Annotated in this window: 54 protein-coding genes, 5 pseudogenes and 2 riboswitches (2 of these 61 cut by a window edge); of the genes and pseudogenes, 27 read left to right on the forward strand and 32 right to left on the reverse strand. The window is 66.2% G+C overall.

All coding sequences use genetic code 11. The features are described from left to right. The 3 genes from CSR00_RS04025 to CSR00_RS04035 all read right to left on the reverse strand — a co-directional run. Positions 1-1,682: the 5' portion of an alpha/beta hydrolase gene (locus CSR00_RS04025; RefSeq protein ID WP_245905821.1), read on the reverse strand. Its footprint begins 175 nt before the window's first position; only the first 1,682 of its 1,857 coding nucleotides appear in the window; the start codon lies at positions 1,680-1,682; its stop codon lies off the left edge, out of view. Positions 1,683-1,688: 6 nt separating this feature from the next. Next, the gene (locus tag CSR00_RS04030) at positions 1,689-2,018 is read right to left on the reverse strand and encodes a WXG100 family type VII secretion target (RefSeq protein WP_099021119.1); all 330 of its coding nucleotides are present in this window, start codon (positions 2,016-2,018) and stop codon (positions 1,689-1,691) included. Between the two features lie 86 nt (positions 2,019-2,104). Beyond that, positions 2,105-2,713 (reverse strand): TetR/AcrR family transcriptional regulator, encoded by a 609-nt coding sequence (locus CSR00_RS04035; protein WP_099021120.1) that lies wholly within the window; start codon positions 2,711-2,713, stop codon positions 2,105-2,107. 93 nt (positions 2,714-2,806) lie between these two features. Between CSR00_RS04035 and CSR00_RS04040 the strand changes: the two genes are divergently transcribed. Continuing rightward, positions 2,807-3,988: a cytochrome P450 gene (locus tag CSR00_RS04040; RefSeq protein ID WP_099021121.1), complete on the forward strand. Its 1,182-nt coding sequence runs from the start codon at positions 2,807-2,809 to the stop codon at positions 3,986-3,988. 27 nt (positions 3,989-4,015) lie between these two features. Beyond that, positions 4,016-5,431 carry an ABC1 kinase family protein gene (locus CSR00_RS04045; protein ID WP_245905822.1) on the forward strand — a complete coding sequence of 472 codons (1,416 nt, stop codon included), beginning with the start codon at positions 4,016-4,018 and terminating at the stop codon, positions 5,429-5,431. A 30-nt stretch (positions 5,432-5,461) separates the two neighbouring features. Here CSR00_RS04045 and CSR00_RS04050 read toward each other — a convergent pair whose 3' ends face one another. Further along, positions 5,462-6,451, reverse strand: a complete 990-nt coding sequence (locus CSR00_RS04050) for an EAL domain-containing protein (RefSeq protein ID WP_099021122.1) — start codon at positions 6,449-6,451, stop codon at positions 5,462-5,464. Positions 6,452-6,836: 385 nt separating this feature from the next. Here CSR00_RS04050 and CSR00_RS04055 point away from each other — a divergent pair, with 385 nt between their 5' ends. Next, positions 6,837-7,505 (forward strand): site-specific integrase, encoded by a 669-nt coding sequence (locus tag CSR00_RS04055; RefSeq protein ID WP_245905823.1) that lies wholly within the window; start codon positions 6,837-6,839, stop codon positions 7,503-7,505. Between the two features lie 414 nt (positions 7,506-7,919). On the opposite strand, the gene CSR00_RS04060 is transcribed toward CSR00_RS04055, so the two are convergent. From CSR00_RS04060 to CSR00_RS04070, 3 genes are all read right to left on the reverse strand, one after another. Beyond that, entirely contained in the window at positions 7,920-8,627 is a 708-nt protein-coding gene (locus tag CSR00_RS04060; protein ID WP_099021123.1) for a TIGR03943 family putative permease subunit, read from the reverse strand. Beyond that, the gene (locus tag CSR00_RS04065; RefSeq protein ID WP_099021124.1) at positions 8,624-9,622 is read right to left on the reverse strand and encodes a permease; all 999 of its coding nucleotides are present in this window, start codon (positions 9,620-9,622) and stop codon (positions 8,624-8,626) included. The genes CSR00_RS04060 and CSR00_RS04065 overlap by 4 nt, the downstream gene beginning before the upstream one ends. A 569-nt stretch (positions 9,623-10,191) precedes the next feature. Further along, positions 10,192-10,425: a carboxymuconolactone decarboxylase family protein gene (locus CSR00_RS04070; protein ID WP_099021125.1), complete on the reverse strand. Its 234-nt coding sequence runs from the start codon at positions 10,423-10,425 to the stop codon at positions 10,192-10,194. Positions 10,426-10,484: 59 nt separating this feature from the next. Here CSR00_RS04070 and CSR00_RS31730 point away from each other — a divergent pair, with 59 nt between their 5' ends. Next, entirely contained in the window at positions 10,485-10,874 is a 390-nt protein-coding gene (locus tag CSR00_RS31730; protein WP_407662393.1) for a hypothetical protein, read from the forward strand. Positions 10,875-10,995: 121 nt separating this feature from the next. Here the strand turns inward: CSR00_RS31730 and CSR00_RS29985 are convergent, their stop codons facing one another. Genes CSR00_RS29985 through rpmB form a run of 5 tightly spaced genes read right to left on the reverse strand, consistent with a single transcriptional unit; the run spans position 10,996 to position 12,392 of the window. Continuing rightward, positions 10,996-11,382: a hypothetical protein gene (locus tag CSR00_RS29985; protein WP_141564259.1), complete on the reverse strand. Its 387-nt coding sequence runs from the start codon at positions 11,380-11,382 to the stop codon at positions 10,996-10,998. A 26-nt stretch (positions 11,383-11,408) separates the two neighbouring features. After that, complete coding sequence (rpsR, locus tag CSR00_RS04080; RefSeq protein WP_099021126.1) at positions 11,409-11,678, reverse strand: 30S ribosomal protein S18; 270 nt, start codon at positions 11,676-11,678, stop codon at positions 11,409-11,411. Positions 11,679-11,680: 2 nt separating this feature from the next. Further along, the gene (gene rpsN / locus CSR00_RS04085) at positions 11,681-11,986 is read right to left on the reverse strand and encodes a 30S ribosomal protein S14 (RefSeq protein ID WP_099021127.1); all 306 of its coding nucleotides are present in this window, start codon (positions 11,984-11,986) and stop codon (positions 11,681-11,683) included. 2 nt (positions 11,987-11,988) lie between these two features. Further along, the gene (rpmG, locus tag CSR00_RS04090) at positions 11,989-12,156 is read right to left on the reverse strand and encodes a 50S ribosomal protein L33 (protein ID WP_099021128.1); all 168 of its coding nucleotides are present in this window, start codon (positions 12,154-12,156) and stop codon (positions 11,989-11,991) included. Further along, positions 12,156-12,392: a 50S ribosomal protein L28 gene (gene rpmB, locus CSR00_RS04095; protein ID WP_099021129.1), complete on the reverse strand. Its 237-nt coding sequence runs from the start codon at positions 12,390-12,392 to the stop codon at positions 12,156-12,158. The genes rpmG and rpmB overlap by 1 nt, the downstream gene beginning before the upstream one ends. Positions 12,393-12,506: 114 nt before the next feature. Between rpmB and mrf (CSR00_RS04100) the strand changes: the two genes are divergently transcribed. The 3 genes from mrf (CSR00_RS04100) to CSR00_RS04110 are packed head-to-tail and all read left to right on the forward strand — an operon-like array spanning position 12,507 to position 14,364. Continuing rightward, a complete protein-coding gene (gene mrf, locus CSR00_RS04100) occupies positions 12,507-13,709 on the forward strand; it encodes a ribosome hibernation factor-recruiting GTPase MRF (RefSeq protein ID WP_099021130.1) in 1,203 nt (400 codons plus the stop codon). Continuing rightward, the gene (locus CSR00_RS04105; protein ID WP_099021131.1) at positions 13,706-14,005 is read left to right on the forward strand and encodes a type B 50S ribosomal protein L31; all 300 of its coding nucleotides are present in this window, start codon (positions 13,706-13,708) and stop codon (positions 14,003-14,005) included. Before mrf (CSR00_RS04100) ends, CSR00_RS04105 begins: the two co-directional genes overlap by 4 nt. Continuing rightward, the gene (locus tag CSR00_RS04110) at positions 14,002-14,364 is read left to right on the forward strand and encodes a WhiB family transcriptional regulator (protein ID WP_281259665.1); all 363 of its coding nucleotides are present in this window, start codon (positions 14,002-14,004) and stop codon (positions 14,362-14,364) included. The genes CSR00_RS04105 and CSR00_RS04110 overlap by 4 nt, the downstream gene beginning before the upstream one ends. A gap of 64 nt (positions 14,365-14,428) precedes the next feature. Here the strand turns inward: CSR00_RS04110 and CSR00_RS04115 are convergent, their stop codons facing one another. Together CSR00_RS04115 and CSR00_RS04120 are read right to left on the reverse strand one after the other, a co-directional pair. Further along, positions 14,429-14,632: a hypothetical protein gene (locus CSR00_RS04115; RefSeq protein WP_099021132.1), complete on the reverse strand. Its 204-nt coding sequence runs from the start codon at positions 14,630-14,632 to the stop codon at positions 14,429-14,431. 132 nt (positions 14,633-14,764) lie between these two features. Then, positions 14,765-15,103: a hypothetical protein gene (locus CSR00_RS04120; RefSeq protein WP_099021133.1), complete on the reverse strand. Its 339-nt coding sequence runs from the start codon at positions 15,101-15,103 to the stop codon at positions 14,765-14,767. 206 nt (positions 15,104-15,309) lie between these two features. Between CSR00_RS04120 and CSR00_RS04125 the strand changes: the two genes are divergently transcribed. The 4 genes from CSR00_RS04125 to CSR00_RS04140 are packed head-to-tail and all read left to right on the forward strand — an operon-like array spanning position 15,310 to position 18,946. After that, positions 15,310-16,287, forward strand: coding sequence for a metal ABC transporter substrate-binding protein (locus CSR00_RS04125; protein WP_099021134.1), 978 nt, complete (start codon positions 15,310-15,312; stop codon positions 16,285-16,287). 18 nt (positions 16,288-16,305) lie between these two features. Beyond that, the gene (locus tag CSR00_RS04130; RefSeq protein ID WP_099021135.1) at positions 16,306-17,028 is read left to right on the forward strand and encodes a metal ABC transporter ATP-binding protein; all 723 of its coding nucleotides are present in this window, start codon (positions 16,306-16,308) and stop codon (positions 17,026-17,028) included. Next, a complete protein-coding gene (locus CSR00_RS04135; RefSeq protein ID WP_099021136.1) occupies positions 17,025-17,945 on the forward strand; it encodes a metal ABC transporter permease in 921 nt (306 codons plus the stop codon). The genes CSR00_RS04130 and CSR00_RS04135 overlap by 4 nt, the downstream gene beginning before the upstream one ends. A 20-nt stretch (positions 17,946-17,965) precedes the next feature. Continuing rightward, entirely contained in the window at positions 17,966-18,946 is a 981-nt protein-coding gene (locus CSR00_RS04140; protein ID WP_245905830.1) for a metal ABC transporter permease, read from the forward strand. 310 nt (positions 18,947-19,256) lie between these two features. Here CSR00_RS04140 and CSR00_RS04145 read toward each other — a convergent pair whose 3' ends face one another. Next, on the reverse strand, positions 19,257-19,610 hold the full coding sequence (locus tag CSR00_RS04145) for a hypothetical protein (protein ID WP_141564260.1): 354 nt from the start codon (positions 19,608-19,610) through the stop codon (positions 19,257-19,259). A gap of 59 nt (positions 19,611-19,669) precedes the next feature. Continuing rightward, positions 19,670-20,878 (reverse strand): ribosome hibernation factor-recruiting GTPase MRF, encoded by a 1,209-nt coding sequence (gene mrf, locus CSR00_RS04150; RefSeq protein ID WP_099021139.1) that lies wholly within the window; start codon positions 20,876-20,878, stop codon positions 19,670-19,672. 165 nt (positions 20,879-21,043) lie between these two features. On the opposite strand from mrf (CSR00_RS04150), the pseudogene CSR00_RS04155 reads away from it, so the two are divergent. The 4 genes and pseudogenes from CSR00_RS04155 to CSR00_RS04165 form a co-directional block, all read left to right on the forward strand. Next, positions 21,044-21,313: pseudogene (locus tag CSR00_RS04155) on the forward strand (fructose bisphosphate aldolase); the annotation flags it as partial. Between the two features lie 134 nt (positions 21,314-21,447). After that, the gene (locus CSR00_RS04160; protein WP_099021172.1) at positions 21,448-22,794 is read left to right on the forward strand and encodes a dihydroorotase; all 1,347 of its coding nucleotides are present in this window, start codon (positions 21,448-21,450) and stop codon (positions 22,792-22,794) included. Positions 22,795-22,823: 29 nt separating this feature from the next. Then, complete coding sequence (locus CSR00_RS30545) at positions 22,824-22,991, forward strand: hypothetical protein (RefSeq protein WP_176561893.1); 168 nt, start codon at positions 22,824-22,826, stop codon at positions 22,989-22,991. Between the two features lie 96 nt (positions 22,992-23,087). Then, positions 23,088-24,245, forward strand: a complete 1,158-nt coding sequence (locus tag CSR00_RS04165) for a M20 metallopeptidase family protein (protein ID WP_176561894.1) — start codon at positions 23,088-23,090, stop codon at positions 24,243-24,245. Positions 24,246-24,401: 156 nt separating this feature from the next. Here the strand turns inward: CSR00_RS04165 and CSR00_RS04170 are convergent, their stop codons facing one another. Then, positions 24,402-24,767 (reverse strand): ArsR/SmtB family transcription factor, encoded by a 366-nt coding sequence (locus tag CSR00_RS04170; protein WP_099021141.1) that lies wholly within the window; start codon positions 24,765-24,767, stop codon positions 24,402-24,404. 242 nt (positions 24,768-25,009) lie between these two features. Between CSR00_RS04170 and CSR00_RS04175 the strand changes: the two genes are divergently transcribed. Then, the gene (locus CSR00_RS04175) at positions 25,010-26,005 is read left to right on the forward strand and encodes a CobW family GTP-binding protein (RefSeq protein ID WP_099021173.1); all 996 of its coding nucleotides are present in this window, start codon (positions 25,010-25,012) and stop codon (positions 26,003-26,005) included. A gap of 99 nt (positions 26,006-26,104) precedes the next feature. Here CSR00_RS04175 and folE2 read toward each other — a convergent pair whose 3' ends face one another. The 5 genes from folE2 to CSR00_RS04200 all read right to left on the reverse strand — a co-directional run bounded on the left by folE2 (position 26,105) and on the right by CSR00_RS04200 (position 30,503). Next, on the reverse strand, positions 26,105-27,001 hold the full coding sequence (gene folE2 / locus CSR00_RS04180; protein WP_218014413.1) for a GTP cyclohydrolase FolE2: 897 nt from the start codon (positions 26,999-27,001) through the stop codon (positions 26,105-26,107). Positions 27,002-27,160: 159 nt separating this feature from the next. Then, the gene (locus tag CSR00_RS04185) at positions 27,161-27,886 is read right to left on the reverse strand and encodes a cation efflux transmembrane domain-containing protein (RefSeq protein ID WP_099021142.1); all 726 of its coding nucleotides are present in this window, start codon (positions 27,884-27,886) and stop codon (positions 27,161-27,163) included. Continuing rightward, complete coding sequence (locus CSR00_RS04190) at positions 27,886-28,218, reverse strand: ArsR/SmtB family transcription factor (RefSeq protein ID WP_099021143.1); 333 nt, start codon at positions 28,216-28,218, stop codon at positions 27,886-27,888. Before CSR00_RS04190 ends, CSR00_RS04185 begins: the two co-directional genes overlap by 1 nt. Positions 28,219-28,311: 93 nt before the next feature. Further along, positions 28,312-29,343 carry a CobW family GTP-binding protein gene (locus CSR00_RS04195; protein WP_245905826.1) on the reverse strand — a complete coding sequence of 344 codons (1,032 nt, stop codon included), beginning with the start codon at positions 29,341-29,343 and terminating at the stop codon, positions 28,312-28,314. A gap of 14 nt (positions 29,344-29,357) precedes the next feature. Beyond that, entirely contained in the window at positions 29,358-30,503 is a 1,146-nt protein-coding gene (locus CSR00_RS04200; RefSeq protein ID WP_099021144.1) for a GTP-binding protein, read from the reverse strand. 191 nt (positions 30,504-30,694) lie between these two features. Here CSR00_RS04200 and CSR00_RS04205 point away from each other — a divergent pair, with 191 nt between their 5' ends. The 4 genes from CSR00_RS04205 to CSR00_RS04220 all read left to right on the forward strand — a co-directional run bounded on the left by CSR00_RS04205 (position 30,695) and on the right by CSR00_RS04220 (position 33,860). Next, entirely contained in the window at positions 30,695-31,696 is a 1,002-nt protein-coding gene (locus tag CSR00_RS04205; RefSeq protein ID WP_099021145.1) for a metal ABC transporter solute-binding protein, Zn/Mn family, read from the forward strand. After that, the gene (locus CSR00_RS04210) at positions 31,683-32,429 is read left to right on the forward strand and encodes a metal ABC transporter ATP-binding protein (RefSeq protein ID WP_245905827.1); all 747 of its coding nucleotides are present in this window, start codon (positions 31,683-31,685) and stop codon (positions 32,427-32,429) included. Before CSR00_RS04205 ends, CSR00_RS04210 begins: the two co-directional genes overlap by 14 nt. A gap of 70 nt (positions 32,430-32,499) precedes the next feature. Then, a complete protein-coding gene (locus CSR00_RS04215; RefSeq protein WP_245905831.1) occupies positions 32,500-33,354 on the forward strand; it encodes a metal ABC transporter permease in 855 nt (284 codons plus the stop codon). A 92-nt stretch (positions 33,355-33,446) separates the two neighbouring features. Further along, entirely contained in the window at positions 33,447-33,860 is a 414-nt protein-coding gene (locus CSR00_RS04220; protein WP_099021148.1) for a Fur family transcriptional regulator, read from the forward strand. A 19-nt stretch (positions 33,861-33,879) separates the two neighbouring features. On the opposite strand, the gene CSR00_RS04225 is transcribed toward CSR00_RS04220, so the two are convergent. Then, entirely contained in the window at positions 33,880-34,293 is a 414-nt protein-coding gene (locus CSR00_RS04225) for a Fur family transcriptional regulator (protein ID WP_099021149.1), read from the reverse strand. A gap of 243 nt (positions 34,294-34,536) precedes the next feature. Here CSR00_RS04225 and CSR00_RS30980 point away from each other — a divergent pair, with 243 nt between their 5' ends. From CSR00_RS30980 to CSR00_RS04240, 4 genes and pseudogenes are all read left to right on the forward strand, one after another. Then, complete coding sequence (locus CSR00_RS30980) at positions 34,537-34,890, forward strand: transposase (protein WP_218014414.1); 354 nt, start codon at positions 34,537-34,539, stop codon at positions 34,888-34,890. A gap of 24 nt (positions 34,891-34,914) precedes the next feature. Then, positions 34,915-35,496 (forward strand): IS5 family transposase, encoded by a 582-nt coding sequence (locus CSR00_RS30985; RefSeq protein WP_218014416.1) that lies wholly within the window; start codon positions 34,915-34,917, stop codon positions 35,494-35,496. 105 nt (positions 35,497-35,601) lie between these two features. Then, a pseudogene (locus CSR00_RS04235) lies at positions 35,602-36,680 on the forward strand (IS110 family RNA-guided transposase). Between the two features lie 375 nt (positions 36,681-37,055). Then, positions 37,056-37,242: riboswitch (cobalamin riboswitch) on the forward strand. Positions 37,243-37,394: 152 nt separating this feature from the next. Continuing rightward, the gene (locus tag CSR00_RS04240) at positions 37,395-38,285 is read left to right on the forward strand and encodes a mycobacterial-type methylenetetrahydrofolate reductase (protein ID WP_099021150.1); all 891 of its coding nucleotides are present in this window, start codon (positions 37,395-37,397) and stop codon (positions 38,283-38,285) included. 3 nt (positions 38,286-38,288) lie between these two features. On the opposite strand, the pseudogene CSR00_RS04245 reads toward CSR00_RS04240, so the two are convergent. The 4 genes and pseudogenes from CSR00_RS04245 to prpD form a co-directional block, all read right to left on the reverse strand. Then, positions 38,289-41,692: pseudogene (locus CSR00_RS04245) on the reverse strand (pyruvate carboxylase). Continuing rightward, complete coding sequence (locus CSR00_RS04250) at positions 41,685-42,845, reverse strand: bifunctional 2-methylcitrate synthase/citrate synthase (protein WP_099021151.1); 1,161 nt, start codon at positions 42,843-42,845, stop codon at positions 41,685-41,687. The pseudogene CSR00_RS04245 and the gene CSR00_RS04250 overlap by 8 nt, the downstream one beginning before the upstream one ends. After that, positions 42,842-43,759: a methylisocitrate lyase gene (prpB, locus tag CSR00_RS04255; RefSeq protein WP_099021152.1), complete on the reverse strand. Its 918-nt coding sequence runs from the start codon at positions 43,757-43,759 to the stop codon at positions 42,842-42,844. Before prpB ends, CSR00_RS04250 begins: the two co-directional genes overlap by 4 nt. Positions 43,760-43,820: 61 nt before the next feature. Continuing rightward, positions 43,821-45,326 carry a 2-methylcitrate dehydratase PrpD gene (gene prpD, locus CSR00_RS04260; protein WP_176561895.1) on the reverse strand — a complete coding sequence of 502 codons (1,506 nt, stop codon included), beginning with the start codon at positions 45,324-45,326 and terminating at the stop codon, positions 43,821-43,823. A gap of 110 nt (positions 45,327-45,436) precedes the next feature. On the opposite strand from prpD, the pseudogene CSR00_RS04265 reads away from it, so the two are divergent. Then, a pseudogene (locus CSR00_RS04265) lies at positions 45,437-46,852 on the forward strand (short-chain fatty acyl-CoA regulator family protein). 4 nt (positions 46,853-46,856) lie between these two features. Here the strand turns inward: CSR00_RS04265 and CSR00_RS04270 are convergent. From CSR00_RS04270 to CSR00_RS04290, 5 genes and pseudogenes are all read right to left on the reverse strand, one after another. Continuing rightward, positions 46,857-47,474 carry a DUF305 domain-containing protein gene (locus CSR00_RS04270; RefSeq protein WP_245905832.1) on the reverse strand — a complete coding sequence of 206 codons (618 nt, stop codon included), beginning with the start codon at positions 47,472-47,474 and terminating at the stop codon, positions 46,857-46,859. A gap of 13 nt (positions 47,475-47,487) precedes the next feature. After that, positions 47,488-48,999: pseudogene (locus CSR00_RS04275) on the reverse strand (M28 family peptidase); the annotation flags it as partial. A 72-nt stretch (positions 49,000-49,071) separates the two neighbouring features. Then, a complete protein-coding gene (locus CSR00_RS04280; RefSeq protein ID WP_099021155.1) occupies positions 49,072-50,025 on the reverse strand; it encodes an HpcH/HpaI aldolase/citrate lyase family protein in 954 nt (317 codons plus the stop codon). A gap of 17 nt (positions 50,026-50,042) precedes the next feature. After that, on the reverse strand, positions 50,043-51,227 hold the full coding sequence (locus CSR00_RS04285; protein ID WP_176561900.1) for a CaiB/BaiF CoA transferase family protein: 1,185 nt from the start codon (positions 51,225-51,227) through the stop codon (positions 50,043-50,045). Positions 51,228-51,244: 17 nt separating this feature from the next. Beyond that, complete coding sequence (locus CSR00_RS04290; protein WP_099021157.1) at positions 51,245-52,609, reverse strand: LLM class flavin-dependent oxidoreductase; 1,365 nt, start codon at positions 52,607-52,609, stop codon at positions 51,245-51,247. 69 nt (positions 52,610-52,678) lie between these two features. Here CSR00_RS04290 and CSR00_RS04295 point away from each other — a divergent pair, with 69 nt between their 5' ends. Beyond that, a complete protein-coding gene (locus CSR00_RS04295) occupies positions 52,679-53,359 on the forward strand; it encodes a GntR family transcriptional regulator (RefSeq protein WP_099021158.1) in 681 nt (226 codons plus the stop codon). Positions 53,360-53,408: 49 nt separating this feature from the next. Then, a riboswitch (cobalamin riboswitch) is annotated at positions 53,409-53,619 on the forward strand. Between the two features lie 125 nt (positions 53,620-53,744). After that, positions 53,745-55,985 carry the 5' portion of a 5-methyltetrahydropteroyltriglutamate--homocysteine S-methyltransferase gene (metE, locus tag CSR00_RS04300; RefSeq protein WP_099021159.1) on the forward strand. 45 nt of this gene lie beyond the right edge of the window, so only the first 2,241 of its 2,286 coding nucleotides appear in the window; the start codon lies at positions 53,745-53,747; the stop codon falls past the right edge of the window.

Raw genomic sequence — 55,985 nt, forward strand, 5'->3', positions numbered from 1 at the left:
CTGACCGCCTCGGTTTCCAGGTGCACGAAGTTCGGGTTGGTGGCGGGGTTCGGCCCGAACTGGCCGGCGCCGGTCGCGTCGCCGGCCAGCAGACCTCCGTGCAGCAGCGGGCCGAGACCGGGGACCAGCGGCGCCGCCACGTGGGCCAGCGGTGGTCCGTCATAGACCCATTGAATCGGATCGTCGGGTGTTTCCATGGTGAACACGTGGCCGGGCTGCAACTGCAGGTCGCCGGGCGTACTCGCCTCGATGCCGGGTGAGCCGTAGAAGAGCGCGTCGGTGACGCCGTGGTCGCCGGGTTGCTGCAGAGCCAGCCCGGTGGTCAGCGATCCGTAGGAGTGCCCGATGGCCGTCAGGTGTGCCGGTGCCCCCTCGTGGGCGGCGGTGACGCCGTCGTAGAAGCGGGACAGATCGACCGCGCCGGCGCGGGCGACGTTGTCGTGGCTGACCTCCCAGGCCCCGGCCAGGGACGCACCGAGGTCGTCGGTGCCGGGGATCTGCGGCGGGTCGTAGCCGATCCAGGCGATCGCCGCCACGGTGTCGCCGGCGTGGCCGGGGACCAGGCCGAGTTGGCGCATCGCCTCCTGACGCAGGTTCGACGCCTCGGATGCCATGTCGACGATCCCGCCGCGCACCGTGGTGTTCAGACCGGGGGTGGTCACCGAGATGTTCTGCGCGGTGTCGGGGTCGCCGACCGCGACCGCGGCCCGGGCCTGGCGGCCGGTCTGGGTGTCGAGCACCATCAGCTTGCGCTCGGGGTGTCCGGTCACCGCCTTGTCGACGGCCTGCAGGTCGGGCAGGTACCGAGCCCCGTTGAGGGCCGCGTCGTACCGGCGCTGCCAGTCCTCGTAGCGCAGCCGGTCGTCGAAGATCGCGCCTGGCTTGTTCAGTTCGGGGATGTTGTCGCCGGCCGCCCAGTCCGGATGTGCGGCGCGCAGGGCCTCGGCGCGGGCCTCGGCAGCCCGCGCCGAGGCCAGCTGGTCGGCCAGGTTCAGCCGGTTGTAGTAGTCACTGCCGCGATAGGTGTCGTCGCCGGTCGGCATTCCGGGGTGGTTGCCGACGTTGTGGTCGCGGCGGTAGAGGTAGTCCTTCTGTTCGTTGGACAGGCTGCGCCAGAACCTGGTGAACTCGTCGGGGTCCTGCGGCAGCGGCTGATCGAGCAGTGGCGTGTCGAGGGCGTCGGCGGGGATGGGCGCGGAGCCGTCGGCCATCGCGATGGCGTGGGCCAGTGCGGCGTCGACCGCGTTCGCCTCGGCGACGATCCGGTCCAGCCGGGGCTGCAGCTGCTGCTGTTTGAGCAGAATCTCCATCGGATTGCCGCGCACCCCGGCACCGGGGACCACCGTCGCGGACACCGGGTCGATCTCCATGCCCAGCACCGCCGCGTCGGCCTTCAGCGTCGCCAGTTCGGATTTGATCCGCTCGATCTCGTCGGCGGCCCCGCGGGCGGCGTTGGCCACCGCCATCGCCTCGTTACCGTGCGCGTCGAGGTCGGCGCGGGTCTTGCCGATCGCGTCCCGGGCCGCGGCCGCGGCCGCCCCGCCCCACGTCGCGAACGCCGGCAGGGTCGCCAGCCCGCCGGCGGCGTCGCGGGCGGCCTGGGCGCGGCTGGAGGCGGCGTGGAACACCTCGCGCACGTCGCCGGGGTCCCACCGCTCGATGTCCGCGACGGTCAGGGTCACCGCAACTCACGGCGAGGTCTGCGCGGTGATCGCGTCGGCGGCCTGCGCCGGGATCTCGAGTGCCCGGCTGCCGCCTTCCTCCATCTCGCAGAAGCACTGTGCACTGGTGTGCAGCCCCTGCGCGTGATCGGACATCCGCGTCAACAGGGTGCCGGTCGTCTGCAGCCAGGCCGCGCTCTTGGCCGCCAGTGCGGCCGCCGAGGCGCCCCGCCAGCCGCCCTGGGCCACCTCGACCCGGCCGTCGGCATCGGCGTGGCGCATCGCGACGTCCTCGCCGTGACCGGTCACCGCGACACCCGAGGCGATCAGATCCTCGATGTTCACCCGGAGCGCCACGGCAACCCCCCAACGACGACACTTCCTACCGCGTCATGCATAGCAGCACACCGCCGACGCGCGCCAGTCACCGGCGGTGGGGGTGTTCACGGGCGCGCCGGCCCCGACCGATTCTGCAGGCGGGCCGCCAGCAACGTGGTCCATTCCGCGAGATAGTCGTCGTCGGGGACGGCCGCGTCGGCCCGACGAAAGAGGTTGGTGGCGAAGCGGGCTCCGAGCAGCGCGTTGACCCCCAGCGCGGCGACGGTGGACCGTTCCCGGCGGGTCAGCTGCGGCCCCCAGGTCTCGATCCAGCCGGCGAGTTCGGCGGTCAGCCCGTCGACGAGCGCGGCGTAGGCGCCGTCCAGACGCGCGGACAGCCCGGCGGGGGTGCGCGCGGCGATCTGGAGGAGCTCGGTTTCCTGATCGATCACGGTGAGCAGGTAGCGGCCGAGGACGGTGAGTTCGGCGTGCAGGTCTCCGATCCCGGCGAAGAGGGCGCGGATGTCGTGCATGGCCGCGCGACGGTCCAGCTGGCGGTCGATCCCGGCGGCGAGCAGGGCGTCTTTGGACTTGAAGTGGCGGTACAGGGCGCCCGAACCCGCGGCCAGGCCGGCGGCCGCCTCGATCTGGGAGACGCTGGTGGCCTCGAATCCCCTGTCGCTGAACAGCCGCATCGCTTCAGTGAGCAATCGTTCGCGGGTGGGCGCCGTCATTGACCTCTCCAAAGTGATCACTTACTCTCTGTCTGAGGTCACTTTACCCGTTGTCCGTTCCGCTGGGAGCGATTCGATGCCACACGACAAGCCATGACCGCCCCCGAGACGAGCCCGCCACGGTTGCCGTGGGACGCGGCCGATCCCCACCCCTTCTACGAGGCACGCCGCCGCGAGGGCACCGTGGTGTGGGACGGGACCGCCCAGGCGTGGCTCGCGCTGGGCTATCACGCCGTCCGCGAGGTGCTGTCCGGGCCGGGCTGGATCAGCGATCCCCGCGCCGGGCGCCCCTCCCGCGATGCCCCCGCGTTCCTCGACCCGCAGTTCGTCGAGGCGAACATGCTGTTCACCGATGCAGCACCACACGGTCGGCTGCGCGGCGCGGTGCGTGACGTGTTCACCCGCTCGTTCGTCACCGGCCTCACCGACGGCGTCGAGTCGATCTGCGCCGACGTCATCTCGGCGGTGCACGTGCAGGACCCGGTCGAGGTGATGTCCCGGATCGCGCTGCCGCTGCCGATCGCGGTCATCGGCGCCTGGATGGGCCTGGACGCCGGTCAGTGCGGTGCGCTGCGCGACCACTCCCCGTCCATCGTCCGGATCCTGGGCGGCTTCAGCGACGACCGCGAACTCCGGGACGGCCTCTCCGCGGCCGCCGCGCTGATCGCCGATTTCCTGCCGGCCGCCGCCGACCGCCGCGCCCGCCCCGGCGACGATCTGCTCAGCTTCATCGCCGCGGATCCCGGCCTCAGCCTCGACGAGGTCGTGGTCACCGCGATCCTCGTCGCGGTGGCCGGTCACGAGACCACCGCCAACCTCCTCGGCGCCGGCCTCATCCGGCTTCTCACGCCCACGCCCGACGGCACCCGCCTCGCCGACGGGATCGACCCCGCCGATCCCGCGGCCGTCACCGAACTGCTGCGCCTGGACGCACCCGTCCAGGCCGCCGCCCGCACCGCCACCACCGACCACCACCTCGACGGTGTCACCATCCGTCGCGGCGAACCCGTCCTGGCCTGTGTGGCTGCCGCCAACCGCGACCCGGAGGTCTACCCGCGGCCCGACGACTTCCGGCCCGGCCGCCGGGGACCCGCACCCCTGAGCTTCGGCCACGGCGCGCACTACTGCCTGGGCGCCCCCCTGGCCCGGCTCGAGATCGCCGTCGCGCTGCGGCAGTTCCTGGACCGCGAACCGATCCTCACCGGCACACCCGTCTGGCGCGACACCCCCGCCATTCGCGGACCACTCACCGTCCCAGCCGTATTCACCGCCTAGGACACCGCACGCCCGATAGGACACCGCATGCCCGATGACCGAAGACCGGTGCCGACCGGCCGGCTCAAGCGCACCATGCCGTTGGCGGGGTTCACCGCACGCGCTGCCGGCGGCCGCCTCGTCGCCGGACTGCAGCAGCGCGCGGGCCGGGACGGCGCGGTCGAACGCTTCCACGAACGCACCGCCGAGCGCTACGCGGAACTGCTCGGCCATTCCCGGGGCGTGTTGATGAAGATGGGCCAGATCATGTCCATGCTCGACTCCCGCGCCGTGGGCACGGGCGGATTCTGGCCCTACCAGGCCGCGATGACACGATTGCAGGCCGACGCGCACCCCATGCATCCCGATCTGGTCCGCGAAACCCTGGACTCCGAACTCGGTTGCAGAACGGAGCTCTTCGCCGAGTTCGGCGACGAGCCGGTGGCGGCGGCCTCGATCGGTCAGGTACACCGCGCGGTCCTGCACGACGGCCGCCACGTCGCGGTGAAGATCCAGTACCCCGGCGTCGCCAGGGCGATCCGCCACGACCTGGCCAACTCCGAACTGCTGGCCACGTTTCTGCGCTTCGTCACCTCGGCGTCGGGCATCAGGGTCGATGTTCAGGCGGTGGCCCGCGAGGCGGCGGCGCGCATCTCCGAGGAGGTGGACTACCGGCACGAGGCACGGACCGTGGCGCGCTTCGCCGAGCTCTACCGCGGGCACCCCTTCATCCGGATTCCCGATGTCGTCGACGACCTGTCCGGTGATCGGGTGCTCACCATGACCTATCTCGACGGAATGGATTGGGCCGCGGCACAACAGGCCGAGCAGGAGCTGAAGAACGCCTGGGCGGAGGCGATCACTCGTTTCAGCCAGGGCAACTTCAGACACGCCAACCTGATGCACGCCGACCCACACCCGGGTAACTACCGCTTCTCCGAGGACGGCACGGTCGGCTTCGTCGACTTCGGCTGCGTGAAGGTGCTGCCCGAACTGCAGCGTCGACGGCTCGTCGCGATGAATCGCGCCGTCTTCGAGGGCCGCAAGGACGACTACCGGGACCTGATGACCCAGGCGGGATTCCTCTCCGACGACTCCGATCTGACCGCCGACGATCTCTATCGTTGGCAATCGGACATGCTCTACGAAGTCGTCGGCGCACCCCAACCCGTCACCTACACCCCCGAGACCACCGCGCGCACCATCCGCGGGCTCTTCGACGTGCGCGACGGCACGCATCCGATGGCCCGGATGACCGTTCCCGACGATTTCGTCTTCCTCAGTCGCCTGCAACTGGCCGTGCTGAGCGTGTGCGCCGGCCTGAACGCCACCATGTATTCGCGATCACTGTTCGACGACATCGACGCGGTCGCCGACCCGGTCAGCGAGCTCGGCAGACAGCACCACGCCTGGGTGCGCGAGCGTGGACTGCCCATGGCCCTCGACCACCACGACCACCCGTGACGCCGTACGGCCCGGTTTTCGCGGTCCGTTCTACGGTGCGGTCCGTCCGCGCCCGTCGATCGGCGGTATCACCAGGTCGGCGAGCGCCCGGGGCGGGCCGAGGTGAAAGCCCTGACCGCGGCGAATTCCCATTCGGCGCAGGACATCGGCCTGGCCCTCGGTCTCGATCGCCTCGGCCACCGTGTCGGCATTGAGCTCCGCGGCCAGCGCCACCAGTGCGGTCACCAGGGCCCGTTTGACGGGATCGGTGTCGATGCCGGCTACCAGCTCTCCGTCGATCTTGATGACGTCGGGGCGCAGGCGCAGCAGCTGGGTGAAGCTGGCGTACCCGGCACCGGCGTCGTCGACGGCCACCAGGATGCCGCGGTCGCGCAACGGCTGAAGGGCCGCCGCCAGATCTTCCGGGAAGGGTTCGTGCTCGGTGATCTCCACTGTCAACGTCCGGTCCTCGGCGACCAACATGTCACGGATGGCCGGGTCGAGCACCGCGGCGGGGCTGAGGTTGACCGCCAGGCCGTACTCCGGCGGTATCGCCCGGGCCGCGGTCACAATGGTGTGCAGGGCGGCGAGTTCGAGCGCGATTCCCCGGCGGACCCGCAGGGCGGTGCCGAACCACTGCGCCGGGCTCAGCCCCATCTCGGCGGGGAACCGCGACAGACCCTCGAAACCCACGGTCTCCCCGGACGCGAGGTCGATGATCGGCTGAAAGACGGCGCTCACGTTCTCCGGATTCGCCAGCAGCGCATCCATGCACTCCTCCAGCCGGTGGGTCTCGGCGCCCTCCGGCGCCATCACCGAGGCCAGAAATCGTGTCGTCGAGTGCCGATCGTGCTGTTCGCCCCGGTTCAGCATGTCGGTCAGCAGAGCCGACAACTGAAAATGCGTGCCGACCAACGCGGACACGAAGCCGCTGATCGACATGGTCGCATCGACATCGAGGTCGGTGAACGCCCCGACCCGGGTCGACGCCAGCAACAGAGATCCGATTGCCACGTCGTTGTGCAGCAGCGGAATCACCACCCAAGACCGCGTCCCCCACTGCACATTCAATGCTCGGTTCTCTGCCCGACGGGGCGTGTCGAAGGTCTTCGGCAGGTACGTCGATGATGATGGAACCAGTGCTCGTGGGGTGAGATAAGGAGCCGGGGATGGTTGGCGATTCGGCTGATGGTTGGACTCTCTATTTCTACGATTTCCGCCGACCCTTCGTATCGGTGGACGACGTGGTTCCGGGTTTGGGTGATGTTCAGACCTGGGCGAGGCGAAACGGTGCGCGTGATGGCACTCCTTTCTTTCTTGACCCGTGGGGCCGGGCGGATGTGTTGGTGAACGCCTACTGGCGGGATCCGTTGGTGAGGGGACGAGCGGCAGCGACGCTACGTCGTTACGTCGTTACGCTTTGTCCTTGAAGGTCTGGCTGGATTTCTTGCACGCGTTAGGTGTTCGATGGGATCGGGCGTCTCGGTCGGAGTTGGCTGCGTTCAAGGAGTGGCGGTTGTCGGCTGAGGAGAACCCTACGCATATGGGGGCTAATAGTGTCTGTGTCGATCGCGCGGCGATTCGCAGCTTCTACCTGTGGGCGGCCGAGCTGCATGGCGTGGACAACCCCGTCCGTGCCCGTACGATTGCCACCTCTCGCGTGGTCGGCGAAAAGGTTGTGTTGGAGAGCATGCCTTCGGGGATGCGTAAGGCGGACGTGAAGTGGCTTACTCCGCAGGCGTTTCGGTTGTGGCGGAACTTGGGGTTGCGCGGCTTCACGACGGAGGGCTTGCCGGGTCCGGACTGGCGTGGAACGACTGAGGATTGCGATGTCGCGTTCGTGGAGGGGCTGTTCGGGGCGGGCTTGCGAATCGGCGAGTGGGCCAGCATGTTGACCGTCGAGGTGCCGGCGGAGGGTTCCGAGGGTTTGGTGCGTTCGCGCGTGGCGTCGTGTTGTGCGAAGGGTGGTCCTGGGCGTCCGTTTTGGATGCAGCGCCGCGTCGTCCAGCACGTTCATTTCTATCTGCGGGAAGGTAGCCGCAGCGCGGCCATCGCCCGCGCCCACCACTATCACCGCAGGTCAACGCATCAATAGACTCGAACTACAACTGTAGTACTAGCTGCCGAAAACGCTCACCTGAGAAACAAGATCAGAACACTCTCCGCAGTGATCACCGAACTCACCCACGAAACATCCAGATCCAACGTCGTTGTCCCCTTGCCGCGAAAACAACCGCAGGGGAACGCCAAAGGTAGGCATGGATGACCCCGAGGTCGACGCACCGAACACATGGAGGTCACCCAAGATCACCGGTCTCGCACCGCGACCCCCTCCACCCCCGCAGTACTGCCTCGGGACGCGGCTTGCGAAGCAGACCTTTTGCTTAGAAACGAGTTTCAACCAGATCGTGTTTCGAGTATCGGAGGCTCGTGCGGGTTGGAGTCCGGCGAAACATTGCAGCGACCCAGCTCGGCATGTTGGGAATTGGTGCCACGACCCTTCACTAGGTCAGTAGCTGTACGGATTGGCCGGAGGCTGAATCTGCTCGACCGCCGACACCTCGATATGAGGAGTGGTGCGCCGCGACGGATCGCTTTGGCCGTCAGGGATCTTGCCTTCGACCCGTACCCAGGCGCCGTCGGGTAGATCGGCAGCGACATCGCCTGCAGGGCCGTCGAGATCGATTCGGGCCAAGGAAGCGTCGGCGGCGCAGCAGAGGATGACGATGCGTCCGAGCTGGGTGTGGTCGCCGTCGGTCATGGTGAACCCGATGATGCTGATCAGCCGACCGTCGAGGGTGCCCGCGGAATCCTGGGCGATGCGTACCAGCACCTCAGGCAGTGCGAGCTCTGGGGCGCGCTCGGCCGGCAGCGCGGGAAACGGCCTGCGTAGCACCTCGGTCGACACTTCTCGCACGGCGGGTTTGGCGGTCTGTGGCCCGATCGCCGGCGGAACCACGAAACCCAACAGCGCAACCGGGAGGATCAGCAGCCACGCCACTCCGGATCGGTGGGCATGACCGTCTTCCGTGACGTGGCCACGGTGGACATCGCGGCCGATTGACACGAGCGCCAACACGATCAGCAGCACCGCAGATGCCACCAGCCATGGCAGCAACGACGGCTTCACATAACGGGCGAAGCTGCCGGTGATCGCGATGACCAGGGTGCACACCCCGACCAACAGCATCATCGCCGTCTCGGTTTCTCGGCTCATCGATTCCCCACCACCAACAGACCCACCCCGGTCGCCACCAGGATCGCGACCGCAAAGGTCAGCGGAGCGAAGCGCAGGGCGAAAGCGCGACCGAACATGCCGACCTGCATGGCGAACAGTTTGATGTCGATGGCCGGGCCGACCACAAGGAATACCAATCGCGGCACCAGCGGAAGCATCGACAGGCTGGCCGCGACAAACGCGTCAGCCTCCGAGCACAACGCCAAGACAACGGCGAGTATCGCCATGACCGCGATGCCCAGCACGAGCTGACCGGCCACGTGCTCATACACCCATGCCGGCACCACGATGTGCAGCGCCGCCGCAGCGGCGGCGCCGATCACCAAGTAGGAGGATGCCTGCAGGAAATCGTGGCGAGCAGCCTCGGTGAACACGGTCCAGCGGGCTTCGTCGGCCCCATGCAGATGTGGCATCCGGCGGGTGATCCAACGGAGCTGGCCGAATCGCGCCCACAGCGCTCCCATGATCAATGCCGTCAGTAAGGACGCGATGCAGCGCGCCACGACCATCCCCGGCTCGCCGGGGAAGGCGACGGCCGTCGATACCAGCACGACCGGGTTGATGGCGGGCGCAGCGAGCATGAAGGTCAACGCGGCGGCACCGACGGCGCCCTCTCCGAAAAGCCGACGGGCAATCGGAACCGAACCGCACTCACAGCCGGGTAGGACCGCACCGCCGACGCCGGCGGCCACGATCGCCGCACTGGGTCGGCGGGGCAGCCAGCGTGCCAGGCGGTCGGGGGTGACCCAGGCCGCGACCGCACCACTGACGAGCACGCCGAGGGCCAGGAACGGAATCGCCTGCACGAAGATCCCACAGAACACCGTCGCCGCGGTCGCGATGCCGGGCGTCCCCGCGACGAAACTCCGCAACGTCGATCCCGCGAGCGCCAGCCCGACGACCACGGCGACGAGGACCTGCATCGACCCCGGCCGGAAGCGCTGTGACTGAGTCTTCACCGTCACGGCGGCCATTGTGCCAGTCGCGGGTCCGAAAGTGATGTCTGGACATCGCAAGAGACCCGGGATGACTTGACCACCTCGCTGGTGACCGTCGCCGCGGCGCTCGGCCGTCGGAACGGTGGCCTACGGGTCCATTCGAGCAGAACCTCGAATGCCGACACGGATAGGTCGCGCCCATCTGCTTGCCTGATGAGGCGCTACCGGGCCGTCGCCGTGTTCGGCTCACGCCCCGCGAAGTCGCCAGCGCAGGCATCGGCGTGATGGGAGGGAAACAGCGCCTGGCTGAGCAGCCGGAGGACGTCCTGGTTGGCCGCTACGTAGTACACAAACGTGCCCTGCCGGGGGCGTTGACCAGGCCGGCCAATCGCAGCTTGGCCGGATGCTGGCTGACAACCGAGGGCGAGACCTGGTCCAGCGTGGCGATCAGCGCGGTTGCCTAGGCCAGGGGCATGGTGGCTCACTTTCGAATCGGCGCGTCGTGCTCCTGATTCGATGCTGTCAATGACACGTGGTGAGTGCTGGCAGACAACCTACGTGTCTCGCATCGCGCTCGATCTGCAGACCCGCCACGGTGCCCGAGGTCATGATCGGGTGGGCACTGACTCCGGGTTGGGAAACCGATCCGCCCAGGCCTCGGGGTCCAGCCCGGCTACGCCTATGACATAGGCGATGGCGTCGTACCAGCCCGCCGTCACCGTCAGTTCCAGAATCTCGCGAGTGTCGAACATCTTGCCGAGTTCGGCGAACAGGTCATCGGACATTGCGCTGGTGTCGGGCAGTTCGTCGGCCAGCGTCACCGTCGTGCTGCGTGCCACCCAGCGGGCGCATCCGCGCGGACAGATCCTCGTGATCGCGAACGCGCGCCAGGGGGGTGATGCCCGACCTGGGCGGCATCCACTTGTCCAGCAGTGCAGCGATATTGGGTTCGTACGGGGGTCCAACGGGGCTATACGCGCAGGACCTGTCACCCCGCCACCTCCTCGGTGCGCTTCGCCTTTCGAAGCCCGATGAGAAGCACACGGTCGGCGTGGCGACGGCTTTCATGAATGCGGAGTCGGCGCTCGACTGCTATCTATTGAGTTATGCGCATGTGATGATCTATAGTAAGGGCATGACAAGTACCGAGCACAAGACCCACAGCCACCCCGAGCATGTTCACGGGCCGAACTGCGGACATGAAGCCGTCCCGCATGGCGACCACGTGGACTATCTGCATGACGGACACCGCCACGCAGCTCACGGAGACCACTACGACGAGCATTGACCAACGATGGACACCGACCAACACCGAAGTCACTGATGCCGGCCACGCGAGTTGCGATGGTCGGCATCAGTTGTCGGGCGGGGGCACGGGAGTGGCCGTGGCAGTGGTGTCCGAGCGGGTCCTAGTTGGTGGCGATGGTGCGCCGGAGCTTGCCTGGCTCGAGGCAGAGCCGATCGGGCAGAGGCTCGCTTTCCCAGCGGCCTCGCTGCACCCAAGCGCGGACGTCGCGTAGATCGTCGGGGCTGTCGATCGCCCCGATCAATCGGGCCGGTCCCTGCGGAACGCGATCGGCTGAGCACGGCTGCAGCAATGCGATTCCGCCGCGGTGGTGTCGGGCTGGGCAGGTGAGATTGCCGAGTAGGCAGCTGGTGGTGACGAGCATGCCGCGGCGGGTGCTGCGGACAGTGGCTCGTAGTTGTTCGAGCATCGCCGGGCCCAGCGCCGACTGGCATCTGGTGCACAGCACCAGGGTGAACGGCCGGGCGGTGCCGTGCTGGGAGCGAGTCATGGGTTCTCTTGTGGGTTCGGCAGCGGTTAGCGGCCGCTGGCCTGACCGGGGTAGGGTAGCAAGGCCATTTCGCGGGCGTTCTTGATCGCCTGGGTGACGTGTCGCTGTTGCTGGACGGTGAGTCCGGTGACGCGCCGGGAGCGGATCTTGCCGCGTTCGGAGATGAACAGCCGCAGTGTCGGGGTGTCTTTGTAATCGACGGACGTCAGCCCGAGAGTCTTCATGAGGTTCTTCTTGGCCGTTATGGGCTTGTCGGGCGGGTTGTTGCGTCGAACCCGATTGGACTTGCTGGCCATGGTCACCAACTCGCTTTCCGGACGCCCGGCAGGTGGCCCTCGTGGGCCAGTTCGCGCACCCGCACACGGGAGAGCCCGAACTTGCGCAGGTGCCCGCGTGGTCGTCCGTCGATGGCGTCGCGGTTGCGAAGCCGCACGGGACTGGCGTCGCGCGGTTGGCGAGCAAGGGCCTGCTGGGCGGCGCTGCGCTGTTCGGGGGTGCTCCCGGGGGAGCGGATGACTGCCTTGAGTTCGGCGCGCCGCTCGGCGTAGCGGGCGACGGTGGCCGCGCGCTGCTGGTTCTTGACGATTTTGGATTTCTTGGCCATGGTCAGCGCTCCTCCCGGAAGTCGACGTGGCGACGCACGATGGGGTCGTATTTGCGCAGGACCAGACGATCGGGGTCGTTGCGGCGGTTCTTGCGGGTGGTGTAGGTGTAGCCGGTACCCGCTGTGGACCGTAGTTTCACGATCGGCCTGATGTCGGTGGTGCGCGCCATCAGATCTTCTGCCCGGCTCGGCGCAGGCGGGCCACGACGGCTTCGATGCCGTCGCGGTCGATCACCTTCATGCCCTTGGTGGACACCCGCAGCCGGATGCGGCGATCTTCTGAGGGCAGGTAGTACGTCCGTCGTTGGATGTTGGGAGTCCAACGACGACGGCTCTTGCGATGCGAGTGCGACACGGTGTTTCCGAACCCCGGTGCACGGCCGGTGACTTGACAATGGGCGGACAACGGAGCGCCTTCCTGGACCGGTGGGACTTATTGAGAATGGTTTTCGACAACTGCTGTGTAGCACTGTACCGTCAACAGCGCGTTATTGAAAACTGTTGTCGATAAGGAGGGGTGATGCGCACTCCGGTGATCGTGGTGACCGGTCAGGAGCACACCGCCGCCGTGACCGCTGAGCTGCTGGGCCAGCCCGGCACAGTGGCGATCGAGCACCGCTTCGACGGGCACGTGGTGTGTCGGCGCATGATGATGGGCAAGGACGGCATCGTGCGGACCGCGCAGACGGCGTTGGAGCTCGCGCATGGCTGCGTGTCGTGCACGATCCGCAACGATCTGTTGGTTCTGCTGCGCAAGGCGGCGCGTCGGCCGGAGGTCGAGCGCATCGTGGTTCATCTGCCGCCGTGGCTGGAGCCCGAGCCGATCTGCTGGGCGATCCGCCACGTCCGTGTCGAGCCGGGTCCGGGTTTCGAACCGGGTCCTGCCGCGCGCGATGTCGTGGTCGCCGCGGTGATCGCCGGTGTCGACTCCACGGTGTGGCTGGCCCAGGCGCTCGGGGACGAGGAGCTGCCCGACGGACGCACAGTGGCCCAGGCGGTGGTCGCCCAGGTCGAGTTCGCCGATGTGCTCGTCTGCAGCCAGCCCTCAGAGGACCTCCTGGCCGTGCTGTCTCGACTGAATCCTTCGGCGCGAGTCATCGCCAACGCCGACGTCGTCGGCAATGTGTTGCAGCGTCTGCCTGCCGGGGATGGGCGGGGCCGCGGTAAGGACCCCCATGGGCCCCTGCTGGCCGGCCAGCCGCCCCTCCATGCGGCCGGTGCGGTGCGGCTCCTGGAGTTTCAATCCCGGCGCCCGTTCCATCCCGACCGGCTTCACGAGGCACTAGACGTGTTGTTGGAGGGTGTGGTTCGCGCGCGGGGCCGGCTGTGGCTGGCCAGCAACGACCAGCAGGTGATGTGGCTGGAGTCGGCCGGCGGCGGGTTGCACGTCAGCTCGGCTGGGCCCTGGTTGGCGGCGATGAGCGCCTCGCGGCTGGCCTACACCGCCGCCGAGCGCCGGGCTCTGGCCGCCGCGTTGTGGGACGAGCGCCACGGAGATCGGCACAGCGCCCTGGTGGTGTTGGTGTGCGGCGCCGACCCCGACACGATTCGCTCGGCGCTGCGAGGCGCTTTGCTCACCGACGACGAGATGCGTAACCCCGCAACCTGGCCAGCCCTGCACGATCCATTCGGCGACTGGCATGAGGATCCCTGTGACGAACCAGCCCCGCTGCCCAGCGTCGCCGCCGATGAGACCACCGACAGTGAAGGAAGACAGCGTTGAAGCCCGGAATCCATCCCGACTACCACCCCGTTGTGTTCCAGGACGCCAACACCGGTGCCATGTTTCTGACCCGCTCGACCGCCACCAGCGACCGCACCATCGAATGGGACAGCGGTAGCGGGCCGCGCACCTACCCGCTGATCGTCGTCGAGATCAGCTCCGACTCGCACCCGGCCTGGACGGGACAGCGACGCATCGTCGACAGCGCCGGCCAGGTCGAGAAGTTCCACCGCCGCTACGGTCGGTCGACGTCAAAGGCGCCCGGGTCGCCGAGCCCCGGCACCCCCTCCTCGTGACGACGGCTCATCGCCCACCTCGCGAAGCGTCCGGCGGTTCCACTCTGGATACCGCTACGCCCGAGGGCAGTTGGCACCTGCGGGCGCGCTGCCGCGGGATGCCCGCGGAGGTCTTTTTCGCCGACGACCACCACCGCGGCCAGCGGCGCGTCGACCACGAGAACCACGCGAAATTCATCTGCGGGGGTTGTCCTGTGCAGTTTCAGTGCCGCACATACGCCATCAGTGTGCAAGAGCCGCATGGCATCTGGGGCGGCACCACACCGCGCGAACGGGCAGCGCTGCGGCGCTCCTCCGAACCGCAGCCAACAGGCCGAGATCCCGACCGGGGTGCGCGGGGTGTCTCATCTATTGGCTGACGGCTCGACGGACGATGCCGCGCAACGCGATTCACAAGGCTCGCCGCGAACTTGGACGGCAACGTCACGGGCTGTGATCGAGGGTGCGTCGCCAGTAGGAGATGGCGTTCGGATCGGCGCGGCCGTGCGGGTCGTCGCCGGCCAGAGCGAGGAGGGCGACCGACACCACACCCAATCCGGCGCCGGTGTCGTGGACAGCGTCCGCGAGGACGTTGAAGGCATGTTCCGGTGAACAGTGGGTGATCCAGACCAGCGCACCGACAGCCATATCGATCTCACGTCGAGTGGAATGCTCATCGGTGCGCCCCCGGTGCCTCACGCGACTCCTCCTGCATCGTAGGTCAATCGATGTCCGGCTGTCCGGGCGAGCCTGAGGCGGACCGGCGCTCTACTGGACCAATTACAGCGAGTGTTCCCGCAGGTGGCGCGTCTTGAGCTCGTCCAGTTCGGCCAGATGGCGGTCGTTGAGCTGGTGGTGCTCCTGTAGCAGGCGCTCGGAGAGCTTGCGGTGTTCGTCCATGTGCCGCGCGGCCAGCGACTCACGCTCGCTCAAGGGCACCTGACCGCGCTGAGCGATGTCGCGATGCTCGGCGAGATGCCGGTCGGCTAGAGCGCGGAACTCGGCGAGGTGGGCGTCTGCCAGCTCGCGATGCTCTCGCAGATGCGTCTCGGCCATCTTCTCGTGCTCGGCCAGATGCGCCGGTGCAGCCTCGGCGCTGCCTTTCGATGATGCAGACATCGGGCGGGTTCCTTTCGTGACGGTGAACTGCTTTCAGCACGGCCTTCGCGGTGTCGGCCCTGGTAGGGCAGCGCGGCCAGCGCTAAACGGGGTACACCAGTAATGATACTCAATATCAGTTACACTGTCGAAGTTAGGTTAGACGAAACTATCCTTTAGCAGCCGAGAAGATGGTGCCCAGACGCCGGAGAGGGATCTCACTCAACATGAAACATACGTTCCTCAGCAGGAGCTTCGCGGCCGTTTCGCTCGCCGCGGTCGTTGCCGCGGGCGGTTCCGCATGCTCATCGGACTCATCAGAGAAGCCCGCGGAACCCGGCGCCACCGGTGATGCGCTCACGGTCTTCGCCACCACGGGCTATCTTGGCGACGCCGTGAGCAACATCGCCCCCGATGCGGACGTCACCGTGATGGTCGGTCCGGGTGGGGATCCGCACACCTACCAGCCGACCACCCAGGACATCGAGAAGATCGGCGCAGCGGACCTCGTCGTGTGGAACGGGCTGCATCTGGAAGCGCAGATGATCAACGAGCTTGAGGCCCAGGGTGACCGGCAGATCGCCGCTGGGCAGGCGATCCCGAAGGATGAGCTGCTGCCGTGGCCCGAGCCCGGTCCCGGAGGTGAGCAGCTCTACGATCCGCACGTCTGGAACTCGCCGGGTAACTGGGAGATCGTGGTTGATGCGGTGGCCAAGAAGCTCGGCGAGGTCGATCCCGACGGAAAAGACACCTACGACAAGAACGCTGACGCGTACAAGAAGCAGATCGAGGAAGTCAACGACCACGCGAAATCCGAGTTCGAACCTATCCCGGTGCAGGATCGTGTCCTGATCACGGGCCACGACGCGTTCAACTACTACGGGCGTGACTACGATATCGACGTTCACGCCACGGATTTCGTCACCAGTGAAGCCCAGCTGTCCGCTCCGGAGCTGGCCGAACTGGCCGATCTGATCGTCGACCGGAAGGTCCCGGTGATCTTCCAGGACAATCTCGCCAACCCGCAGGCCATCGATGCCCTGAAGGAAGCCGTGCAGGCGAAGGGTTGGGACGTGACGGTGTCCGACGCGCCGCTGTACGCCGATTCGCTGGGCGAGGCCCCGCCGGTCGACACCTACCTGGGGGTGTTCACGCACAACACCGATCTCATCTCCGAGGCGATGACCCCGGCCCCGGTTTCCTGAGCCACCGAGCCACGGGAGATGACTGATGCACCGGCCTGCCGGGTCCGTAATCTGTCCGTCGCCTACGGAGATCGGTTGGTGGTCGACAACGCCAGCTTCGAGGTTGACCAGGGCGCGATCATGGCGGTCGTGGGACCCAACGGCGCGGGAAAGTCCACGCTCATCAAGGCCGCGATGGGTCTGCTACCTGCGAGCACCGGCGAGGTGGAGTTCTTCGGCCACCCCGTCGGTGCCGTCCGGGATCGAATCGCGTACATGTCGCAATTCAGCCAGGTTGACTGGGACTTTCCGATATCGGTCAAACATGTCGTCGCCCAGGGTGTCTATCCCCGGCTCGGCTGGTTCAAACGGTTCGCGGCGGCCCAGGAATCCATTGTCGAGCGCTCGCTGGATGCCGTCGGGCTGCCCGATCTGGCCAAGCGCCAGATCGGGGAGCTGTCCGGTGGTCAGCGCAAGCGTGTGTTCCTGGCGCGGGCGCTGGCCCAGCGTCCCGACCTCTATCTGCTCGACGAGCCGTACGCCGGTGTCGATGTGGTCAGCGCGCGGGCCATCGACACGGTGTTGGCCGACTTGGCCCGCGGCGGGGCCACGGTCGTCCTGGTGCACCATGAGCTGTCGACGGTTCGCAACGTCTGCAGCCATGTCACGTTGATCAACGAGTCGATCGTCGCCAGCGGGACGGTGGACGACGCCTTCGTCCCGGAAAATCTCAACGCCACATATGGCCTGCCGGTGACATGAGTCCGATCGCTTTCCTGCTTGAGTACACATTTCGGCAAACCGTCATCGGCACCGCATTGATCGGCCTCACCGCCGGAGCGCTGGGACCGTTTCTTTACCTTCGTGGCCAGTCGCTGCTCTCCGACGTCATCGGACATTCGGCTACCGGCGGTGTGATGGGCGCCTTCGTGGTGGCATCGGTGGCGTTGGGGGTCGATGGCAGGTCCATGCTCGCCATCATCATCGGTGCGCTGATCAGTGGCTTGCTGGCGGTGGTTCTGGTGCACAAGATTTCGACGACGACCACCCTCGGCGCCGACGCCGTGATGGCGGTGATGCTGTCGTTGTTCTTCGGCGGCGGCTTGGTCATCCTGCAGTGGATCCAGCGGTCCACCCTGCCGCAGAAAGGCGGCATCGAGAGCATCATGTTCGGCAACGCCGCCACACTGACCCGTGCCGATATCGTCACCGTCGCTGTGATCGCCGCTGCGATATTGCTGCAAACGCTGATCCTGTGGCGGCCGTTGGCGCTCTTGACCTTCGACTCCACCTACTCCGCCTCGGTTGGGCTCAACGTGGCCTGGCTGTCGCGGCTGCAGTTCGCGGCCATCGTTCTTGCCGCCGTGATGGGTATCAAAGCGGTCGGCTTGGTACTGATCATCGCCTTCACGATCATCCCGCCGGCCGCCGCGCGCCAGTGGTCGAACTCGTTGGCGACCATGGTCATGGTTTCGGGGGCGATCGGGGCTGGGTCTGCGATGGTGGGCAGCTACCTGTCCATCATGGCCCGGGCCCCCACGGGGCCGTTCATCGTCCTGGTTCTCACCGCGGCATTCGCAGCTTCCCTGGTCCTTTCGCCGAACCGCAACGTGTTCACCGCCATCCGGCGCCGACGCGCACGACTCGCGATGGCGACGAGGTCGGGTGATAGCCGGTGAGCTTCGCGGCGACTGTGGCGATGCTGGCTGCGATCACGGCGGTGTCCTGCGTCATCCCGGGTGTCGTCCTGGTGCTTCGCAGACAGTCGATGCTGACCGACGCGCTGGGGCACTCGGTGCTTCCCGGCATCGTGTTCGCCGCGGCGCTGGGGACGACGGCAATTACCTCGACCTGGATGTTGGTCGGCGCCGCGGTCACCGGAATGCTCGTCATCGGGTTGTCGGGGCTGCTGGGCAGATCGGGATTGGTGACCTCCGATGCCGCGCAAGGCCTGGTCTTCCCGGCCGCCTTCGCCCTCGGCCTCGTGCTGTTGTCGACCGCCCTGAAATCTGCCTATATCAACGATCATTCCGTCCTCGTTGGTGACCTCAACATCGCCGCGATGAACCATCTGGTGGTGGGCTCGGTCGATCTCGGCCCGTACCTCGCGTGGCGAATGGGCCTGGTGGGCCTTGGCTGTTTCGTGCTATTCGCCGCAATCAGCCGCCAGCTGGTCGTGGCCACGTTCGATCCCGAGTTCGCCCAAGCAGTCGGGCTCCGAACCCGGCTGCTGGATCTGTGCACGATGTTCGCGGTCGCCATCACGGTGGTGGTCGCATTCGATGCCGCCGGGGCGGTGCTGGTGATCGCCCTGGTGATCGTGCCGGCGGCGACCGCGATGCTGGTGACGGAGACGATCGCAGTCATGACCGCCGTCGCGGTGGTGGTGGCTCTGGTCGCCTCACAGCTGGGGTTCTGGTTTTCCTACCTGACCAACACCGCCACGTCGGCGATGATGGCCGTGGTCAACGGGCTGGTCTTCTGCGCCGTCTACGTCGGGACCCGGCTACGGGCGCGATGGCAGCGAACCGGACCACGGCCATCTGTCGGTCCCGCTCGTGCTGGGGGCGGTCTCGATGGCAGGGCTGGTGGTGCGGCTGGTGACCGTCGTGGTCGGGCCAGCGATGGATGTGGAGCTGTTCGTGATGCAGACGGGAATATTCGGACGGGTGCTCGCTAGCCGGCTCGCCCGGGCCACCTCCGTCGTCGCCGCCGCAGTGGCTGCGGTGACCGGGGCTGGATCTTGCTGGGAGGACGTGATGAATCGGGCGATAGAGAAAGCGCTGCTGCTGGTATAGGGATCGCGACGGCAATCACCACTCTCAGCACCGTCTGGATACATTGCAGCAGAATAGTGTTCATCGCAATGCCATGCTGGCCGGCGACCATCCCGCAACGGTTTGCACTGTCGCCGATGGTGGCAGGCGCTCACGGCAGTCTTGGTGCCAGGTGGAACCGGACCGCCACGCGATGCCTGCACGGCGCGATGTCTACTCCGTCTGCGGCTCGCTTCTGCGCTGCTCGTGCTGGCCCCGCTGCTCTTCCGGTCGACTCACACGCGGCCCACATCCGAACAACCGGAGTAGCAGCACCGCAGCCGTCGCGACACACGCGCCGCCAACGACGGCGAGGATCGACCCGCCCGGCAGGGTGTCGATAGTCAGGCGACCCACGCTCATCGCGAAAGCCACGATCGCGAGTAGCCCCGAAAGGCACCACAGTACCTTTCCGGCGGCCAACAACATCCGCCGCGGATGAGCCGTCAGTGCATCGATGGCGGTCGCCAGCGTCCCCGCAGCCAACAGCACTGCCGCGGTGATCACGATCTCATCGTCGATGAGCAAGTCGCGCTCCCCCCTTTCGGCTTGGGATCCGCGGAATAGGCAACGGACACCCACGCGGCTCAACGGCCCGTGACGTCTCCTCCCTCAGGTCGTTCGCGTGCGGCGCAGTCCTCGACCCGGCCGAGGCTGTCGCACGGATCTTCGTGCCACTCGCCGAACGGGTCGTCGTAGTCGGCCCACGCGCCGGGTTGGGACAGCTCGTCATCGGTGAGCAGCGCACATGACAGCACCCGGGTGATTTCGTCCGGGTCCGCACCGCATACGAGGGCCGTCAGCGAAATCTCGCGGTCGCCGAAATCCTCGTGCCACCGCAGACTAGCCAGCGCAACCCGATCGGCGTCAGCCTGCTCCCGCTCCTCGGATGACAAGCTGACCAGCCATGGCCCGCCGTGCCCCACCCTGAGCCCACCGCCCGCTGAATCCATCCAGATAACGGCGTCGGGTTGGCTCGCCAGCCACGCGCGTCCCTTGATTCGAACGACGCCGTCAAGCAACTTGTCGATGGCTAGGTGCAGACGCATCGGATGGAACGGGCGGTTCGCCTGGAACTCCACGATCTTGACGCTGCCATCGGCACCGAGCGGTGGTTCCCCGTCGAGCAGCGGTGCGTGCGGGTCGTACTCACGACCGCGCCGGCAGCGTGAATCCAGCGTGCCGAGGGCCGGGTCGACGCGATCGATGCCGACGACGATCGCTGCTCGAGGGGCGAGACGGCGCAACACGGCGTGCGTTTGAGGCTCCCGCGTGTCCAACGCAAGGATGTCGGCGAACTCGGCTTGCCCCACCACGACCTGGGCGACTGTCCGACTGTCGTCGAGTTCGTCGGCACTTAGCGCGCCGGCCAACCACTGAGAGGTCGCCACGGTACTGATCACCGCTTCGATCCGAACGTCCAGTGCGGCGGGACCGTCGAGGTACCCGGGCCCGACGTGCACCTCGACGTTGGTGATCGCCCAGCAGACAGGCTCGGGTTCGAGCCACGGCTCGAGGTGCACCACGATGCGGCTGACGTCCCCGCGGCAGTGCAGTCGGCGCAGCAGGGTGAGTAGGTCGTCGCGCATGGTGCAGTCGACGCAGCCGTTCACCAGCTCCATGGGCCATTCCGACGTGCGCGCCTGGTTCCCGGAGCGAATCCGCACCGACCGAACCACCACCTGCCCGTCATAGCGGTGTTGGACGACGAGAGTTCCGGGCTCCTGTAGCAGATGTTCACATACCTCGTCTGTCAGCTCCTGGCCAGCAACCACGATTACCGGTGTTCGATCCACAACGCACCTCAAACGAGAACCATTGTCATTAGTAGTCGGACATACCGTACCGAGAGATCGACGCGATGTCGAAACTGCCGGGCAATAGCGCTACACTTAATGACAATAGTTTTCAATAAGCTGCACTGGTGGGTTGCCGCGCTCCCCCATCCCGAGGAGGTTACCTTGCCCGATCCGCAGCAGTCGCTTCGATTCGAGGAGGGAGCGGGTTTCATCGCCGCCCTCGACCAGAGTGGCGGTAGCACCCCGAAAGCACTGCGCGACTACGGTATCGATCCATCTGCCTATTCGTCAGAGGCCGAAATGTTCGAACTGATCCACCAGGCGCGAGCGCGAATCATCACCAGCCCGGTCTTCACGAGCGACCGCGTGCTCGGCGCCATCCTGTTCGAGGGGACGCTTGACCGGCCGATCGGCGGTAAGGATGGGCTGACTGCCACCCAGAGCGACGAGGCGTTCAACGAGACGCTGTACGCCTCGGTCGAATCCATCTACCAAGCATCGGTTGCCTGAACCGATGACCACTCACGGTGGGCGACGGGGCTCGGACCGATGGTGACGGAGTCGGCGTGGCTGACTTCTTGATTCGCAATGCTCGGCTCGTCAACGAAGGCGTCGTCACGGAAGGTGACCTGCGCGTGCGCGGTGAGCGCATCCATACGATCGGGCGTGCGCTGCCCGGCCGCGCCAACGACCGCGTATTCGACGCCAACGGCAGCTGGCTGATGCCGGGGCTCATCGACGACCAGGTTCACTTCCGCGAGCCGGGGCTCGAACAAAAGGCAACGATCGCCACCGAGTCGCGCGCCGCGGTCGCGGGCGGCATCACCAGCTTCATGGAGATGCCAAACACACGCCCACCCACGGTGACGCTTGCGGCGCTCGAGGACAAGTACGCGCGAGCGGCGCGCAGTTCGCTTGCCAACTATGCGTTTTACCTCGGTGCAACGAACGGCAACATCAGGGTGATCCGTGGGTTCACTCACCAGGATGGCTGTGGCATCAAGGTTTTCATGGGGGCCTCGACCGGAGACATGCTCGTCGATAACCCCGCGGCCCTGGACACGATCTTCCGCGATGCCAACACCTTGATCGTCACGCACTGCGAGGACACACCCACTGTCGACACGAACCTCGCAATCGAGAAGGACCGCTTCGGCGACGCCCTGGACGCAACACGGCACCCGTATATCCGCACCACCGAGGCCTGCGTCAAGTCCACGCGGCTCGCTATGGAACTGGCGCGTAGGCACGATGCCCGCTTACATGTTCTGCACGTGTCCACCGCAGAGGAACTCGACCTGCTGCACCATGACCTACCGCTGGTACGTAAGCGCATCACTGCCGAAACGTGTGTGCATTTCCTGCATTTCGATGCCGACGACTATCCGCGTCTCGGTAACTTGATCAAGTGCAACCCCGCGGTGAAGTTTGTGCGGGACCGCAAGGCTCTAGTCGTCGCGCTGGCAAGTGGCACCCTCGACGTACTCGCCACCGACCATGCGCCACATACCCGCGAAGAGAAATCAGCCCCCTATCTGGAGGCCCCCGCGGGCTTACCCCTGGTACAGCACTGCCTGCAGGTGGCACTCGAGCGGGTCCTCGACGGCGCGCTGGACGTCGAAACGTTGGTCGAGCGCGCCTGCCATGCACCAGCGGTGCTCTTCGGCATCGCCGAGCGCGGCTTTCTGCGCGAGGGCGCCTACGCTGACCTGGTGTTGGTCGATCCGCGGAGGCCCCAGCGGATCGAGCCGAGGCGGCTGCTGTCCAAGTGCGGCTGGTCTCCGTTCGAGGGTGAAACCTTACGCAGCACGGTGGTTTCCACCTGGGTCAACGGACATCTGGCCTGGCACCAGGGCGTGCTCGATGATTCGGTGCTGGGAAAGCGACTGGTGATCGGGCGCGGGCGGTGGTAGGCGGTGTCCAGGAAGAAAGGATGGTCTGAATGAGCAAGGACAGCAAGAAGAGGCGAGATGCGAAGAAGAAGCTCCTCAAGAAGAGGAGTCCGGCGATCACCGCTCAAGTGGGCGCCGACTGCTGCACGCCGTGGGGCTGCTCCGACTCTGGCGCAACCATGAATATCGACCTGCGATCATTCGGCATGAACCGCTGATTCCCAGATCGGGGCTCGGCACGGGAATCCGCGAAATGACCACTGGTGATGGGGACTGGACGGACCCCGTGGCGGGAACCACTCGGTGAAAGCGACGTGACTGATCCGGCGAATGATCTTGTGCAGCTGCGCCGAACGCTGCACCGCATCCCCGAACTGAGCTATGGCGAGCGCGAGACGAGCCAGACCGTCATGGGATACGTGAGCCGCTACGCGACGTGCCGATCGGTCGCGAAGACCGGATTCATCGCCGACATCGGGCCAGCGACCGCATCGAAGACGTTGCTGCTACGGGCTGACATGGATGCGTTGCCCATCCACGAGGAAACAGGTCTGCCCTACGCGTCGACGAACCCGGGCCGCATGCACGCGTGCGGGCACGATGCCCATATGGCCGCACTCGCGGTCGCGGGTCGCTTGTTGGCGGAGGCGCCGCCCGTGGATGTGCGTGTGCGCTTGTTGTTCCAGCCCGCCGAAGAAGGCGGCGACGGAGCGCGTGCGTGCATCGACGAAGGCGCGCTCGAGGGTGTGGACGTCGCGTTCGGGATCCACGTCTGGAACGAGCTTCCGCTCGGCACCGTCGCACTCACCCGCGGCGGCATCATGGCCGGCGTCGTCGAGCTCGGCATCCGGGTGATCGGCGCCGGTGGCCACGGCGCCATGCCGCACCGCACCAAGGACCCTGTCGTCGCGGCGGCCCATCTGATCACCGCACTGCAGACCGTGGCGAGCCGCGCCATCGCGCCGGTCGATCCGGTCGTCGTGACGATCGGCAGCATCCACGGTGGCGACGGCTTCAATGTGATCCCCGGTGTGGTCGAACTGCGTGGGACCTGCCGCGGCTTCTCGGCGCAGGTCATCCAGGACACCGAGGACCAGATCAGGACAATCGCCGCGGGCATCGCGACGGCGACGGGCACACGCGTCGAGATCGACTGGCGGGTGTCGCCACGACCGACTGTCAACGATGTCCGAGTCGCCGATCTGGTCGAGACTGCGGTGACCGAACGCATGCGCGGCTTCACGCACGTGCTTGGCGATTACCGCACGATGGCCGGCGAGGACTTCGGCGAGATCCTCGCCGAAGTGCCCGGCTGCTTTGCGCTCGTCGGCAGCCAGAACGCTGCGCGGGGACTCGTCGAGTCACACCACTCGCCACATTTCGAGATCGACGAGGCTGCGCTCCAGCTCGTATGCGACCTGCATTGCGCCGTCGTCCACGAGTACGCCGACCACGGCCTCGCGTCGGACTAACTGTCCCGTTGTCGCACGCAGTGAAAGTCTGGGCAGTGAACATGTCCGGGCCCCGCACACCGGACCACTGCGAATGAGCTTTGTTTCATTGGCCCGTTCGTCGCCGTGCGCCCCACAGTCCGCGCTCCCGAAGGTGCTGTCGACCGCGGATAGGGATCAGCTCTGGTTTGCTTCGGCTCGACCTGCAGTGGGTGAGCCGGGCTGCTCATTGACCGTGTCATCGCCCAACAGTGCCTGGCACAGCACCTGTAACACGGTTTGGTCAGCTGCGGAGTAATAGACAAACGTGCCTTGGCGACGGCCCTTCACCAGGCCGGCAAGGCGCATCTTGGCCAGATGCTGGCTGACGACGGCCGAGGCGACCTCCGCCAGGTCAGCCAGGCATGCCACCGAGGATTCTCCCTGCAGAAGCGCCCACAAGATCTTGATCCGGGTTGGGTCACTGAGCATCCGGAACGACTCGACGGCATCGTTGACCTGCGCCTCGGTGGGCATCTCGAAGCCAGAAATCGACGTGTGCACAGTTCAAGGCCTTTCGCGTCTGCCTGCCTGTATGGCAGTCATGCTGACACTGCAGCTGCGGATATGCTAGCTTACTGAGAATCGTTTTCAATAATGCGGTGGCCTGTACAGCCGGGGAGGGCGTCAACGTGTCTGGCTTGGTCTATCCCGGTGGAGCGCGGGCACCCGTGGCATCCCGCCCCACACGTTGGGGCCGCACGCGTCCACGCCGCCCCTAGTCGCCTCCCCGGAAGGACATGATCATGGCCACCACGGTCGATGAGCGAGTTCCCGTCACCGTGATCACCGGTTTCCTCGGGTCGGGCAAGACGACCTTGGTCAACCGCATCCTCACCGAGCAGCACGGACGACGGATCGCCGTCATCGAGAACGAGTTCGGTGAGGTCGGTATCGATGACGCCCTGGTGCTCGACGCGGAAGAGGGAATCTTCGAGATGAACAACGGGTGCATCTGCTGCACCGTGCGCGGGGATCTGCTCCGCATCTTGGGCGCACTGATGCGCCGTCGGGACCGGTTCGACCAGATCCTCATCGAGACCACCGGTCTGGCCGACCCGGCGCCGGTCGTGCAGACGTTCTTCATCGATGATGAGATCCGCGATCGGCTGCGCCTTGATGCCATCGTCACCATGGTCGACGCCGCCCATGTCCTCGACCACCTAGATGAGGTGAAACCCGACGATATCGAGAACGAAGCCGTCGAGCAGGTCGCCTTCGCCGACAGGATGATCCTCAACAAGGTCGACCTGGTCGATGAGAAACACTTGGCCATCGTGGAAAACCGGTTGCGCGCTATCAACGGCGGCGCTGAGATCGTCCGTGCCCAGGATGCGAAGGTCGAGGTGGACCGGATCCTCGACGTGGCCGCCTTCGACCTGCAGCGGGTACTCACCGATGACCCGGCCTTCCTGGAACGGACCGACCATCACCACGATCAGACGGTCACCTCGGTCGGCCTTCAGATCGACGGCGATCTCGACATCGACAGGCTCAACGCATGGCTGGGCGACCTCCTGGGCTACCGGGGGGACGATATCTTCCGGAGTAAGGGGATTTTGGCGCTGGAAGGCCAAGAACGGCAATACGTCTTCCAGGGTGTGCACATGCTCTTCGACGACACTGAGGGCCGCGCTTGGAGTCCGGACGAATCACGGACCAACCGGATGGTGTTCATCGGTCGCAACCTCGACCGCGCGGAACTAGAGGACGGTTTCCGGGCCTGCCTGGTCAACCCGTGACTCCGGCCACCACCGCGCAGAACATCTGGCCGGCGGCGTTTCGGCTGACACGTTTGATCTGAGGTCGCGGTCGCACCCGGTACGGCGTGGGGGCGGAAATCAGTAGCCGCCGGCGATCCCTTTACTCGCCTCTGCCACCGCGTCGTGGGCGTGCAGGCTCTCAAGGTGAGAAACACGCACATGGAAGTCGGCGATGTTGTCGTCCGCGTCGAGTGCGGCCTGGACTCGACGCGCCGCGTCCTCGCAGAACATCAGGTTCGCGCCATTGAGCAGCGCAAAGGCCTGCTCATCCTCGCGCTTCACCGCGCCCTGTACTGGAGTGGCCAACGCACGTTCGACCCGGTCGATCATCTCGACCAGAGGCAACCCCTGGACTGACTCCGCCAGGCGTGCCTGCACCTGCGCGACACTGCGCTGCGAGTGTGGAGTAGCGCAAATCCCGCGATGGCTGCCCAACCAGGCGCGCACCGCGTCGTGGTCCAATGGCTGACCCGACGGGAAATCCCGGAGGAACGCGTCTTGGATCTCCTGGCGTGCCAGCGCGGCGGAGGCGGGGCAGGTCGAGGAATACGCTACTTCGACGCTCAGCCTTGCCGTGAACTGTCCACGCTCGAGCACGCCTTCGACCGTGACCGGGTAGTTGCGCCAGCCGCTGTGCCGGCTGCGCAGTGCGGCCCTGCGCAGCATGAGCGGGAAGCTCGCGCGAAGCAGAGCGTGGTCGGAAAGCCGGGCGTGCGACTCCAGGAACTCGCCCAGCAGGTGTCGCAGCGAACGCTGCGACAGCGGCTCTGCCGTCAGCACCCGATCCACGTGCAGATAGAGGCGCGACATGTGGATACCTCGTGCACTCGGTTTGGCGAGATTGACCGCCGCGCGCACGCGCGCGGGGATCGCTAGGGCGTCGGCAGCGTCGTCGAGTCGCAGCGGCATCGCAATCTCGTCCATTCCAACCCAGTCGAGATGGCCCGTGGTAAACGGGCCATCGTCGGTCGCCACGTCGGGCATCGTGCGCACGATTCTCACATTCACAGGATGAGGTTCCTTGGAGTAGCTGTGGCGGACAACTGCCCCGTCACGCAAGCCGCCACGACATGATTCAAGCATGCGGCGCGTAGACTTCGGGGGCCCGAACACGACCGACCGCATCCGATTCACTCATTCGCATGTGCTTCTGCGACCGTCTTTTTCACAGCACTCACCTTCGTCTTCGCACCCGTCCTCGCGGACGAAGTTCGGCGCGCAGCACGCATCGCCCTTCCATGCGTTGATGCCCTCGCGAACGGCGATGCCCGCAATCACCAAGGCCGCAAGCGGATCTGCCCACACCCACCCGAACAGACTGTTGAGGACAAGGCCCACCAGCAGCACCGCGGACAGGTAGGTGCACAGCAGCGTCTGTTTGGAATCAGCCACCGCACTCAGGGAACCCAGTTCACGCCCCGCCCGCCGCTGCGCCCAGGACAGAACCGGCATGATCACCAAACTTGCTGCCGCCAAGCCGATCCCGATCGAAGAGTGCCGGGCATGGTCACCAAGTCCGACCAAGGACAGGCTCGCGTTCACGGTCACATAGAGGGCCAGAGCGAAGAACGAGAACGCGATGATTCTCAACGCGATCTTCTCGCGACGCTCGGGGTCGTTGCTGGCGAACTGCCACGCGACCGCGGCCGCCGAAGACACCTCGATGACCGAGTCGAGTCCGAAACCGATCAGGGCCACCGAGGAGACCCGGGCACCCTCACCGAGCGCGATGATCGCTTCAAGGACGTTGTAGCTGATCGTGGCGGCCACGAACCAGCGGATGCGTCGCTGCAACAGTCGACGGCGGTCGCTGTGCAGAGCAGGCTGGCCCACCGCGGGTATGCCGAGTCCGGAAGCCATCAGCAGCAGTCCCGATCTTCGGTGGCGCCACAGCAGGTCGGATCGACCGCCACAACCAGGCCCAGTAGGTCCTCAAGGGCGTGCGCGATTCGTGGATCTGCCAACTCGTACCGTGTGCGGCGACCTTCCGGTACGGCGACCACCAGACCGCAGCCACGCAGACAGGCGAGGTGATTCGACAGCGCCTGCCTGGAAACTCCGATGGCCTCTGCAAGCTCCGACGGGTAGGCGGCCCCGACTCGCAACGAGAGCAGTATCTGCGTCCGTGTCGAGTCGGACAGGGCGTACCCGAACCTGGTGAGCGCGTCGCGGGCGGCTACGAGGGTCTCCATACCACAAACAGTACATGAAGCCATGAATACATGATTGGCTTTATCGTGTGGACTTGCACTGCGCACACTGGCCGTCGTGCAGACGGCGCCCGATCAAATACTGAGTTGCCGCAGCTGCTGCAGACGTCGCATCCCCGCGGCGGCCACTCGCGGCGGCGCCGGGCGCAGCGCCGCCGCGAGACGGGCACGGACGTTGTCGGCGTCGAAACCGGTGCCGATGGCGACGAGGTGGGTGGTCCGCGCGCGGGTGGGAGCGGTCATCACATGGGCTGACGTGCCGACGACGTTGACGAGGTAGTGGCGGGTGCCGACCGCGACGGTGCCCTTCATCCGGTAGACGCCCGGCGGCGGTTGCTCGAGCAGGTCAACGAGGGCGCCGGGGTCGACGGTGCCCTCGCTGAACACGGTGACCGATTCGGCATGCACGTGGTCGTGGTGCCCCTCGTGCGCGGCAACGGCCTCATCGACAAGCAGCTCCCGAAACGACAATTGGCCGGCCTGTTCGCCATCATCGGTGACGTCGTAGAGCAGTCGGGGATCCAGGCGTCCCGCGACCACGCCGACGACGTGTGCATCCGGGTTCTGCTCGTGTACGCGGGCCTCGACTCGACGAAAGGTGTCCTCGCGCGCGTCACCGGCGATCCGGTCCAACTTGTTGACCACGACCAGGGAGGTCGCGCCGTAGCGCGCCGGTGGAATGTCCACCGTGTCGACGGTGTCGAAGTGCTCGACCGCATCGATGACATCGACAACACCGCCGTGGCGGATCCGGTCCACGCCACTGAACCGGATGATTCGCGACACCGCCCCCGGGTCGGCGACTCCGCTCGCTTCGACGATGATCGCGTCCAGTGCCAGCCTCGGGTCGGTCAGCTTCTCCAACGCCTCATCGAGCCCGCCTTCGTCAGGCAGGTGGCAGATGCATCCGCCGGTGATCGACATCGGTTCGTCGACCTGACCGGTGACCAGGCCGGCATCGACGTTGAGTTCTCCAAAGTCGTTGATGACGACCCCGATGCGTGCTCCCGGTGTTCGCAGGACGTGGTTGAGCAGCGTCGTCTTTCCTGACCCGAGGTAACCGGTGAGGGCGATGACGGGAATGGCGGGGATGTTTCGATCGGCCATCCTCATACCCCCGGTCAGTGCGAATGGCTGTGTGTCACACCCCACGTGGGCAGCGGATCAGGATAGCCGAGCCACGCGTCCCGCTCAGCTGACAGCTCGGCATCGGTGAGCAGCGCCTCGGTCAGCAGTCGGTGCACCCTGTCATGATCGAGCTTGACGCCGATGAACACGATCTCCTGGCCGGGTGCGATCTCGGTGCTCGACCAGTACTGGGCCGGTTCGATCACCAAATTGGGTCCTGCCTGCGACCAGATCGCGGCGATGGTCGGTCGGCTGGCGATCCAGCAGAACCCCTTGCTGCGCAGGATTCTGGTCATCTGCGCGAGGGCGTCGGCCAGGCGCTGTGGATGAAACGGCCGGTCGGACCGGAACGTCATCGAGCTAATGCCGAACTCTTCGGTCTCCGGGGCGTGCCCGTCGGCGATCTCCTCGTCCCAACCGGGCGCGTTCGCCGCGACGATGGGGTCGAACAGACCGGTGTCGAGGACGTCGCCGATGTCCACAACCCCGTGATCAGCCCGGATCGTCTTCGCGGTGGGATTCAAGCGGCGGACCAGCGTCTCCACCGTGCCCAACGTGGCGGCACTGACCAGGTCTGTCTTGTTGAGCAGGATGACGTCGGCAAACTCCACCTGGTCGACCAGAAGGTCTGCAACGCTGCGGGCATCACCCTCGCCGGCGCTCATCTCCCGCTGGGCCAGCGCTTCACCCCGGGCGATTTCGGAGAGGAATGTCGAGCAGTCCACCACGGTGACGAGGGTGTCGAGCCGAGCGAGCTGGGCGAGGCTCGAGCCGTCCTCGAACTCCCAGCTGAACGTCGCGGCCACGGGCATCGGCTCGGAGATGCCGGTCGATTCGATGACGAGCTGATCGAATCGCTGTTGGCGGGCCAGCGCGCCGACGGCGTCGATGAGGTCCTCACGCAGCGTGCAGCAGATGCAGCCGTTGGTCAGCTCGATGAGCTTCTCTTGCGTCCGGTCGAGATGGCCCTGGCCGGCGATCAGGGCGGCGTCGACATTCACCTCGCTCATGTCGTTCACGATCACGGCAACTCGGCGGCCCTCGCGATTGGCGAGGATGTGGTTAAGCAGCGTGGTCTTGCCGGCGCCGAGGAACCCGGAAAGAACGGTCACAGGGAACAGCGGTGGGGATGCAGGCATACTTTAATGATAATCATTGTCAATAATGGTGAGTCAACCGCGGCCTTATTGCTACGGGGCCGCGGTCTCGCAGCACGCGGCCGGGGCCGGGCGCTCAGGCGTGCCCGTCGTGGGTACCGGCGGGCACTGGGGGTCCCGACTTCTGCCCCCGGGGTGACATAGGCAAACGACAACCATTATCGTTTGACGTCATGATGTCTTCTTCGCGCCGTGTCTACTTCGCGGCCGCCGCCGTCGTGCTTCCGTTCGGACTCGTGTCCTGTGGTTCTCAGCCCCCTTCGGCGACGGAGGCGCCGGCCATGAGCAGCAGTGCCGAGCCGTCGGGTTGTCCGACCACCCCGGTCGATGTCGTCGTCAGCGTCGACCAGTGGGGCGACATAGTCTCGCAGCTCGGTGGTGCGTGTGCCGAGGTGACGACGGTGCTGGCCGGTTCGTCGGTAGATCCGCACGACTACGAGCCCGCGCCCTCGGATGCGGCGCGCTTCGACGGCGCCCAGCTCGTCGTGATCAACGGTGGGCACTACGACGAGTGGGCGGCGAAGCTCGCGTCCGCGTCGGCACCCGATGCGCCCGTGATCAGTGCCGTCGGGCTCACTGGTGAGCACCACGACGAGGGCGAGCACGGTGAGGAGGGCGAAGCCGGGCACGAGCACGAGCACGAGGGAAACCCCCACGTGTGGTACGACCCGGCCACGGTGACCGCCGTCGCCGAGGCGGTCACCAGCGAACTCGGCCAACTGGCACCCGACGCCAGCGCCTACTTCGAAGAACAGCACACCAAATTCGAAACGACCATGAAGCCCTACTACGACACCATCACGGCCATCAAGGGCGCCGCTGCCGGCAAGCGATATGCAGCGACCGAGAGCGTGTTCGACCTCATGGGCGAGGCCTTAGGACTGCAGAACGTCACTCCGGAGGGTTACCAGGCGTCATCGTCGAACGAGACAGACCCGTCACCGGCCGACCTCGACGCGTTCCTGCGACTCCTGGGCAGTAACGGCGTCGACGTGCTGATCTACAACACCCAGACCGAGGGGGCGATCACACAGCAGATCCGCACCGCGGCCGAACAGGGCGGGGTTCCCATCGTCGATGTGACCGAGACAGTGCCGCCGGGCGCCGAGTCCTTCGAGTCATGGCAGGTGTCGCAACTCGACGCGTTGGCCAAGGCGCTTGGTGTCGAAATCTGATCGCAGCGTGCGCGGCGGCCGGGTGATCTGGTCGCAGTGCACCTTCGAGGTGCCCGCGGCCGATGTCGTCGCGGTGATCGGCGCCAACGGGAGCGGCAAGACGACGATGCTGCAGATGATCCTGGGGTTGGTCCCCGTCGGGCACGGAACCCTGCGGGTCTTCGGTCGGCCACCGGGGGTGGATCGGGGCCGAATCGGCTATGTCCCCCAGCACTATGCCGATAGCGCCGGGGAAGCGATCCGGGCCCGCGACGCCGTGCTGCTGGGCCTCAACGGTAGCCGCTGGGCGTTCGGCCCGGCCTCGGCGGCCGATCGGCAGAGTGTGTCCGAGGCGCTGGCAGCAGTGGATGCTCAATCCTTCGGCGATCGCCGGCTTGCCACGCTGTCCGGTGGGCAGCGCCAGCGGGTGGCGATCGCCGAAGCCCTGGTGTCCGGACCCGAGATGATCATCCTCGACGAACCGTTGGCATCGCTGGATCTGCGCAGCCAGCGGGAGATCATCGCGCTGCTCACCCGCCTGCACCGCGAATTGGCGGTCACTATCGTGGTGGTCGCCCATGACCTCAACCCGTTTCTGCCGATCCTCGACGGTGCCGTCTACCTGCTCGACGGACACGCGCACTATGCCGGGGTGAACGACGTCATCTCCGGCCAGCTGCTTACCCACCTGTACGGAACTCCCATCCAGGTCGTCCGCACCCCGCAGGGTGACCTCTACGCCAGGAGCTTCTGAACGTATGACCACACATGTGGTGGCACTGGGCTATCAGGCCAACTGGTGGTCGATCCTCACGTCGCCGTTCATGCGCAACGCGGTGGTCGGTGGCACGATCGTCGCATTGGCCGCCGGGCTGATCGGCTACTTCATCGTGGTGCGTCACACTGCGTTCGCGGCTCATGCACTGGCACATATCGGCTTGCCCGGAGCGACCGGCGCGGTGCTCCTCGGCCTGCCCGTCACCTTCGGACTCGGCGTATTCTGCGTCGGTGGCGCACTGGTCATCGGTTACCTGGGCAAGCGTGCCGCGGAGCGGGAGGTCATCACCGGCACCGTCCTGTCGTTCGCCATGGGGCTGGGTCTGTTCTTCAACTCGCTGGCCACCAAGAGTTCCTCGACTCTGACCAACGTGTTGTTCGGCAACTTGTTGGCCATCTCCTACGAGCAGCTGCTCACCTTCGGTGTCCTGTTGGCAATGCTGGCCGCGTGTATCGGAGTCATCTATCGGCCACTGCTTTTCAGCTCGGTCAACCCCGCCGTCGCCGAGGCCAAGGGAGTCCCGCTGCGGGCGTTGTCGATCATCTTCATGGCATTGCTGGGCGTGTCGGTGACGATGGCTGTACAGGCCGTGGGCACACTGCTGTTGTTCGCCTTGGTGGTCACCCCGGCGGCGACGGCGATCATGCTCACCCCGCGTCCGCCGCTGGCGATGCTGATATCTGCGGTCATCAGCGTCGCCGCCGTCTGGGCTGGCCTGGCACTCTCGGCCATGTTCAACAGGCCGCCCAGCTTCGTCATCGTCACGATAGCGTGCGCGGTCTGGCTGGTGGTGTGGCTGGTCGATCACCGTCAACGCAGCGCCACGCGCAGTTTCGACGTCCCCCTGTCTTCGACCGCTCAAACGGCGCCACCGCAACCCATGACGGCGAACACCGCGTAGCCGCGTGCCGGAATTGACTGGCAGCATCGCCATGGCCTCGACCGAACAGCAGGATCGCCGCGCAGGAGCGGAGCCCACTGTTGGTGTCTGAAATGCAACGGCCCCGGCGCGCCACAGCCCAACAACACGCCGTGCTGCGTGCGTTGCAGGACAGCGACCGCTTCCGGAGCGCCCAGCAGCTTTACGTCGAGTTACGCCAGACGCATTCGCTCCGGATCGGTCTCACGAGCATCTACCGGATCCTGCATGTGCTTGCCGAAGAGCGTGTGGCTGAAACTCAGCGCGCAGAAAACGGTGAACTCCTCTATCGCATCCGCACCGCGCCAGAACACCGCCACTACCTCCTGTGCCGGCGCTGTGGACGCGCCGTCGCGTTTACCGCGTCAACACTCAAGGGCCACGCCGACCAACCGACACAGGAGCACCGTTACGCAGAGGTCACCCACCACCTCGACATCTACGGCATCTGCCCACGATGCCAGAACAACCCCAGGGATCACCGGTAACGGTTCTCCCATAGCTGGTTCAGCGATTCATCGGGCACGCGGCACACACACCGAAGACTTCGACGGTATGACTCGTGTCGGTAAACCCGTGCTTCCTAGCGACATTCGCGGCCCACATTTCCACGCTTCGCCCTGCCACTTCCACCGTCGCACCACAGGAGCGACACACCAGGTGATGGTGATGGTGTTGCGAGCAGCGTCGATACAGCGATTCGCCGGCATCCGTGCGCACGCTGTCCACCAGTCCGGCGGCGACCATCGTCTGCAGCGCGCGGTACACCGTCGCCAGACCGATCTCGTTGCCGCGTTGGCGCAACTCCACATGAAGCGCCTGCGCGGAACGAAACTCCGATGAATCATCGAGCAGCGCTGCAATCGCCGCGCGTTGACGGGTCGCCCTTACCCCGGGAACACTTAACTGCCTACCAGGCATGGGACCTCCAATACGACCGCGCTGAGGACACGAACTCGGCGTCACGGTCACAGCGAAAGCCCAAGCAAACTGCGGCAATCATGACCTGCTGCCGCCCAGTGATCTCCTCACCACACATACTACAGGTCAAGCTGTATTGGGTGCTGGACGCCTGGGCTCCAAGTGTCCGCGCCGCGAGCCAGCTAGACACGGGCTAGGGCGTGTCTGACAAATGTTTCGGGTGTTTCGGCTGAGACTTAGGACATGTCGCGGTTTCAGCTGCTTACCGATGCTCAATGGTCATTGATCGAAGAGCTTCTACCTGCGCGAACAGGCAGGAAAGGCAGGCCCTTCCGGGATGCCCGCTCGATGGTCGAGGGGATCATCTATCGATACCGGTGCGGGATCGCCTGGCGAGACGTGCCCGAGGTATTCGGACCGTGGCAGACGATCTGGACCTGGCACCGACGGATGAGCGCTGAGGGCACCTGGGACCTGGTGCTGGCCCGGTTACTGGCCGCCGCCGACGACGCCGGGATCATCAACTGGTCGGTGTCGGTGGATTCCACGATCGCCCGCGCTCACCAACATGCCACGAACATCACCCGTGACACATAGGGGGCTGGGTCGAATTACACGAATCTGGCCAGCGAGCCGCCTGACCACGGCATTGGTCGCTCGCGCGGTGGGTTGACCAGCAAGATCCATCACCTCGTCGACGGCCACGGACGACCGTTGGTGGTGCTCGTGGGCGCCGGCCAGGCGGGCGACGGTCCGGTCCTGGAGCATTTGCTCGTCCACCTCAGAGTTGAGCGCTGCGGGCCTGGGCGGCCTCGCACCCGGCCCGATCGTCTGCGTGGAGATAAGGCCTATTCCAGCCGAGCGACCCGACAGCGGCTGCGCCGCCGAGGGATCACCGCTGTCATTCCCGAACCGTCCGACCAGATCGGCCACCGAAAACGTCGCGGCACCCACGGCGGCCGACCGCCAGCATTCGACGCCGACGACTACAAGGGCCGCAACGTCATTGAACGAGGATTCAATGACACCAAGCAATGGCGCGGTCTGGCCACCCGCTACGACTGTGATGATGAACAGGTGCTGCCTCGGGGTCGTGGTCTGACCCGCGTTACGACTGGCCTTCGGTGCCTTGCGTTTGATCTGTCGACTGCGCGCCCGGGGCGGTGCTTGCTGCCGTCGGGTCGGCCAGGCGTGTCTCCATAGGGGCCTTGCCAGCAACAGGGCACCGTCACAGTCCTGACCACCTGCGCCGACCCGACGACGGCCATTCGTTCCCGAGCCGTCAGGAGACAAACAACCTTGTCCAGCATGCCTCAATCACCGCCGTCCGACCCTGCCGAAGTGGTGCTGGGCGTCGACACCCACAAAGACGTGCACGTCGCAGCGGTGCTCTCCACCTTGGGGGTGCTGCTCGCAACGAGCACGTTCCCGACCACCGCCGCGGGCTACCGTCGGCTGCTGGCGTGGGCACGCGGATTCGGTCCGGTGGGTCGGGCCGGGGTGGAGTGCACTGGCTCCTACGGTGCAGCACTGGCACGTTACCTGCTCGCCGAGACGATCACGGTGATCGAGGTCAACCGTGGCGACCGCGCACAGCGGCGCCGGCGCGGCAAGACCGACACCCTCGATGCCGAGACAGCTGCCCGAGCGGTGCTGTCCGGACGAGCCACCGCAATCGCCAAGTCTGGGGACGGACAGGTCGAGATGCTACGAATGTTCAAGCTAGCCAAGGCTTCAGCTATCAAGTCCCGCAGCCAGGCCATAAACCAACTCAAGGCTGTTCTTGTCCGCGCCGAACCTACATTGCGCGAATCGATGACCGGCTTGGGCAACCCAGCGCTGTTCCGCCGCTGCGCCCAGCTGACCGTATCCGACCCTTGCGATCCGGCGGGCGCGGCCGCGCTGACCCTACGGCTGCTCGCCCGTCGCGTCCTGACGCTGACCGGTGAGATCGACGAACTCAACGTCCACATAACCGCCGCTATCAAGACCCACGCGCCGCAGCTGCTGCAGCGTTACGGCGTCGGACCCGACACCGCCGCCGCGCTGCTGCTCGCCGCCGGCGACAACCCCGAACGCCTGACCAGTGAGGCTTCCTTCGCCGCCCTGTGTGGCGTCAGCCCAATCGAGGCATCCTCGGGCAAGACACGCCGACGTCGGCTCAACCGAGGCGGAGACAGACAAGCCAACTCCGCGCTCTACACGATCACCATCGCTCGCCTGCGTTGGGACAACGAACCCAGCACTACATCCGACGCCGGGTAGCCGAAGGCAAGACCCGCCGCGAAGCCATCCGCTGCTGCCTCAAGCGCTACATCTGCCGCGAGATCTACCGCGACATCACCGTCACCAGAGACCAACCCGCACCGGCCAGCTCAGCCGCTTGACATCCATAGGGGCATCAAGCTCGCCATCGTTTACCGGGGCGCAGCAGTCCTACGGGCCATCACGCTCTGGTTACCGCATTTATCAGACACGCCCTAAGGGCCCAAGATGCGGAAGTCCCGATGTTCACCGCGCGCTGGTGCTGCACCCGTCGATGGGTGTGTCAGCGGCACGTGAATTCTGACCCCGGCGCGGCCGCCAGGGGGTCAACTTTCAGCCGCCGTCGACAGGGTGAACTCGAAGCGGCCTGGGCTGGTGCCCGCTGAACGTCGTCGAGCACGACTCCAACTATGTATCCGCAGCTGCCACTCGACGATCTGCTTCGGGTTGCGGGGAAGCGTCCGCACGATCTGGTCAGCAGTAGGGCGCGTCGGTCGGCTATTGTTGTCGGGGCTGGTCGGCCCGACCGGCCCCGATGAGTAGGTAGGAAGCCGGTGCGAATCCGGCATGGTCCCGCCACTGTGACTGGGGAGCGAACCCCACATCGACCACGGCTTTGCGGCTGGAAGGTCGGGGTGAGCGCTGATCCAGAAGTCAGGATACTGCTCTCATTGGCCCTCTTGCTGGGACGTGGACATCCCGGATGGAGTCGATGCAGTGATGTGTCTGTGCGTCTGGCGACGCGGCGTCTTGAGCGTGCCAACCGATAGCCCTGATGCGGCCGATACCGCGGAACAGGGATCCGCTATGCCGTCCGGTAAGTCCGGAGGTGCCTCGTGACTCTCAATACTGTTGCACTGGAACTTGTCCCATCGAATCTGGACCTCGGCACGGCACGTGCGCTCGCGGAGTTGCACAAGGTGCGGAGGTTGGCGGTCGATGCCGGTCTCGATGGACGCATCCGCCACATCATGATCCCCGGGATGATCGAGGAGGATGACCACCGTCCCGTCGAGATGAAACCAAAGCTCGACGTGCTCGATTACTGGGAGTTGGTGCAGCGCGAACTTCCCGAGGTACGTGGGCTGTGCACCCAGGTCACGTCGTTTCTCGATGAGCGGTCGCTGCGTCGGCGGTTGACCGCGTTGATTAGGATCGGGTTCGACGGGATCGCGTTTGTCGGGGTTCCGCGCACGATGACCGACGGTGAGGGTGCAGGAGTGGCACCGACCGACGCGCTGTCGACCTTTTCCCATCTGGTGAAACACCGCGGCGCGATCCTGATCCCGACCAGGGACGACGAGCTGAGCCGATTCGGGTTCAAGTGCAAACAGGGCGCCACCTACGGGATGACCCAGCTGCTGTACTCCGACGCGATCGTCAACTTCCTCACCGAGTTCTCGCGTAGCACCGACCACCGCCCGGAGATCCTACTGTCGTTCGGTTTCGTCCCGAAGATGGAATCCGAAGTCGGCCTCATCGACTGGCTCATCCAGGACCCCGGCAACGACGCTGTCGCGACCGAACAACAATTCGTGCGGCGGTTGGCGGCCAGCGAGCCCGCGCAGAAGCGCGCCCTGATGCTGGACCTGTACAAGCGCGTGATCGACGGCGTACTCGATCTCGGCTTTCCGGTCAGCCTGCATTTCGAGGCCACCTACGGGGTCTCCGCTCCGGCGTTCGAGACCTTAGCCGCGATGCTCGACTACTGGGCACCCGACCGCTGAACCTCAGCGGATGACCAACAACAGGTCCCCGCTTTCCACCTGGGTGGTTCCCGACACGGCCAGCCGGTCGACGACCCCGCTCTTGGGCGCGGTGATGGCGGCCTCCATCTTCATCGCCTCGATGGTGGCGATACTCTGACCGGCCTCGACGGTGTCGCCTTGGGCAGCGGCGACGGTGACCACCCCGGCGAACGGGGCGGCGACGTGGTCGGGGTTGGCACGGTCGGCTTTCTCGGCGGCCGGCACGTCGGCCGCGACGCTGCGGTCGCGCACCAGCACCGGTCTGAGCTGGCCATTGATCAGGCACATGACGGTACGCAGTCCCCGCTCGTCGGGATCCGAGACCGCCTCGAGTCCGATGAGCAGCTCGACGCCCTTCCCGAGCTTCACTCGGTGCTCGTCGCCCTGGCGCAGACCGTAGAAGAACTGATTGGCGCTCAGCCGCGACGTGTCCCCGTACTCCCGCCGGTGCGCCTCGAATTCCCGGGTGGGACCGGGGAACAGCAACCGGTTGAGGGTCGCCTGCCGGGCCGCGCCCGGCTCGACGAGCAACCTCCGGTCCTCCTCGGACAGCGGCACATCCTGCTGGGCGGGTTTGCGGCCCTGCAGTGCGTTGGTCCGCAGCGGCTCGGGCCAGCCGCCAGGCGGGTCACCGAGATCACCTCGCAGGAAGCCGATCACGCTGTTGGGAATGTCGACCCGGCTCGGTTCGGCGGCGACCTCGTCGGCGGTGATGCCCGCCCCGACCAGGGCGAGGGCCAGATCGCCGACCACCTTGCTGGACGGCGTCACCTTCACCAGTCGTCCGAGCACCCGGTCGGCGGCGGCGTAGTTCTCCTCGATCTGCTCGAAGCGGTCCCCCAGCCCCAGCCCGATTGCCTGTTGGCGCAGGTTGGACAGCTGCCCGCCGGGAATCTCGTGGTGATACACCCGACCGGTCGGCGCGGGTGGACCAGCGGCCGCAACATCGAACGGCGCGTAGACCTTCCGTAGCGCCTCCCAGTACGGTTCGAGTTCACAGATGGCGGCCAGGCTCAACCCGCTGTCGTACTCGGTGTGTGCCGCGGCAGCCACGATCGACGACAGTGCGGGCTGGCTGGTGGTGCCCGCCAGCGGGGCCGCCGCACCGTCCACCGCCGACGCACCGGCCTGCCAGGCGGCCAGGTAGGTGGCCAGCTGGCCGCCCGGGGTGTCGTGGGTGTGCACATGAACCGGTAGGTCGAAACGGCTGCGCAGCGCCGAGACCAGCGTCGTTGCCGCGGCCGGGCGCAACAGGCCGGCCATATCCTTGATCGCGAGCACGTGAGCACCCGCATCGACGATCTCCTCGGCCAGCTTGAGGTAGTAGTCCAGCGTGTACAGGGTCTCGTCGGGATCGGACAGATCAGCGGTGTACGACATCGCCACCTCCGCCACCGCGGTGCCGGTGGCCCGGACAGCATCGATGGCCGGGCGCATCGATTCGACGTTGTTGAGCGCGTCGAAGATGCGGAAGACATCGATGCCGGTGCGGGCAGCCTCGTCGACGAATGCCTCGGCCACCGATGTCGGATACGGGGTGTAGCCGACGGTGTTGCGGCCGCGCAGCAGCATCTGCAGGCAGATGTTGGGGACGGCTTCGCGCAGCGCGGCCAGCCGCTCCCATGGATCCTCTTTCAGGAACCGCAGGGCCACATCGTAGGTAGCGCCACCCCAGCACTCGATCGACAACAACTGCGGCATCATCCGCGCGATGTACGGCGCCGCCGCCACCAGACCCGACGTGCGCACCCGGGTGGCCAGCAGGGACTGGTGGGCGTCGCGGAACGTGGTGTCGGTGACCCCGATACCCGGACTCTCACGCAGCCAGTCGGCGAACCCTTCGGGCCCGAGTTGCTCGAGGCGCTGGCGGCTACCCGGTTTCAGTGCCGCGGCCAGGTCCAGTGCGGGCAACTTGTCGTGCGGGTACACCGTCGACTGCCGTTCCCCGTGCGGCTTGTTGACCGTCACGTCAGCGAGGTAGTTCAGGATCCGGGTGCCGCGGTCTGCCGGGGTGTGCGCGGTCAGCAGGTCCGGTCGCTCGTCGATGAACGACGTGGTGATCCGCCCGGCGCGGAAGTCGGGGTCGTCGAGGACAGCGAGCAGGAAAGGAATGTTCGTCGACACCCCACGCACCCGGAACTCGGCCAACGCGCGCCGCGCCCGGGCGGACGCCCTGCGAAATCACCTCCACGGCAGGTCAACTTGACCAGCATGGAGTCGAAGTGGGCGCTGATCTCGGCACCAGTGTGGGTGCCGCCGTCGAGGCGTACGCCGGCGCCACCCGGGGACCGGTAGGCGGTGATCCGGCCGGTGTCGGGCCGAAATCCGTTGGCCGGGTCCTCGGTGGTGATTCGGCACTGCATCACCGCTCCCCGGATTCGGACGCTGTCCTGGCGCAGCCCGAGGTCGGCGAGGCTCTCGCCGGCGGCGATACGCAGTTGGCTGGCCACCAGATCGACGTCGGTGATTTCTTCGGTCACCGTGTGCTCGACCTGGATACGCGGATTGCATTCGATGAACACGTGGTGTCCGCGCTCGTCGAGCAGGAACTCGACGGTGCCCGCGCAGAAGTAGCCGATCTGGCGAGCGAAAGCCACCGCGTCATTGCAGATCCGTTGCCGCAACTGCTCGGTGAGGTTCGGCGCCGGCGCCAACTCGATCACCTTGTGGTGACGGCGCTGCATGCTGCAGTCCCGTTCGAAGAGGTGGATGACCTCCCCCGTGCCATCCGCCAGGATCTGCACCTCGATGTGGCGTGGGTTCTGCACTGCCTGTTCGAGATACACCATCGGATCACCGAAGGCCGACTCGGCCTCCCGGCTGGCAGCCTCCACCGCATGGGCGAGCGCCGACGGGTCGCTGACCCGGCGCATACCGCGGCCACCGCCGCCGGACACCGCCTTGACGAACACCGGGAACTGCATCGACTCCGCCGCCGCGGTGAGTTCGGCCACCGACGACGACGGCGGCGTCGAGGCCAGCACCGGCAAACCCGCCTCTCGGGCGGCGGCGATAGCCCGCGCCTTGTTGCCGGTCAGTTCGAGCACCCGCGACTCCGGCCCGACGAAGGTGATCCCCGCCTGCTTGCAGGCCGCAGCAAGGTTGGCGTTCTCCGACAGGAACCCATAGCCCGGATACACCGCATCGGCACCGGAATGCTTTGCCACCCGGATGATCTCATCGACCGAGAGGTACGCGCGGACGGGGTGACCGACCTCGCCGATCTGATAGGCCTCATCGGCCTTCTGCCGGTGCGGGGAGTTGCGGTCCTCGTAAGCGAACACCGCAACGGTCCCGATGTTCAGCTCGTAGGCGGCGCGGAACGCCCGGATCGCGATCTCGCCGCGGTTGGCGACCAGCAGCTTGGTGACGGCCCGCTTAGACAAGTGCGCGCTGGGGTTGGCCCGAGTACTCGCTCAGGGGGCGGATCAAGGCATTCGACGCGGCCTGCTCCATGATGTGGGCGGTCCACCCGGTGATACGGCTCATCACGAACAGCGGTGTGAAGCTCTCGATCGGGAAATCCATCAGGTAGTAGGCCGGGCCGGTGGGAAAGTCCAGGTTCGGTTTGATGCCCGTCGCGGCGTACATCCCGCTTTCCAGCACATTGTAGATGTCGAGCCAGCGCTGCCCGTCACGGACTGCGGCGACGCTCTCCAACGCAGCCTTCATCGTCGGGACCCGGGAGTCACCGTTCTTGTAGACCCGGTGGCCGAATCCCATGACCTTTTCCTTGCGGGACAACTTGCCGTGCAGCCACTTCGACGCATTGTCGGCCGATCCGATCTCGAGCATGTCGTGCATGACCGCCTCGTTCGCCCCGCCGTGCAGGGAGCCTTTCAGCGCGCCGATGGCCGCAGTGACCGCACTGTAGATGTCGGACTGGGTAGAGGTGACGACGCGGGCGGCGAACGTCGAAGCGTTGAAGCTGTGCTCGGCGTAGAGCACCATCGACTGCTCGAAAGCCTTGACGATGGCCGGTTCGGGCACCCAGTAATTTCCCGTCGCTCCGCTCGCCCCGGTGCCGAAGCACATGTTCAGGAAGTTCTGCGCGTAGCCGAGCTGGCTGTGCGGTGCGATCGGTGCCAACCCCTGGCGCCGCCGGATGTCGGTGGCGACGATGGTCGGCAGGACGGCGAACATGCGCAACGCCTTCGCGTAGTTCGCGTCCTCGGTGGAGACGTCCTCTTCGGGATCCTCCGCGCCCAGATAGCTGATGGCGGTGCGCACCACATCCATCCGATGGCAGGTGTCGGGCAGCTTGGCCAGCAGCGACTGCATCGAGCGGTCGATGCGCCGCGATGCGCGCTCACGCTGGTTGAACAGCGCCAGCTGCGCATCGGTCGGCAGTTCGCCGTGCCACAGCAGGTAGGCGACCTGTTCGAAGCTGCATTTCGTGGCGAGGTCCTGGACCGGGTAGCCGCGGTAGGTCAGGCTGTTGGTTTCCGGGACCACCTTGGAGATCGCGGTGGTGTCGACGACGACGCCGGCCAGACCCTTGTAGATGCGCGGGGCTTCGGATGCTGTTGCTGTGGTCATGCTTTCACGTCCTGCAGTGCGAAGTTGTAGATGTCGGAGTCGAACTGGTTGTAGTCGGCGTAGCGCAGCAGTTCGTAGAGCTTGCTGCGGTGCTGCATGTTGTCGAGCAGCCCGGATTGGGTTCCGGCGTCGAAGACCTCACGCATGCCGATCTCCACGGCGTGCATCGCCAACCGCAGCGTGGTGACCGGGTAGATGACGACGTTGTAGCCGATGTCGGACAGCTGCGCGGCGTTGATCAGTTCGGACTTGCCGAACTCGGTCATGTTGGCCAGCAACGGGGTGTCGACCGCGGCGCGGAAGCGGGCGAATTCGGTCGGGCCCGAGAGCGCTTCGGTGAAGATCAGGTCGGCGCCGGCATCGGCATAGGCCCTGGCCCGCTCGATGGCGGCGTCGACGCCCTCGATTCCGGCGGCGTCGGTGCGCGCACAGATGATGAAGTTCGGGTCCCGGCGAGCGGCCACCGCCGCACGTAACCGCTTGACCATCTCCGCGGCCGGCACCACGGCTTTTCCGTCGAGATGTCCGCACCGCTTGGGATTGACCTGGTCCTCGAGGTGGCACCCGGCCAGGCCTGCGTCTTCGAGAAGCGTGACGGTCCGGGCGGCGCTCATCGGTTCGCCGAAGCCGGTGTCGGCGTCGACGAGGGTGAACAGATCAGTGGCCGAAGCGATCTGGCTACTTCGGGTGACCACCTCGGTCAGCGTCGTCAATCCGATGTCGGGCAACCCGAGGTCGGCCGAGAGCACCGCACCCGAGACGTAGATACCTTCGAACCCGATGCCGGCCAGACTCTTGGCCACCAGCGGCGAGAATGCTCCCGGTATCCGCTGCAGCCGGCCCGAGTCCAGCGCGTCCCGGAACGCCTTGCGCTTCTGGGCCGCCGACACGGTGGAACCCATCAGCCCGCTCATCGGTTTCCTCTTCTCTTCGCGCAAGCGCTGATCGGTGCCTTTCTGCTCTTCGCGCAAGCGCTCATCGGAAAATCCCCGAGGGAATCGTCGGAGCCTTGTCCAGCACTGTCTGCTCGACCCGCACATTAAGGGCTCCGAACCCGCCCGCCTTCAACGAGGCCGCCTCGTCGACAGCGGCCAGGAATCGCTGCTGCTCGGCGGGCTCGACCACTCCGTCGGCGAGCGTGGTGAACTTGTTGCGGTACTGCTCGCGGGCGAACGGGCGCGCCCCCAGCGGGTGCGCGTCCGCGACAGCCAACTCGTCGATGATCACCTCACCGCTCTCGAGGGTTACGACGGCTTTGGCGCCGAATGCCTTCTCCGCCGGGTCGAGCGAGTGGTAGCGCCGAGTCCACTCGGGGTCCTCGACGGTGGAGATCTTGCGCCACAGATCGATGGTGTCGGGGCGGTGCGCCCGCTCCGGGGCGTAGGACTTCTCGTGGTGCCAATCGCCGTCCTGCAGCGCGACAGCGAAGATGTACATCACCGAGTGGTCCAGCGTCTCGCGCGAGGCATCCGGGTCGAACTTCTGCGGGTCGTTGCTGCCGGTACCGATGACGACGTGCGTGTGGTTGCTGGTATGCAGCACGATCGAGGCGATCTGGTCGAGATCGCCGATCCGTTCACGCATCCGGCGGGCCAGGTCGATCGGCGCCTGGCTCTGGTACTCGGCGGAATGTTCCTTGGTGTAGCTGTCCAAGATGGCCCGCTTGGGTTCGCCCGGTTCGGGCAGCGGGACCTGGTAGGTGTGCTCGGGTCCGGCCAGCATCCAGGCGATGACCCCGTCTTCGCCCTCCCAGATCGGGGCCGGTGAACCTTCGCCGCGCATCGCGCGGTCGACCGCTTCGATCGCGACCTTGCCGGCATAGGCCGGGGCGTAGGCTTTCCAGCTCGAGATGAGCCCCTTGCGCGACTGCCGGGTGGCCGTCGTCAGATGCAGGGCCTGCCCGATCGCCGAGTAGATCGTCTCGGGGTCCAACCGCAGCATGGTGCCCAGGCCGGCGGCGACCGACGGCCCGAGGTGGGCGACGTGGTCGATCTTGTGCTGATGCAAGCAGATTCCCTTGACGAGGTCGATCTGGACCTCGTAGGCGGTCGCCAGGCCACGGATCAGGTCGGCTCCGCGCACACCGAGGGTCTGGGCGACCGCGACCAGCGGGGGAATGTTGTCGCCCGGGTGCGAGTAGTCCGCGGCCAGGAACGTGTCGTGGAAGTCGAGTTCGCGGACCGCGACGCCGTTGGCCCATGCCGCCCACTCCGGCGAGTAGCCGCCGTCGATGCCGAACACCGTGGCGCCGACCTTGGTGCGATGGGCTTGCGCCTGGGCGCGTGCGACCGCGACGGGACGTCGCGTCACCGAGGCCGAGGACACTGCGGCGTTGTCGATGATCCGGTTGAGCACCATGTCCTCGACGTCGGCTTCGACGGCCACCGGGTCGGCTGCGACCTGGGCGATCTTCCAGGCGAGATGTTCGGCGCGGGGGAATTCGTCGGCACTGCGTCGGGTGCGGACCTCGTGATTACGCATGATCCGCACGCTATTCGGGATTCTGCTCCGCGGAAAGACCCTGTAAGTGCGTAATTGTGCGTCCTGGGACATTGCGTTTTGCAAATGTTGTGAATACACGGGCGGCTAGGCTGTGCCCGGTGGCGAAGACATTCGTGGGTGCCCGCCTCGCAGGCTGCGCGAGGAGCACGGCCTGACCCAGGTGGCGCTGGCGCGCGCCCTAGGCCTGTCCACCAGCTATGTGAACCAGCTGGAGAACGATCAGCGCCCGGTCACGGTGCCGGTCCTGCTGTCGTTGTCGGAGCGTTTCGACCTGCCGACCCATTACTTCACCCCGGACTCCGATACGCGGATGGTCTCGGATCTGCGCGACATCCTGCTCGACACCCCGGCGACACCGACCCAGATCGAGGAGCTCGTCGCACGGATGCCCGGCGTCGGCCAGACGTTGGTCAGCCTGCACCGTCGGCTGTTCGACGCCACCACCGAGCTCGAGGCCATGCACACCCGGGCCAGCACCGACGCCCCGGTGCCCTTGCAGCAACCGATGCCGTTCGAAGAGGTTCGCGATTTCTTCTACGACCGCAAGAACTACATCGGCGAACTCGATCAGGCCGCCGAAAAGCTGTTCACCTGTCGCGGGTTCCGGATCGGCGGGATGGATGTACAGCTCACCGAACTGCTCTCCGACGAGCTGGGCATCAACGTGGTCGTCGACGACGAGGAAGTGTTGAGCCCCAACGCCAAACGCTCCTACCGACCGGACTCGGCGACCCTGTACGTGGCACGCTGGCTACACCCCGGGCAGCGCGCCTTCCAGCTCGCCACCCAGTACGCGTTACTCACCCACGCCAACGTGATCGCCACGCTCGTCGCCGACGATGACCACCTCAGTGCCGAAGCACGCGAAGTCGCCAAGATCGGGTTGGCCAACTACTACGCGGGCGCGCTGCTCCTGCCCTACCGGAGAATTCTGGCGGCGGCTCAAGACCTGCGCTACGACATCGACCACCTCGCCCGCCGCTTCGAGGTGGGCTTCGAGACGGTCTGTCATCGCCTCTCGACGCTGCAGCGCCCGGACGCCCGCGGGGTGCCGTTCATCTTCGTGCGCACCGACAGTGCCGGCAACATCTCGAAGCGCCAGTCGGCCAACGCCTTCCACTTCTCCCGGGTGGGTGGCAACTGCCCGCTGTGGGTGGTCCACCACGCGTTCGCCCAGCCCGGGCAGTTCATCACCCAGGTCGCGCAGATGCCCGATGGCCGGGCCTACTTCTGGATCGCCCGAAGCACCCCACCCAGCCAGGGCGGCTACCTCGGTCCAGCCAAGAGCTTCGCCATAGGTCTGGGCTGCGACCTGACGCACGCCCACCGGCTCATCTACTCGGCCGGCATCGATCTGGCCGACGCCGACGCTGCAGTCCCGATCGGGGCCGGGGTGCAAGATCTGCGAACGTCCGGCGTGCCCGCAGCGGGCGTTCCCCTACATCGGCCGTCCGGTCAAGGTCGATCCGCACGCCAGCAGCGACCTCCCCTACCCGACGGCCTAGCGATTCACTCCGTCGCGCTGATGAAGTGTTTCATCCGCAAAATCTCGCGCTGCTGCGACTCGATGATCAGGTTGGCGAGGTGCTTGGCGGCCGAGCTCTCGCCGTGGGCGAGTTCGTCCTGCGCCATCGCGACGGCACCCTGATGGTGGCTGATCATCGACGTCTTCCACAGCGTGTCGAACACGCCGTCATACAGCGTCGGAAGTCGCTGCATCGTTTCCTCATCCACCATTCCGGCCATCATGCGCATACCGTCATGGTGGCCGGCATGTGGATCGGTTACCGGCTCGTCCCTGGTCGTTTCCCCGTCGCTACGCTCGCCCCAGCCGGCGAGTAGATCCTCCAAGACGCCGATCTCCGCTCGCTGCGCCGAACCGATGTGCGTCGCCATGACCCGCAGGTCGGGGTTTGGAGTATTGGTCGGCACCATCGCGGCCAGGACCACGGCCTGCTGATGGTGGGGGATCATGGTGCGCGCGAACGCGACATCCGCGTCGTTGTACGGGGCGTGATCACCGCCGTCGCCGGTCACGTCGTGGCGGTGATCGACATCCGATGCGCACGCATTCAATACGGCGAGGATCAGCATGAGAACGGCGGCGACCCGCCAGCGGCGGCGCATCACGATTTCGGCACCGGGTGCGGTCGGAGTGCTCGGGCACTCCATTGCGGCCGCCGAGATCCTGTGAATAGAGCGCGACAGCGTAGGCAGCTCCGGGGCCGTTGATACCCAACGCCGTTCGGTCGATCCGATCCAGGGTGTCGGTGCTGCGGTGGTATTTGGGATCGTAGGGCCGGCCGGCCTCTCCGCCCCAGATTTCGGCCTGGGCGTCGGTCATATCGACATCGGCACCCGAGAAGATGCCGCCTGCGGATGCCCGCCCTGGTGAACGAGTCGTAGTCCGAACTTCCCACGAAGGCGCTGTCCTGTGCTGTCTTGCCCGCGCTGGCGAGGTAGTCGACCAGTGCGCGTTCGATGCCGGCCGAACCCTCGGGTATCCGCGGCGGCATGCGTTCCGGCACCGGGGGAGCGGACTGGTCACCGTCCATCGTGAAGTACGCCGGATTCGGCGAGCCCAGCATGTCGAAGTTGAGATACATCGCGATGTTCATCAGCTGGTCGACGTTGAGCGACTGCACATAGTTCGCCGATCCGAGCAGACCGACCTCCTCGGCAGCCCAGAATCCGAAGCGGACCGCGTTGCGGACCGGTGGCGAACTGCCCATCTGCAGCGCCGTCTCGAGCACCGCTGCGACGCCCGACCCATCGTCATTGATACCAGGCCCGGCCGGGACACTGTCCAGGTGCCCGCCGACCACGACCACGTCCTGCGTGGAACCGGTCTTGGTCTGCGCGATGACGTTGCGGGTCTGCACGGTGCGGACGCCGGCGTTCATCCGGATCGTGGTCGGCGCGGGTCGCGTGCGTAGTCGTGCACCGTCGGCCTTGGTGACCATGATGGCCGGGATCCTCACCTCGGTCTGCCCGCCGAGAGTGACGTCCAGAGTCTCGCCGTCGACGTTGTTCGCCACGACGATCGCTACGGCGCCGTGTGCCGCCGCGGCCGTCTGCTTGGCGCCGAACGGGCATTGGCCGCGATCGACCAGGACGACGGCACCCTCGACGTCGACTCGCTGGTAGTCCGCGTCGGTGCAGCCGAGGCCGTCCGCGGGCACGAGGCGGCCGAACAACGCCCCCAGCCGGCGTTCCGACGGTGTACTCGAGCGACTTGGCCGGTACAGACGATCCTCCGACGGTGAGCGCTGGGTCGTCGGCGAAGGGAAACGATAAGGTCGAACTCGGGTGTGTGGACGTCGAAACCCCTGGCACGCAGGACGTCGGCCACATAGTCGACGCTCTTGTCGTAGCCCGGCGTGCCGATGGCGCGGGTGCCGCCGGCGGCGTCGGCGATCTCTTGCAACTGGGCCAGACGCGACATCATCGCGTCCACGGTCACGGAGTCGCGCATCTGCGCGGTGTACGCGGCGGCGTCGGGTCTTCCGGACGCCGCATTCGCCGTTGACGCAGCGCGCGGCGCTTCGAGGGGATTGCTGCACCCGCCTACGGCGAGCACCACTGCGACCGTCGTCGCCAGTGCTCTGTGACCTAATGGGTGTTGATCGGCGTGCCTCGAACGGATAGTGATCCGCTGCGGCGACGCTGGTGGCCGAGCCGCCAGTCGGTGAGCACTTCCGTGTCTAACCCCACCGGACCCAGGTTAGCGCCTTTCTGATCGACTGCCGTCGATCAGCGCTGCCCGAGCGAGGGTCTCCTCGGCCATCTTGACGTGCGCGGCATCGACGAGCACACCATCGACACCGACGGCGCCGCGGCCCTTGGCCTCAGCTTCCCGGTATGCCTTGACGTTGCGCTCCGCGCGGGCGATTTCGTCAGCGGTGGGGGCGTAGACCTCGTTGGCGATCGGCACCTGGTCGGGGTGGATCGCCCATTTGCCGGTGTAGCCCATCAGTGAGGACCGCCGCGCGTCGTGCTCGTAGCCCTTCAGGTTCTTGTAGTCCGGATACGGCGAGTCGATCGCGTCGATGCCGGCGATCCGCGCGGCAACCATGATCTTGTTGCGGGCGTAGGCCCAGAAGTCACCGACGTACTCCCCCAGCGGGTCGAAGTTGGTGTCCACCCGTGCGCCCTGGGACAGCGAGAAGTCCCCGACGCCGAAGATCACGGCGTCCAGGCGCGGGCTGGCGAGGGCGATCGCCTCGGCGTTGGCAAGCCCCTCGACCTCTTCGATCAGCACCTCCAACCGAATCTGACGCTCCAGGACCAGTTTCGACTCGAGTTGGGTCAACAACACGTCCACCCACCAGACGTCCTTGGCGGTGCGAGCTTTCGGGATTACGACGGTGTCGAGTTTCGCGCCGGCCTGCGTCACGACGTCGATCAGGTCGTCGTGGCACCACGGGGTGTCCAGGCCGTTCATTCGGATGGCACGGGCGGTGCGGCCCCAGTCCAGTTCGTTGAGCGCCTGGATCGCCTTGGCACGCGACTCGACCTTGAACGCCGGCGGGACAGCGTCTTCGAGGTCGAGGAACACCAGATCGGCACCGCATCCGGCCGCCTTGTCGAACATGTTGTCGTTGCTGGCGGGCAGGGCCAGCTCCGAACGGCGTAGTAGGCCGACGGCGAGCGGAGCGACGGGATTAGGTTCGGTCATTGCAGATTCCCTCGGGGTCAGAGCACGCCGCGGGCGCGCAGGTCGTCGAGTTCGGTGGTGGAAAGGCCGAGCAGCTTGCCGTAGACCTCGTCGTTGTGTTCGCCGAGATTCGGTCCGAGATGCTCGACTCGCCCGTCGTTGTCGGAGAACCGCGGCACCGGCGCCTGGACGGTCATCCGTCCGAGTTCGGCGTCCTCGACCGAGACGAACACGCCCCGATGGCGCAACTGTTCATCGGCCAGCAGCCCCTCGATGTCGTAGACGGGCGCGGCCGCGACCTCGGCGGCGTCGAAGATCGTCATCGCCTCGGCGAGGGTCTTGGTCGCAACCCAGTCCGCCACCACGGCATCGACTTCGCGGGCCCGGGCCAGCCGGCGCTGCGGGTCGGAGAAGTCGGCGTCGTCGACCAGGTCGGCGCGTCCGATGGCCTTGAACACCCGCAACGCCAGCGCCGGCGAGCTGCCCGACATCGCCAGCCACTTGCCGTCCGCGGTCCGGTAGGTGTTGCGCGGAGCCGAAATGTCCCAGCGGTTGCCGGCACGCTGAGGAATCAGCCCGAGCTGGTCATAGCCCAGCAGGGTCTGTTCCAGCAGCCGCGCCAGTGGGTCGATGAGGTTGATGTCGATCAACTGGCCGCCGGCACCGTGCACATCGCGGTGGTAGAGCGCCATCATGACGGCGTAGGCGCCGTTGAGCGAGGCGACGCCGTCGGCCAGCATGAACGGCGGCAACGTGGGTGGACCGTCGGCTTCCCCGGTGATGTGGGCGAAGCCGCTCATCGCCTCTCCGAGGGTGCCGAATCCGGGCCGCGTCGACTTGGGTCCGGACAGTCCGTATCCAGTGATGTGCAACATCACGATCTTGTCGTTGACTCGGCGCACGGCCTGGTAGTCCATGTTCCAGCCGGCCAGCGTCTGCGGCCGGGTGTTGACGATGACGACGTCGGCCTGCTCGACGAGACGGTGAGCTAGCGCCCGCCCCTCCTCGCGACGCAAGTCCAAGGTGACCGATTTCTTGTTGCGCGACACCGACTTCCACATCAGGCCGACCCCGTCGCGCTGGTTGCCCCAGGTACGGATCGGGTCGCCGTGGCGCGGTTGTTCGACCTTGATCACCTCGGCGCCGAACTCGCCGAGGTAGGTGGCCGCCAGCGGCGCAGCGGCCAAGGTCGCGAAGTCCAGGACGCGCACCCCGTCCAACATCGTCTGTGCCGACATGCTCAGACCGTAGCCCCCGCCCGAACCGGTTCGGGCCGCTGCAGTCCGAGGTGCTCGCGCAGGGTCGCGCCCTCGTACTTGGTGCGGAACAGGCCGCGGCGCTGCAGTTCGGGTACCACCATGCGGACCACGTCCTCGAAGGCGCCCGGCATGTGGGAGGCGGCCAGCACGAATCCGTCGCAGGCGCCGCTTTCGAACCATTCGGCCATCTGGTCGGCCACCTGGGTGCCGGTGCCGACGAAGCGCGGGCCCTGCAGCAAGGTGGCGCGGTGTGCGGCTAGGTCCCGCAATGTGATCTTGTCGCCGAGGTACTGACGCAGACCTTGCACCAACCCCCGGATCCCCGACACCGAGGCGATGAGCTCATCGGTGATCGGATCATCCAGGTCGTGCTGGGCGAAGTCGTAGTTCATCAGCTCCGAGAGCAGCGTCAGCGACGCCATCGGGTGCACCAGCTCGTTGAGCAACATGCCCTCGCGGTCCTTCGCCTGTTCCTCGGACTCACCGACCACCGCGTAGGCCATCGGGCAGATCTTGACAGTGCCCGGATCGCGCCCGGTCGCGGCGATGCGTTCCTTCTGGTCGCTGTAGTGACTGCGGGCGACGTCGATGCCCGGATCGCCGGTGAAGATCAGATCGGCCCAACGCGAGGCGAAGTCGCGCCCCCGGCCCGAGGACCCCGCCTGCAGGATCACCGGCCGGCCCTGCGGGGTGCGCGGGACCGTCAGCGGTCCCCGCGCGGAGAAGTACTGTCCGGCGTGGTTGAGTTCGTGGACCTTGGCGGGGTCGGCGTAGATGCCGGCGGCGCGGTCGTGCAGGATCGCATCGTCCTCCCAGCCGTCCCACAACCCGGCGACCACCTCGAGGAACTCGTCGGCGCGGTCGTAGCGTTCGTCATGACCGAGGTGGGCCTGGACGCCGAAGTTCTGCGCCTCGCTGTCGTTGACCGACGTGACCACGTTCCACGCGGCACGGCCCTTGGACAGGTGGTCCAGGGTGGCGAACGTGCGCGCGACGTGGAAGGGCAGGTAATAGGTGGTCGAGTACGTCGCCCCCAGCCCGATCCGTGAGGTCGCCTGGGCGAGCACCCCGAGGACCGCGGTGAGGTCCAGCTTCACCGGCCGGGCACCGTAACGGACCGCCTCGGCCACCGAGTTGCCGTAGATGCCGGGCATCGCCAATCGGTCATCGAAGAACATCAGGTCGAAGCAACCCTCTTCGAGTTGTCGGCCGATCTTGGCGTAGTAGGAGGTGTCGAGGTAGCCGTGCTCGGTGGCGGGGTGGCGCCACGAGCCCGAGTACACCGAAGTGCTTCCTGCCTGCATGAAAGCCACGAGGGACATCGTGTCGGCGCTCCGCTGAGTCATATCCAGGAACCTAACATCTGATATATCAGATTTCAAATCTGAGATGTGGCGCGTTGCTAGACTCCCTTCATGACGGGCGCCATCGACATCGCGGGCACCGTGCGCGAGCGCGCCGCCCGGGAATTGCGCGACCGCATCCTGACCGGCGCCCTGCCCGCCGGAACACGCATCGACCTCGATGCGATCACCGCCGAATTTGCCACCAGCCGGACCCCCGTTCGCGAGGCGCTGCTCGAGCTGTCGTTCGAGGGCCTGGTGCGGGTGGCTCCCCGCAGCGGCATCACGGTGATCGGGATCAGTTCGGCCGATGTGCTGGACAGCTTCACCATCCTCGGCGTGCTGACCGGACAGGCGGCGGCCTGGGCGGCCGAGCGGGTGACCACCGAGGAATTGACCCACCTCCGCGAACTTGCCGCCGACGTCGCCGAACATTCCGGCGATGACGAGATCGGTCACGCCAATTGGCTCTTCCACCAAGGAATTCACCGCGCCGCGCATTCACCGCGATTGCTCGCCCAGATCAAGCAGGCCGCTCGCGTCGTCCCGACCAACTTTCTCACCCTGTTTCCCGATCATGAGAAGCACTCTCTGTCCGAGCACGAAGACCTTCTTGATGCCTTCGATCGCCGCGATGCCGAGCAGGCCCGCACGATTGCCGAGCACCATGTGCTGGAGGCAGGCCGGTCCCTGGTCGAGTGGCTGGACCGGCAGCAAGGCGGCCAAGTAGGGACAAGACCGGCCGGCCGGTAGAGGTACGCTGCACCTGCAGCTGGTTTGATCGGCGGCTGCTCCCACCGGAAACACCCGCCGGGCATCGAGTTCCGCACGCTGACACAGGTGCGGGGCGAGAGGGAACGCGGTGAGAATCCGTGACTGTCCCGCAGCGGTATGCAGGAACGACCGCCGTCATCAGCACTGGCCCCAACGGGCTGGGAAGCGACGGCCAGTAGGAGTGCGTTGTCGTGCACGTGCCTGCGAGTCCGAAGACCTGCCGGCTGTACCGGGCGCGCCGCGTCCGGTGGTTCATCGCCTCGTGGAGTGGGCATTGACCAAAACGGTCCGCTGGTTGCTGGCGGCCCGTGGTCGGTTCGACGCTTCCTGGCGATGGCCTTCCGCCGTACCCACAGGACGCCTCATGACCACATCGAAGCAATTCACTGCCACAATCCTCGGATCGCCCCGCATCGGCCCCAAGCGCGAACTCAAGCGCGCGGTGGAGAAGTACTGGGCCGGCAATCTGGACCGTACCGAACTCGAATCGGTGGCCGCGAAGATCCGCCGGGACACCTTGGAGTCGCTTGCCGCCGCCGGCCTCGATTCGATTCCGGTGAACACCTTTTCCTTCTATGACCAGGTCCTCGACACCGCCGTGCTCGTCGGAGCGCTGCCGCCCCGTGTCGCGGGGATCGCAGACGAACTGGACCGCTACTTCGCCGCCGCCCGCGGCGGGAGCTACGACGGTATTGACGTCTCTCCACTGGAGATGACGAAGTGGTTCGACACCAACTACCACTACATCGTTCCCGAGATCGGCCCGGACACCACCTTCGCAGTCAACCCCGCCAAGATACTTGCCGAGCTGAAAGAGGCTCGGGTGCTGAATGTTCCGGCCCGTCCGGTACTGATCGGACCGATCACCTTCCTGGCGCTGAGCAAAGCCGTGAACGGCCCTGGCGCCCCGTTGGACCGGCTCGCCGAGTTGACCGCCGTCTATGGTGAGCTGCTGAGCCTGCTAGCCGATGAAGGCGTTGATTGGGTGCAGTTCGACGAGCCCGTGCTCGTCACCGACATGCTCGACAACACAGCCGAATTGGCTGAACGCACCTACGACTCTCTGGCCAGCCTGCCCAAGCGCCCGGCCCTGTTCGTGGCGACCTACTTCGGCGAGCTCACCGACGCGCTGCCGGCACTGGCCCGCACCCCGGTCGAGGCGATCGGCGTGGATCTGGTGGCCGGCAACGCCTCGGCGGTCCCCGTCGTACCGGAACTGGCCGACAAGACGGTGGTCGCCGGCATCGTCGACGGCCGCAACATCTGGCGCACCGACCTGCAGGTCGCGCTGGGAACACTGGCGTCACTGCTGGGATCGTGCGCACACCTGGCCGTGTCCACGTCCTGCTCCACGCTGCACGTGCCCTACACCCTCGATGCCGAAGACGACATCGACGCCGCGCTGCGCAGCTGGCTGTCGTTCGGGTTCGAGAAGGTGACCGAGGTAGTCGCACTGGCCCGCGGACTCAACGAAGGACGCGAGGCAATCAGCGCCGAGATCACCGCCTCCAACGACGCCATCGCGTCACGCAAGTCCGACCCCCGGCTCGACAACGCGCAGGTCCGCAGCCGCCTGTCGTCGATCATCGCCTCCGGCGCCACGCGTGGACCGGCGGATCAGCGTCGAGCCGCGCAACAGGAACACCTCGACCTGCCAGTCCTGCCGACCACCACCATCGGGTCGTATCCGCAGACGTCGGCCATCCGGGTCGCGCGCGCGGAGCTTCGGTCCAGCCAGATCGATGCCGCCGAGTACGAGCGCAGGATGAAGGCGGAGATCGCCGCTGTCGTCGAGCTGCAGGAAGACCTGGACATCGACGTGTTGGTGCACGGCGAGCCGGAGCGCAACGACATGGTGCAGTACTTCGCCGAGCAGCTCGAAGGGTTCTTCGCCACCCAGAACGGCTGGGTGCAGTCCTACGGGTCGCGGTGCGTGCGACCGCCGGTCCTGTTCGGTGACGTAGCACGCCCGACGCCGATGACCGTGGAATGGGCCAAATACGCGCAGTCGCTGAGCAACCGTCCGGTGAAGGGCATGCTGACCGGGCCGGTGACGATCCTGGCGTGGTCGTTCGTGCGTGACGACCAGCCACTGGCCGAGACCGCCGGTCAGGTGGCGCTGGCGATCCGGGACGAGACGGTCGATCTGGAGGCCGCCGGGATCGCGATCCTACAGGTCGATGAGCCGGCACTGCGCGAGCTGTTGCCGTTGCGCTCGAAAGACAAAGAGGAATACCTGAAGTGGGCGGTCGACGCGTTCCGACTGGCGACGTCGGGGGTCACCGATTCGACCCAGATCCACACCCATCTGTGCTATTCGGAATTCGGCGAGGTCATCGGTGCGATCGCCGACCTCGACGCCGATGTGACCTCGATCGAGGCGGCGCGTTCCCACATGGAGGTGCTGGGCGACCTGAACGCGGTCGGGTTCGGCAACGGTGTAGGACCAGGCGTCTACGACATCCACTCACCGCGCGTAACCACCACCGACGAGGTAGCGGTTTCGTTGCGCGAAGCACTGAAGGCCGTTCCCGCCGAGCGCCTCTGGGTCAATCCGGACTGCGGTCTCAAGACGCGCAAGAGTGAAGAGGTGACCGCCGCGCTG

Origin of the sequence: Mycolicibacterium palauense, assembly GCF_002592005.1 — a bacterium.
GTDB lineage: Bacteria > Actinomycetota > Actinomycetes > Mycobacteriales > Mycobacteriaceae > Mycobacterium > Mycobacterium palauense.

What these genes read in the sequence shown, in the direction of transcription:
- CSR00_RS04250 (WP_099021151.1), bottom strand. Translation starts at nt 42,845, where the DNA reads ATGACCACAGCAACAGCATCCGAAGCCCCGCGCATCTACAAGGGTCTG.
- rpmG (WP_099021128.1), bottom strand. Translation starts at nt 12,156, where the DNA reads ATGGCGCGCACCACCGACATCAGGCCGATCGTGAAACTACGGTCCACA.
- CSR00_RS04270 (WP_245905832.1), bottom strand. Translation starts at nt 47,474, where the DNA reads ATGCGCCGCCGCTGGCGGGTCGCCGCCGTTCTCATGCTGATCCTCGCC.
- CSR00_RS04285 (WP_176561900.1), bottom strand. Translation starts at nt 51,227, where the DNA reads ATGTTGGACGGGGTGCGCGTCCTGGACTTCGCGACCTTGGCCGCTGCG.
- CSR00_RS04280 (WP_099021155.1), bottom strand. Translation starts at nt 50,025, where the DNA reads ATGACCGAACCTAATCCCGTCGCTCCGCTCGCCGTCGGCCTACTACGC.
- CSR00_RS04035 (WP_099021120.1), bottom strand. Translation starts at nt 2,713, where the DNA reads ATGACGGCGCCCACCCGCGAACGATTGCTCACTGAAGCGATGCGGCTG.
- prpD (WP_176561895.1), bottom strand. Translation starts at nt 45,326, where the DNA reads ATGCGTAATCACGAGGTCCGCACCCGACGCAGTGCCGACGAATTCCCC.
- CSR00_RS04045 (WP_245905822.1), top strand. Translation starts at nt 4,016, where the DNA reads ATGCCCGATGACCGAAGACCGGTGCCGACCGGCCGGCTCAAGCGCACC.
- CSR00_RS04120 (WP_099021133.1), bottom strand. Translation starts at nt 15,103, where the DNA reads ATGTCTGCATCATCGAAAGGCAGCGCCGAGGCTGCACCGGCGCATCTG.
- CSR00_RS04185 (WP_099021142.1), bottom strand. Translation starts at nt 27,886, where the DNA reads ATGGCTTCCGGACTCGGCATACCCGCGGTGGGCCAGCCTGCTCTGCAC.
- CSR00_RS29985 (WP_141564259.1), bottom strand. Translation starts at nt 11,382, where the DNA reads ATGACTCGCTCCCAGCACGGCACCGCCCGGCCGTTCACCCTGGTGCTG.
- CSR00_RS04195 (WP_245905826.1), bottom strand. Translation starts at nt 29,343, where the DNA reads ATGGCCGATCGAAACATCCCCGCCATTCCCGTCATCGCCCTCACCGGT.
- CSR00_RS04215 (WP_245905831.1), top strand. Translation starts at nt 32,500, where the DNA reads ATGCGCAACGCGGTGGTCGGTGGCACGATCGTCGCATTGGCCGCCGGG.
- CSR00_RS31730 (WP_407662393.1), top strand. Translation starts at nt 10,485, where the DNA reads ATGCCCGACCTGGGCGGCATCCACTTGTCCAGCAGTGCAGCGATATTG.
- CSR00_RS04060 (WP_099021123.1), bottom strand. Translation starts at nt 8,627, where the DNA reads ATGAGCCGAGAAACCGAGACGGCGATGATGCTGTTGGTCGGGGTGTGC.
- CSR00_RS30545 (WP_176561893.1), top strand. Translation starts at nt 22,824, where the DNA reads ATGAGCAAGGACAGCAAGAAGAGGCGAGATGCGAAGAAGAAGCTCCTC.
- CSR00_RS04140 (WP_245905830.1), top strand. Translation starts at nt 17,966, where the DNA reads ATGCTGGCTGCGATCACGGCGGTGTCCTGCGTCATCCCGGGTGTCGTC.
- CSR00_RS04125 (WP_099021134.1), top strand. Translation starts at nt 15,310, where the DNA reads ATGAAACATACGTTCCTCAGCAGGAGCTTCGCGGCCGTTTCGCTCGCC.
- CSR00_RS04040 (WP_099021121.1), top strand. Translation starts at nt 2,807, where the DNA reads ATGACCGCCCCCGAGACGAGCCCGCCACGGTTGCCGTGGGACGCGGCC.
- CSR00_RS04175 (WP_099021173.1), top strand. Translation starts at nt 25,010, where the DNA reads ATGGCCACCACGGTCGATGAGCGAGTTCCCGTCACCGTGATCACCGGT.
- CSR00_RS04205 (WP_099021145.1), top strand. Translation starts at nt 30,695, where the DNA reads ATGATGTCTTCTTCGCGCCGTGTCTACTTCGCGGCCGCCGCCGTCGTG.
- prpB (WP_099021152.1), bottom strand. Translation starts at nt 43,759, where the DNA reads ATGAGCGGGCTGATGGGTTCCACCGTGTCGGCGGCCCAGAAGCGCAAG.
- CSR00_RS04295 (WP_099021158.1), top strand. Translation starts at nt 52,679, where the DNA reads ATGACGGGCGCCATCGACATCGCGGGCACCGTGCGCGAGCGCGCCGCC.
- mrf (WP_099021130.1), top strand. Translation starts at nt 12,507, where the DNA reads ATGCGCACTCCGGTGATCGTGGTGACCGGTCAGGAGCACACCGCCGCC.
- rpsN (WP_099021127.1), bottom strand. Translation starts at nt 11,986, where the DNA reads ATGGCCAAGAAATCCAAAATCGTCAAGAACCAGCAGCGCGCGGCCACC.
- CSR00_RS04130 (WP_099021135.1), top strand. Translation starts at nt 16,306, where the DNA reads ATGACTGATGCACCGGCCTGCCGGGTCCGTAATCTGTCCGTCGCCTAC.
- CSR00_RS04225 (WP_099021149.1), bottom strand. Translation starts at nt 34,293, where the DNA reads ATGCCTGGTAGGCAGTTAAGTGTTCCCGGGGTAAGGGCGACCCGTCAA.
- CSR00_RS04190 (WP_099021143.1), bottom strand. Translation starts at nt 28,218, where the DNA reads ATGGAGACCCTCGTAGCCGCCCGCGACGCGCTCACCAGGTTCGGGTAC.
- CSR00_RS30980 (WP_218014414.1), top strand. Translation starts at nt 34,537, where the DNA reads ATGTCGCGGTTTCAGCTGCTTACCGATGCTCAATGGTCATTGATCGAA.
- CSR00_RS04220 (WP_099021148.1), top strand. Translation starts at nt 33,447, where the DNA reads ATGCAACGGCCCCGGCGCGCCACAGCCCAACAACACGCCGTGCTGCGT.
- CSR00_RS04290 (WP_099021157.1), bottom strand. Translation starts at nt 52,609, where the DNA reads ATGACTCAGCGGAGCGCCGACACGATGTCCCTCGTGGCTTTCATGCAG.
- CSR00_RS04200 (WP_099021144.1), bottom strand. Translation starts at nt 30,503, where the DNA reads ATGCCTGCATCCCCACCGCTGTTCCCTGTGACCGTTCTTTCCGGGTTC.
- CSR00_RS04135 (WP_099021136.1), top strand. Translation starts at nt 17,025, where the DNA reads ATGAGTCCGATCGCTTTCCTGCTTGAGTACACATTTCGGCAAACCGTC.
- CSR00_RS04115 (WP_099021132.1), bottom strand. Translation starts at nt 14,632, where the DNA reads ATGGCTGTCGGTGCGCTGGTCTGGATCACCCACTGTTCACCGGAACAT.
- rpsR (WP_099021126.1), bottom strand. Translation starts at nt 11,678, where the DNA reads ATGGCCAGCAAGTCCAATCGGGTTCGACGCAACAACCCGCCCGACAAG.
- CSR00_RS04065 (WP_099021124.1), bottom strand. Translation starts at nt 9,622, where the DNA reads ATGGCCGCCGTGACGGTGAAGACTCAGTCACAGCGCTTCCGGCCGGGG.